Source organism: Terriglobus sp. ADX1 (assembly GCF_036877645.1).
GTDB lineage: Bacteria > Acidobacteriota > Terriglobia > Terriglobales > Acidobacteriaceae > Terriglobus.
The window spans coordinates 1-57671 of the sequence record NZ_JAEDXV010000004.1; the positions used below are offsets into that span (position 1 = coordinate 1).

The following is a 57671-nucleotide window of genomic DNA, read 5'->3' on the forward strand; positions in this document are numbered from 1 at the left end:
ATGAAGGCTCATATTTTGGATGTCGCCGACTAACTTGATCCCTTCCGTTTCAAGTCGAGCCTCGCTGACCTTACCGACACCGGGGATGCGGCCAACGGGTAAGTTACGGAGAAACTCAAACGCCTCATGCGGCTGAATCACAAAAAGTCCATTTGGCTTCCGCCAGTCCGATGCAATCTTCGCCAGGAACTTGTTTGGGGCCACTCCAGCTGATGCGGTGAGATTCAACTCGTGGAAGATTGTTTGTCGAATCGCCTTTGCAACCTGTGTCGCCGTTGGCAAACCAGTCTTGTTCGTTGTGACATCCAGGTATGCTTCGTCGAGCGAAAGCGGCTCAATGATCTCTGTATGGCGTTGGAAAATTTCTCGAATGGCAAGTGAGACAGCTTTATAACGAACAAAATCGGGAGGTATGAACACAGCATCATGACACAACCGCTCGGCTCTGATCGCGGGCATTGCAGAGCGAACGCCGTATCTCCGCGCCTCGTAGGATGCGGCGCACACAACGGAACGCTTACCTTTCCATGCAACCACCACGGGGCGTCCACGAAGCCCTGGATCATCGCGTTGCTCGACGGACGCGTAAAACGCGTCCATGTCTACATGGACGATTTTGCGAGTGCCAATCGCAGCGATTGCAGAAGAAACCGTGAATCCCACATCCGGCAGCACTCTCTATGCGTCCCCCACATCACGCAACTTCTTAGAATGATTGTGCCAGTTTCCCCTTTTGTTCGCCATCACCAAATCTTAGTTTTTTGCTTCGCATAGAAATAATTCGATGGATTTTGCCAGCGCCGGGTGACTATGAGGCAAATTCATAGAGTCCCGCCGTTCCCCAATAGACCCGCGTGAACCGTCGCGCTATCTATCGATGAACGGCAGGATGGATGTTAGCCCTTCACTACAGCCTTCACTTGAGGTGGCGCAGCAATCCCGTTCTTCACCGCGTCATTGTTCTCCATGTCATGCAGCAGAGTATGAATCATCGCCTCATCCGTTGATGACGCATTTTTGATCTCTACCGGGAACAAGACAACATATTGCAATCCCGCGTCCGTAAGCTGCAGCCGTGGCTCAATGCCGGGTTTCTCGACAGCGGCATCCATCCACTGTTCCACGTTCTGATGCTGGGCTTCAATCGAAGCTCGGTAGGTGTTGTACGTTGTTGTCACAGCATTCAGAATTGCGCTTGTCGCTGCACGATAGTCTGCATCGGGCTTAAGTTTTACCGTCAACTCATGCCAGGCATATTCTGTACCGGGCATCTGCTTGTACAGCGGCGTTCCGCTCTGGAACAACACGGAGTTTGCAAACACCGCCACGCGCCCCGTGGGATGCAACTCCGTTCCCGTGCCAGTCAGTTCTGACATGTAAAAACGCACCAGACCAACTTCAATGACATCGCCCGTCACGCCTGCAACCGTAATACGGTCGCCTACTCGGACGCCATAGCGTCCCACAATGAAGAAGTATGCTGCCACTGAAAGCAGAATCGTCTGCAGTCCAACGGCAATGCCTGCGGTAATGAATCCCGCAAATGTGGCCAGCGAGCTGAACTGTGTCACAAAGCCAAAGATCAGTACTACACCCGTTAGAAATCCCAGCACCGTCCGCCGGATAATCAGAATCTGCCGGCGGCGACGGATGTCACGCACATACTTCACTGTTAGCCGTTGCCATATACCGCTGACAATGAACAACAGCAGCAGCGCCACTGCGATGAACACCACGCGTGCCAACAGCGAACGCAACAACGTGTTGTACTCTGCATTCACTACCGTGCGCCAGCTCACTAGATTTGCGCGTGCAGATTCAATCAGCAGCACTTCTTGCGACGACGGCAGCGTTGCGGTACTCAACACTCGGAACGTTGAGCTCAGAGCGTCATAGTGCTTTCGTGTTGCGCGCAAGGCATCTGCATCCGAAAGATTCGCAGGTGCCTGCATCGCAGCATCTCCCTGCTGGATAGTTGACCGCAGCAGAGAAAGGATTGGTGTGCGCAGATCGTTCGCCTGTTTTTTCAGGGCATCCAGTTCATGAATGCGACTATCGATGTCGCGTCGCGCACCTAGCAGTTGAAACAGCGCAATGGCCTGTGTGGAAACACCCGAATCGCGCACCGCCGATAGACTTTCCAACACCGGTGGCGCCGCTGCTGATTTTGTGGGAGAAGCCAGTTCCGGTGCAGCACGCAGCAGTCGCTCAACATCACCGGCAAGTCCCGTTGTTGTTTGTGCATCAGCCATTGAAGACAGTCGAGTCATTGCGTCCAGCATGGCCTTCTGCAACTCAAGCTGGCCCTCTAGCTGTTCATCGCGTTGCTGCAAAGCCGCAAGATTTTTGCCCCTTGCTGTACTGATTTGCTTATCCAGCGCCGTGTCCTGCGCAGCCAGATCGGCAATGCGTGCCTGTACCTTTGCACGCGCTGCAGTTAAGCGTTGCGACGTGGTTGGTTCTTGTGGCTGCGCGTTGTCATTGTCTGTGTCATCTGGTTGTGTCGCCTGAGCTCCTCCAGATGGTGTGCTGGAAGGTTGTAGACGATTGAACAAGGCAGCCAGATTGCGTGCGGACTGAAATGCTGTCTGCCCGATTTGCGCCGCATGTTGACTCGCCTGCTCACCATACAACGCATCGCTTGGCTCGCCCACCTTCTGAATCTGCGTGGTGGAAGCACGATAGAACCGAAGCACGTCGTTCAAGTGCTCCAGTATGGCCTTCCCTTGCGCCGTCGTATCAAGTCCAGGATTTGGAAGCCGCGGTAACGCGGCAATCTGCTGCGGTAACGTCTGTGCAGGGGTGGCGGATTTGGCTGAAGCAGCTGACTGAGCCGTCGCATTCGTGGTAGTGGCCGCAGTTGATGCAGGCACTGTCTTAGTCGTGTCAGGCGCCGAAGCTACAGCGGACGTTTGGCCGGGTGTAGGTAGAGAAAAGAGGGTGAAAAAAATCGCAAGCGTCCGGGTAGCAGATGGAGCAAACTTCATTCCTGATTGGATGCAGTTTTGCGGGCTAATGCTGTTCCATCGGACCATTGATGCAACCATGGTTCGATGGAATAACACCGCGGGTTAAGATCCGTAAACCATTCGAAACAAGGCTTATGACATAACCGCATGCGATATCGAGGATCGACGATTGACTTCAAGCCTCAGTACATTCGCTTCAAACACCCGACCTGAGCCTTCCAGATTCCTATCGGGCAGGCTCAGGTCAGCACACTTAGTGCGCCAAGCCAGGGTTCTTCCTGGCACTGATCAGATTCGCCATGATGCGGAAGCTTCCCGGAACGCCCTCTGGCATCTGTCGGAAGAATGCATAGGCAAGATATACGTAATAGCCTTTGCCGTACTGCGCGTAGATCAGGCCGCCCTGCTGTGGATCCTGGCCTTGATCATGCACTTCCGTCAGCGCGACATATTTCGGATCAAACGCTCCAGGGAAACCATGACCACGCTCTTCCACCCAATTGTCGAAGTCGCCGGGGACGATATGGTTTGGCCATGTAAACAAAGGATCATTCGGCTTTAAGATGCTTACCTTTGCATCTTCCTCCACAACCTTCTCCGCCTCTCGTGTCACCGGAATCACATAGGGTGCAAAGTCTCGCTCATACTCCGGGGACTGATACTCGCTTACGACCACACCGCCATTCTTCACGTAATCCAGTAAGCGCTGATTGTACGTGCGAAGCTCAGGACGGGCTGCATAGGTACGAATACCCAAAATGATGCAGTCGTATCCGCTGAGATCTGCCTTAGCGATGTCATCGCTGGAAAGCTGCGTTACGTTGATGCCGATATCCTTTAGCGACTGCGGCACTTCCTCGCCCGTGCCCATGATGTACGCCACCTTCAGATTCGGGGCCACTGTCACGTCTACGCCGGTCGTGCGGAACTTCGCGTCTCTGTACTGCGGATACGGGGTGATACCGGGATAGCCGATGGTTTGGAATCCACTTGCATACTCCTTGCCGGCATACTTCGCCACCGCACTGATCTCGTATGTCTTCGCTTCGACATTCTTCGGCGTGATCACAAAGTGGAGATTCGTGTCTTCACCATCACGCTTCGTGGCGAAGGTTTGCGTCGCGGGAGCAGTCCACCCATTTGGCAACTTCAGTTCCAACGTGCCTTGTGCTGGCCCCTTCACATCGGAATGCACTGTCACATCCAGTGATACGTTACCGGCCTTCAAAGGCATTACACCCGCAGGAGGAGTAACCCGCACGCTAATGGCAGGAGCCACTAGCAGTGGTTCCATTACTACGCCCAGCCCGTTGTAACGATGCGCTGTCTGCACCACGCTACGAAGCTCACCCTTAACCCCGTTGTAGGTATAAGTAGCAACTGCTGTCAGCGGATAGGACATCACCGGCAGCGTGACATATTGCGGTGACGTCAGGTTGTAGTAGCTCTGCTCAAGATTTGGCCGTTCAAAGTACGGTGCAGTGTATGGAGCATTTGCGGGTACTGTCGCAGAGATATACGCATCTTGTGCTGTTCCTGCGGCAACCGAGCCAGCAATTCCCTTCTGCTCTGTCAATTTCCAATCGCCGCCAGTATTGGGTGACAATTCTACAGAATCAACTTGCAACGGCTGGGTTCCTTGCGCTGCAACATGTACACCCACCAACACAGCCTGTCCTGGAATTGCTGTCGGGCTACCGGACGCAGTGGAGAAAACATTGTCTCCTCCACCCATGGGGCCAGATCGCCCCTGGCCCTGACCTGGAAGTGACGTCTGCACACTTGCCAGCAATGACGCACCAAGAGCCTGCCCCAAGGCAAAGTTGAACTGTCCTTCCTTTATCTGCAACTCATGCAATGCGTTGTAACGAGCCTCGTCAGGCAGCTTTGATGCCTTCAATTCGGCGATGAGTCCACGCGTCAAAGACAGGCCTTTTGCCAACGCAGGCGCGCTTGCCGATGGATCATTGGCGTTGTACTTCTGTGTCGCCTCATCAACCGTTGCAGCAATTGCCTCCAGCTTCGTGCGAACTGCGGTTTGCGCTCCCGCCGGAAGATATCCAGCAATGCCGGGCAATGATGTATCGATCCCATCGAAGAGAGATTCCTCATGCGCAGGTAGTGTTGCCGTTACACGCGATGCGTAGAGGTGATATGGACTATCAAATTTTCCCGGTGGAGGAATGGCTACACCGCCTGTCTGCGACTTCTGCTCGTTCAGGCCTTCTCTGGCCACCTGCAGATAATTGCGACCATACAAAGCGTTGTACTCGCTCTCCGGAACGATTACCGTCGTCGACGGAACACCTTGAATCGGCTCTCCGGTTACGTAGTTCTTAAATGCAACGGGTTCCCACTTGTTGGTCGCGTAGTCAAAGATCCCCTTCGGCGTAACCTGTGCAAACGGCACGCGCGCGTAAACCTTCAATGGCTTCCACGGTAGAAGACCTTCTTTGATCTGATCAGGAAACATCTTCGGATCAGCCGCAGCGTTGAATACTTCCTGCGCCATCACTCCGGCGGTTTGATGATGACCATGTCCGTCGGAAACATACCCTGCAAAGACACTAGTCACGACCATGGGCCGCACCGTTCTTACGACACGCACCACATCTTCCAAAACGCGGTCATGATTCCACTGCTTCAAAGCCTCTTCAAGTGTCTTGGAGAAGCCAAAGTCCGCAACACGTGTATAGAAAAGGTGTGATCCGTAGTAGCGGTTTGCTGCCTGATGTTCCATGGTGCGCAAGATGCCGAGCTGATCCCAGAAGTCGCCCGTCATTACGTTCTGGCCTCCCTCGCCACGATTCAAGGCCAGTAGTGACACGTCCGCCCCAACACCACGGCTTTCGTAAGCCAGCATCCCGCCATCTTCATCATCGGGGTGTGCGTTGATCTGAATAAGGCTTGCTCGCGTGTGCAACTTGCGGAGTGTCTCTGCAAGTCCAGGAGCACCTCGTTCAATCGGTAGGGGCTGCGCATAGGATGCATCCACAGGAATCTTCATCGGCTCAGGCACAGGTGTTTGCGCCGTAGCCTGCACCGCAACGACGGCGAGCGGCACACAATAAACGAACATCTGTACAGATCTTTTCCAGCTCCCACTGCTCACACATTGCTTCATCGAACGCTCTTGCCCCCTGGTATCCATCTCACGTCTTTCGGAATGGAATCCTTCTGTTGACAACCTTTCTAAATGACAATTAAAAAGTTTTCACCAACTTTTTAAATATTCCTTATAATCCTTCTCAATCCCGTGAAACGCCGTCTGGTCCCAACTCGCCGCCGCTCTTCGACTCGTACCACTGCCCCCCTGCGTTCCAAAACAGAGGTAATGGACGAGCCCGCACGACCAGCGCAGTTGCGTAAGACCAATCAACGTCTGCTGCTTCACCTGATCCGTAAACACTCCCCCTGCTCTCGTGCGGACCTTGCTCGCGTATCAGGGTTAGCTGTCCCTACAGTCACGCTGGCAGTGTCTGATTTGATTGAACGCGGGCTTGTCGAGGATGGAGGGGAAGGCGTTTCCTCGGGAGGGCGTCCACCCGCGATGCTCCGCTTCAATGCCTCCCACGGTTATGTCGCAGCAGCCGACATCGGCGGTACGTGGGTACGCATGATGCTTGCTGATCTGAACGGCAATCCAGTTGCCGAATGGGAAGACAAGCTTACAGAAAAAGGAAAAACCCCACGCGGTGTCATCGCTCATATCCGTCAAGGCCTTGATGCGATGATGAGCAGCTTGCCGGAAAAGCGCAGGATTCTTCATATCACGGCCGGAGCTCCCGGCATGACGGATATTGATCGCGGAGTTGTGTTGGCGGCCCCAAACCTCTCAGGCTGGAATGACGTTCCCTTTAAGACGTTATTGGAACGCGATTTGAACATTCCCGCCGGTGTAGACAATGATGTAAACCTTGCTTCTGTAGGCGAGTTCGCAGAAGGCGTAGCACGCGGTGTTGACGACTTCATCTTCATTGCAATCGGAACAGGCGTCGGCGCGGGCATTTTTCTGCGAGGTGCACTTCACCGCGGCGCGAACTGGTCCGCAGGAGAAATTGGCTATCTCCCCGTTGTAGGTATGGACCGTCAACGTGTTCGCATGCGCGATACGGGACAACTTGAACGCGTCATCGGTGGTGAAGGCGTTGAGCTGCAGTGGAAGACGCTGCTGCGTCAGGCGGGCATAAACGATCGGGCACGCATGCAAATGCGTGCGACACAAATTTTCGATCTTGCGCTGGAAGGCGACGCAACAGCTGAACAGGTTCTTGAGAATACGTCTCGCGTACTGGCGGACAGTCTCAGCAGCATCTCACTTCTCTTCAACCCGGAATTGATTGTGTTGGGTGGAGGGGTGGGTGCACATCCGGCGCTCTGTAGCGCTACCGATCGATGTTTACGTGAAAACGATTTCGCTTTGCCAAGGCTGCGCTCTTCATCTTTGGGTACAAAAGCCCAGTTGTTCGGAGCTATCGCGCAATCTCTTGCTGCTACCGAAACGAAGCTGCTGTTCTGACCGTTTCACGGTGTTCGCCCTTGCGTTCCGCCAGGAACAATCGGCCTTTCTCACATCACTTGCAGTTGCAGCACCCGGTTCATTGTCTTGTCTCTTCAAGGAGGAGTTTTATGTCCAGGTTTTCCAGGCTTTTTGTCTCATCCGCAATTCTTCTATCAACGACTTCCGCTGCGTGGAGCCAGTCCCAGTCCGTTTACGGTTCCATCCGTGGCCGTGCCGTCGACCCCAGCGGAGCATCCGTCCCAGGAGCGAACGTCACCGTCACAAACAATGCCGTTGGCTTCAATCGCACCGTCACGACTAGCAGCGATGGCTACTACACACTGGTCAACTTGCCACTGGGTACATATACCGTCAGCTTTGCAGCGCAAGGGTTCTCTGCACTCAAGGTTGACAGCGTCGTACTGAATGCCGGAACAGAGGCAACCATTGACGGCAACCTACGCATTGGAAGTGCCGGTGAAGAGGTTAATGTCACGGCTGCCAACGCAAGCATTGACCCCACCAACCTCAACATTCAGCGGACACTTGATCCTCGCGAAGTTGAGAATCTGCCGCTCACCTCACGCAATCCCTACAACTACATCATCTTCCAGCCTGGTGTTTCCGGGCACCCCAATCCGGAACTTGGCATTCCCCGCACCATTAACACGAATGGTCTTCTGGATCGCATTAACTACCAGATGGACGGCATGGCCAATACGGAGTCGGATCGTATTGGTCTGCGCCTCTTTCCTATTGGCAACATTTTCGTAAAGGAAGTACAGACGGTTTCAAACTCCGCGAATCCGGAATACGGATGGACCACGGGTAACGTCTACAACGTAATCTCAAACAACGGAACCAACAGCTATCACGGTCTCGTTCAGTATCTGCAACGTTGGCAGACAGCGACGGCATATCCGCTGCTTTCAACTCCAGGCAGTGCCAAGCCTGACCTGCAGTTGAAAGATTTCTCTGCGAATGCTGGCGGAAAAATCCTCAAGGACAAGCTCTTCTTCTTCGGCTCTTATGAGCAATTGAAGCGTGGCGTTCCTTCACCCGTTACGATTACGCCAGCGAACGCCGCAGCGATTGGGCTCGGTTCAGATCAGTTACAGGCTGCACCGGGACTTCTAAATGGCAAGTTTGCTCTTGGACGCCTTGACTGGACCATTAACCCGAAGAACCAGGTTATGGTTCGCTACAACTACTTCCTGAACAATTTCCCCTATAACACTCAGGTAGGCGGGCTTAATGCACGCTCTGTCGGCGCAAACTACCGCGATCGTGCGCACGTTTTTGGTGTTCAGTGGATCAGCACTATCTCAGACCATCTGGTAAATGAATTCCGTGCTTCACTGCCACTGCGCTCCAGTGTGACGTCCGCGGCAACACCGAGCAATGCCCCAACGGTTGTCATTACCAACGTGGCCACCTTTGGCGCATCGCCTGCGGGTGGAACCACCTACTTCGAAAAGCAGCCCTCCGGTTCGGAAAATATTTCTTATACGCGTGGCAAACACGATATGAAGGCTGGTTTTGTTCTGTCTGCAATTCAACAGCGGCAGCGCAGTGCAACCTTTAACACCTATACGTTTCCGAATTTGAATGCCTATCTGAGTGCTGTAAACGGATCCAATCGATATAGCTATGGGCAGTTCAGTTCGCAAACAGATACGTCCGGCATCGGTTATGCCTCGCTCTTCTACGGTGGCTACGTGCAGGATACCTATCACGCAACACCGAAAATTGTTGTCATGGGTGGTCTACGCTGGGACCGCTTCCAGTCGCCCCGCTCCAACACGAATGCACTTTATCCTGACTCACGAACATTCAATATTCCAGGTGCGAACTTCGCTCCACGTTTAGGAGTCTCCTACCGAGTTACCGATAAGACAGTTCTCAAGACTTCGGCAGGCATGTTCTATCAAGCAACGCCGACAAACTTGTGGTATTCCGCGCTTATCTTCGATGGATCGAACAAGCTGAACACTTACACCTATTCTCCAACGCAGGCCGGGGCTCCTTCGTTTCCGAATATTCCGAGCAGCACCGGAACTGTGGCGACACAGAATGTAGTCACAGCATCGCCGAAGTTCAAGAACGAATACACCTGGAACTTCAATACACAGATCACGCAGCAGCTTAGCGCTCATGACTCCATCACCATCGGCTACATCTTGTCGAATGGACGAAATCTGTTGTATCAGCACAACATCAATCTGCAGAATCCAATTGGCGTGCTTGCTGATGGACGTCCCGTCTTCAACTCAACAGTTGCAGCAAACCGTCCTGATCAGCGCTTTGGACAGGTAACGCGAGTGGAATCCGGAGCGAACAGCTCTTTCAACGCTCTCGTACTGAATTACACACTCAATCCGGTACGTGGTCTGCAGCTCAACGCCAACTACACCTGGTCACATACCATCACCGATGCACCAGAGGTCTACACCTTTGAACAGAGCGTCAATATCTCTGACACCACAAACCGCAAGCGTGATCGTGGCAACTCGTATGTAAACCGTCCGAGCGCCTTCAACATGACAGCCGTGCTGGAGCCGGAGTTCCACTTCGGCAACCGCTTTGGCAATAAGCTGGCAAACAGCAACCGTCTCGCCTTGCTTGCCAATCTGTCATCGGGTGACCAAGCAAACCTTATCGCTACCGTCACAGGCACAGGCGTTCTTCCTCAGTTGAACGGAGACCCTTCCACCACGACAGTACAGCGTCCAGCCTTCGTTGGCCGTAATACTTTCCGTTCCCCCAGCATCTACCAGGTGGACGCACGGTATACCCGTACCTTCGGAACCTATTTCGACCGTTTGCAACCGTCGTTCCTGTTGGAAGCGAATAACATCTTCAATCACCAGAACATCACAGGACTATCCCTTTCACAGCCTGTGTACGGTTTCATCACCAATGGAACGGCAGTGCAGAATGCAAACGCTGGCCTACCAGTAGCCGGATCAAGCATTACCACAACACGCACCACAGTCCTTGAAGCGCGTATTGTGCAATGGGGCGTCGCTGTCCGCTTCTAATCAAACGATACAGAGGAGCGGCAACCACCGCTCCTCTTCACCTTCACGAACTTAAGCAACAACGGTGGAGTCACCCCGTGTCGAACGTCACTTCCTCTTTCCCCGCTCCCATCTACCGCGAACAAGTCCTTGCGCATATCTTTGCTGATGCGCAACATCTCTTCCTGCCGTCTCTGCTGGAGATCGACCGCGCACATGCAGTCATGCTCTACCGCAGTGGCATCATCACCCGCGAGACAGCCTCCGCGTGTCTACAAGGTATTGATGCGCTGAAACTGGAAGAGCTTCGTTCTGCAATCTATGATGGCTCGGTAGAAGACCTCTTTTTTCTGGTCGAAAAGCAGCTCGCCGACATTGCTGGTGAGGAACATGCCGGAAGACTTCACACAGCACGTTCGCGCAACGATATCGACCTCACCATGTACCGCATGGTGCTGAGATCCAACCTGCTTGGCATCCTCAACGCATCTCTTGAACTACGCTCTGTGCTGCTGTCAATTGCGACGCAGTATCGTGACGCACTAATGCCCGCCTACACACATAATCAGCCGGCACAGCCTACAACGTTAGGTCATTACATGATGGCCATGATTGAGATTCTGGAACGGGATGCGGAAAGGCTTATCGCGTGCTTCGCGCGTGTGAACCGTAACCCTCTTGGCGCCTGCGCTATCACCACCACAGGCTTCCCTATCCAACGCGACATCACAATGCGTTTGCTCGGTTTTAATGGCCTCGTCGTAAATAGCTATGGAGCTATCGCAGCTGTCGACTATCTTGCCGAAGCGTGCAGTGCGTTAGCAACGGCGATGCTTAGCCTTGGCCGCTTTGCACAAGACATGTTGCTGTGGTCAACAGCTGAATTTAACTTCCTGCGTTTATCCAACGGCTACGTGCAGATCAGCAGCATCATGCCGCAAAAGCGTAACCCTGTCCCCTTAGAACACACCCGCATTCTTGCATCGCGTGCGCTCACGGAATCACACGCCGTGCTTGGTTCGCTCCACAACACACCTTTTGCCGATATGAACGATGGAGAAGACTCACTGCAACCTCTCGTTGCACTTGCCTTCTCAGACGCACAACGAGCGCTCACACTAATCGCTGGCGCACTCTCAGAGGCAACCTTTAACACAGAACATATGCAGCAACGTGCAGGCAGCAGCTTTCTCCCCGTCACTGAAGTTGCTGACACTCTCGTGCGTGAAACAGGCATTTCATTCCATGACGCTCACACCATCGTCTCTGCAGCGGTGAAGTCTGCGACCTCAGACGACGTCCCAGCTGTGGTGAACGACCTCTTCCAGCGCACACAGGAAGCCGGAATCAATATCGCGAAAGAGAAATTGCAACAGGCGATGGATCCGGAATATTTCGTTGCGATTCGTACCATCACCGGCGGTCCCGCAGCCTCAGCAATGCAACCGCAAATTGAGCACGCATCTCAGCAGCTACAACTAGATCAGCAATGGTTGGCCGCGACACGAGCCAATCTCGAAGAGGCAAAGGTGCTTCTTCATCGCGAGTGCGAATCAATCATTCAATTCCATCCGTAAGCCGGCAATTGTAGGATTATCGGAACGAGAATGAGCCTAATTCCTACTTCATGCATCCACTCCATCAAGAGAGCCAGATGAACGCAGTCAATCCATCCGAGCCAAACCTCCGCCGCCAACTCGGATTTACAGGAGCACTCTCAGCCAACATCATTGATATGGTTGGCGTGGGTCCGTTCATCACATTGCCCCTGATAGTGACGGCTATGGGTGGGCCGCAGGCCATGCTGGGGTGGATGCTCGGAGCGCTCCTGTCTCTCGCTGACGGTTGTACATGGAGCGAGCTCGGTACTGCATATCCAGAGGCGGGCGGCTCGTACGCCTATCTCAAATCTGCTTACCCACCGAAAATTGGTAAAGCGTTCAGTTTCCTTTACGCTTGGCAGCTTATATTCTCTGCGCCACTTTCCATCGCCTCCGGCTGTATTGGCTTCGCACAGTACGCCACATGGTTTCTGCCCGGCTTTAGCCATACGGCTCAAACCCTTCTGGCTCTTGCTGCGTGCCTGGCTTGCACAGCACTTCTCTTCCAGCCCATCCGCAAAATTGGCGCTGTCACGCGCGTTCTGGGTGGAGTGGTGATAGCAACTCTGCTCGGCGTGATTGCCATCGGCTTCACACACTTCTCACCATCATTGGCCTTAAGCTTTCCTCCCAACTCCTTTCATCTGAATGCTTCATTCTTCAGTGGTCTTGGGGCTGGCCTACTGGTTGCCGCATACGACTATTGGGGCTACTACAACGTCTGTTTCCTGGGCGCAGAGGTACGCGATCCCAGCCGCACAATCCCACGCGCGGTAATCGGCGCCATAATCATTGTCGGCACGCTGTATCTGCTCATGAACATTAGTGTGCTTGGCGTTCTTCCCTGGCAATCGCTTACACATAGCAGTAGCGGGGAACGGCAGTACACCATGGCAGTCTTCGTGCAGACAGCTTTTGCCTCGCACATATGGGCACACGCAGCCGCATCTGTCGCAGTTATTCTTATCGCCATTGCATCATTGGCTTCGGTTTACGCGCTTCTACTCGGTTACTCGCGCATACCTTATGCAGCTGCCCAGGATGGAAACTTCCCTGCCATCTTCGCGAAATTGCATCCTCGTCACGGATTTCCCGTGGTCTCACTCAGCGTGCTCTGCCTTGTCACGTTGATCTGTTGTCTCTTCCGGCTGCAAGAGGTTATTGCGTCGCTTGTCGTGCTACGTATCGTCTTCCAGTTTTTCCTACAAGGCATCGCTATACTGCTTCCGAAGCACAGAGCTGAGCGTGTACGCGATGGACGCTTCCGCATGCCACTCTACCCGCTGCCCAGCCTCATTGCCACAGGCACATTCATCTTCATTCTGCTATCTCGCCCAAAGATTGTGACAGAGTTCCGCTTAGCCCTCTTTGTACTTATCAGCGGACTTATTATCTATGCGATGCGATATCTGCAGCAACGCAAACAGCAAAATACTTAAGAAAGATCCGGGCATCAAGAGGCTCGTTCTCTCATGCTGCATTTGGCAGTCAGCTTATCAATTCGATAAGAGTTTGCGTGGCTTGTTCTAGATCGGCAATAGCAATGTGTTCTGCCCGGGTATGTGCAAGCCGGATATCCCCCGGCCCATAGACCACAGTTGGAATACCTGCTGCATCAAGGAAAGAAGCGTCAGTACCGTAATGTGCTGTCTCTAATTCAGCTTTCAGACCAATTGATTGCATCGCTTCCGATAGCGCTAGGCAGGGCAGGCTGTCTGGCGGAATGTAGAAGCCCGGAGATGCCATTAGCGGTGGATCGATCACGATGTATTCCTCATGAGCACGAAGAACATTGCGTAGTTCTTCGATCACGGAAGAATAGCTCTCCCCCGGAAGCAGCCGCCGATCTACCTCAATAGATGCGTGTGGCGGAACGATGTTAACCGCGAGGCCACCAGAGATGCGTCCTACATTGAAGGTCGCTGGACCAAGATCCGGGTGCACATGTTCTCGGAGTTGATCTGCATGCTGTCGCAGATCTCGAAGTACATCGGCCATCCGATAGATTGCAGAATCTCCCAGCCACGGCATTGCAGCGTGAGCCGCAGTGCCACGCGTGTGCAGACGAAAGCGACAAATCCCCTTGTGCGCATGAATGATCCGAAGCGACGTCGGTTCTCCGACAATGGCGAACGTGGCTCCACGAAGAGCATTCGTTGCGACAAGTTCGCGGATGCCAGCGAAGGAATACTCTTCATCGTGAACTGTTGCAAAGATCACATTTCGACGTAAGGGCCGGTTCCCTTTAAGTACTGCCGAAATGGCAGCCAGATATGTGGCCATGGAGCCCTTCGTATCACAGGAGCCACGCCCGTAGAGTTTGCCGTCATGTACACGAGGATCGAATGGGTCGATATCCATCTCAAGATGAGAGACGGTATCCATGTGTGCCTCAAGCACAACGGTTTCAGGCAGGCCACGGTCAATGTGCGCTACCAGGTTGGGATGCGCCGGATCGCGGCCGCTCAGTTCTGCATCAACATCCCAATGTCGCAAAGTTTCGCGCAGATACAAAGCCAGGTTGCGCTCAGAATAAATCGCTCCAGAAGCACCCGATCCCATGGGATTAATCGATGGAATAGCGATCAGATCACTGGCAATACGAACAACCTCATGCATGAGACATCTCTTTCATCCCTTGTAAAGCGAAACGGGCAGCCCTTATGCGCTCGTCTGCTCGCGACGAGAAGGAAGCGCAGTGATGGAAAGCGCTCCCAACGCCGCTACAGTAATCACGCAGTAGAGCGCAGGGTTATAGCTGCTGGAATGCTCCCGTAACACTGCGACCAGATATGGGAACCATGTTTGTGCGACCGTATTTATGGGTAACACTACGGACATAGCAGCTGCGAGCGAGGACAGTCCGAATTCCTCTGCAACCATCAGCGGAATGAGCATGTAATCCGCTCCCATAGCTACTCCAAACAAAACGCCAAAGAACACCGGCACATGTGGTGGATGAAGCAGCAATAGCGGAATAGCGGAAGCTGCTGTCAGGAAAAACGACAGCACCATCACGTACTTTGTAGACCACCAGTCTGCAAGCAGCCCGACAAACAAGCGTCCGAAAGTACTGGCACAAAGAATGAGGATGGACGTGGTCCGCCAAGCTGCATCCAACTGGCTACCTCGAACAAAGCCCGCATCCATAAAGATGAATTTCACATGCTGACTGATGGCACCCACAGTAGCGATAGAGCAAATACTTCCTAGAAGCAACAGCCAGAAAGTCCTACGTCGGACCATCTGCGAGATGGAAAGTCCGGTACTGACCGCTGCAAGCGAAACTTCTAATTCTCCATCTGGATTCAGCCCCAACTCCTGCGGCCGATCGCGCAGCACCCACAGCACAAGCGGCCATCCGGCAAACATGAGGGCTGCAAGCGTCAGCAAAGCAAACTGATATCCGTGACGATCCGTCAGCGGCTTCACTGCATAGGATCCCAGAGAGCCTACAACGCCAACGCCAAAATAGAGAATTCCCATGGCTGTGCCACGGCGCTTCTTAAACCACTGCGAGATGATCAGCTGATGCGGGATGGGGCCCGAAAGCAAATAACCAATTGTGTAGAGCCCCCACAACGCGAAATACACCGCAAGTGAACCGCGCATCCATGCAAAGCCTGCAAGTGCCGCTGCGGTAGAGGCCGTACCGAACAGAATCAGCTTGCGCTGGCTAAAGCGCGGAACCAGTACAGGCCCTACCCAGATTGTGAAAAGGGCAGCAAGCGGAAAGCCAAGAGTAATCTGGGGCCGACTCCAACCGAAAGATCGCTGAAAGTAGTCGTAGAAAAAACTCACGTTGTAATACGGAATGCCCTGCGCAATGCCGTAGGTCACCGCCCCTGCAATCGCGATCCACCAACCATAAAAGATCGATTGCCTCTTCGACATCTGTACTCTCCCCAACTCGAATACTTGCAGGTGCCTACTGCTCCGGTAACGCCCATGCGTAGACGACGCTATCAACACATGTGACAAGGTATTGTTTTCCATCAACCTGATAAGTCATTGCACCTGTGTTCATGGCTCCGCCAAGACGCTTATGCCAAAGCACCTTACCGTCAACAGGGTTCAGAGCAAGCACATTCCCGTTCAAGTCGCTGGTAAATAACAAATGCCCAGCAGTGGTCAAGATTCCAGGAAATCCCCAGCCCTCTCCGGCAGGCCGTCTCCACTGCACCTTACCGGTCTGGTAATCAATCGCAATGGTGAAGTAGTTAGAAAGAAGGCCAAGCGAACCACCACCCTGGTGATCCATCGCAAGGCCATGCTCGTCGAGAGCCAAGTACCAGAAGCTGTAACCTTCCCGACCAGTTACATATAGGAGCCCCGTCTGCGGATCCAAGCTGGGAGGCATCCAATCCGTACCTCCAAAGCTGGCGCTCGCAGTCAATGCTCCGTCAGGCTGAGGCTCGTGCTGTGGATCGGGGATAGGCTGTCCCTTCGTATTTATCTCTTTCGCCCAGTCTTGTTGCACAAAGGGGCTGGTCAGTAGGTGCTCACCAGTCTCACGATCCAACAGAAAGTAATAACCATTACCGCTAGCCTGAGCCAGCAGCTTACGCTTCTTACCGTGAAAGGGAGCATCGAACAGGGTTGGTGTCTGCACTGCATCCCAATCATGCGTATCGTGAGGGTTCACCTGGTAGTACCACTTCACCTTGCCGGTATCTGCGTCCATGGCAAGGATGGTATCGGTAAACAAATTCATGCCTTTGCGCACAGGGCCGGCAAGCACTGGATGCGGATTCGCAGAACCCCAGTACACAAGATTTAACTCCGGATCATACGTGCCGCTCATCCACATGGCGCCACCGCCGTGCAACATGGTCTTTTCGTTAGGCCATGTATTGGCTCCGATAGCATCTTTGCTGTTCGGTGTACTACTGGTCTGCCAAACCTCAACACCAGTATCCCAACGATAGGCATGCACAGCATGCTTCACATCGGCCTGGTCGCCAGATGTCCCCACTAAGACCAAGTCCTTCACTGCCTGAGGAGCAAGCGAGATGTAATAACCAAAAGCTGAGTCAGCAACCTTCTGTTCCCAAATCTGCTTGCCGTTCCGTGCATCCAGGCAGATAAGATGAGCATCAGGTGTGCCGATATAAATGCGGCCATGTGAGTACGCAACACCACGATTGCCGATGTGGTTTCCTTCGGATGGGCGTGAGAATTCCCATATCTCTGTCCCGGTCTTTGCGTCAACTGCCCAGGTAAGGTCAGGCACCGTGAAATAAAGAACCCCATCCACCATCAGCGGTGTGGACTTCATCGGCCGTGCATGTGTTTGGAATGCCCATGCGAGCGTCAGCGACTTCACATTGGTCGCGTTGATTTGATTGAGTGTACTGAAACGCTTACCTGAAGAATCCCCCAGATATGTTGTCCATTGGTCCTTAGCAGCAGACACGTTGCCGGTATTCACTGAAATCTGTGCGACGCTAAAATTCCATCCACTTGCAACAATAGCGGAGGTGAGAACGCACTTACTTGAGCGTTTCAAGATACGCGAAAAGATCATGTACATCCTTGTTCGTATATGTCGCGAGTAACTGACGGTGTTTCTCCAGAGGATCGTTCACCACCACCTTCAGGCCGGATACATTCCAAGAGTGGTAGTTCCCGTTCGCGTCTTCGATAGCCACATAGAACGGATCAACATGCAGAAGTTTCCCTGCATGTTGACTACCGTCCCGAAGCGTAACAATAGCCGTGGACGCTTTGCCGCGGGGATAGAGAATCCGGCCTTCTAGTTCCGTCGGCTGATACTTGGCCGCAATACCAGCGAGATCCCCTTTGACGTTGTGACATTGCGCGCATTGACCGCGATCATTGAAGTACGCCTCACCTGCATGCGCATTACCGGTAAGCAATTGCTGCTTCTGATAACCACCGCGTGGCCCTTCCGTCTCGCGAGAGTCAGTGAACAGGATGCGTGCATGCAAGAACGCAACTACATCCGACACCTGATCCTGCGTGAGAGTTGAGAACGAAGGCATTCCCTTCTCTATGCGCCCCCGATGAAGAAGCGGCGCAATCTGATCACCATTGTGGTCATGACGTACCAGTGCTGAGTCGATCAGGCTGGGTCCTACTGCTCCCTTAGCCGTGGGACCGTGACAGAAGGTGCAGTTTGCCGCATACACCTTCGCACCTCGCTGAACGTTATCCGCAGCCATGGGGTCTGTACGCTGCTGTGCTACCGCCCCTTTTACACCAAAGGTCAGAGAGAAAAGTAAAGCCGCGCAAGAAGCCGTACTGAAGAATGCGTATCTTGTCCAACGCAACACTTTCAAGACCTCTTCTCCTGTTCTACTTCGCACTTCAGTCGACGATCGCTTTCGCTAACCCGGACTCAAATGCTTCCACAGCGCGCTCTAAATCATGCTGAGTATGTGCGGCAGAAATCGACCATTGCTTCACGGCTATCGGAAAAACATACACGCCGTCGGCGATCATCTGCTTTCGTACGCACTGGTCGAGGTCGAAGTTGTGATGGGATGCAAGGTCGTACCAATCCACCGGCAGATGATCCATGAAATACGGACACAGCGCAGAGCCTTGACGCGCAACCACCATCTCCACGCCGAGGCGCTTGCCTACATCCTCAAGAGCGTTTTGCAACCATGCACCCTGCTCTTCAAAACGGCGATAGACTTCGCCATCGTTCGACTTCAGATGCTGGATCGTAGCAATAGCGGCGGCGACCATTACTGGATGCGCGTTGTACGTTCCAGCCAGCAGGACCCGCTTTGCGGCATCGGTTGTATTGAATAGCTCAAGAATATCCTTGCGCCCTCCGATCGCGGCCACAGGATATCCATTTGCAATCGCCTTACCGTATACCGCAAGATCCGGATTCACACCTGAGAGCGCAGCATACCCTCCCAGAGCATGTCGGAAACCGGTTTTCACTTCATCGAAGATGAGCAGAAATCCAAGTTCGTCCGCCAACTTACGCAGCCCCTGGAGATATCCCGCATTCGGCTTTACGACACCGATGTTCTGCAAAATTGGCTCAAGAATGATTGCAGCCGTAGGATACTTTGATGCAACCGTGCGGACAGCATCCAGATCGTTGTATTCAACGGGATGGACCAGGTCCTTATGAGACTGCGGGATGCCAGCGCTGATCCCAAGAAAGGGATACTCGTCACCGGTCCGTCGCTCGCCCAAATCTTTCAATGGTGTCATCAGGTTGCATGCCACGTCGTTATGCCAACCGTTGTATCCGCCCTGCATCACAATGATGTGATCGCGGCCCGTTGCGGCTCGTGCGAGACGCAGCGCCTGATACGTCGCTTCGCTACCTGTATTCAGCAGCGCAACAGATTCAAGAAATGGGGCGCATCCACAGATCAGTTCTGCAAGATCACCTTCGAGTGATGTGGTACCGCTGCCATACAGGCTGTGCTGCTCAGAAATGACATTCACGACGGCAGCATTGACTGCTGCAGCATTGTGTCCCAAAACATAAGGACCAAATGCTGCATGATAGTCGATATATCTCTTGCCATCCGAATCTGTCAGATGAGCGCCTTCAGCACTCTGAAACAGTATGTCGGGATCAGCTTTTCGATTGATGGAGGCAATGCCACCCACAAGATATTTTTTACTTTTCTCACGCGGATCACTCGCGCAAGAAGCAATGACCGAAGATTCTGCCAACATGCTCATTCTCTTTTTTTGAAAACCGTCTTCATTGGGGGATGAAGGGCGTGATCCAAGTCTGGAACACGCCCACGAACTCAGAGAGCCTAGAAAATCAGCTTGCCCCCGAATTGCATCTGACGAGGATTCGTAGCTGTTGAGGAGATAATTCCGACCGTGGACGGAACATATATATCCGCGGCAGGATTCGAGAAGTTAGCAATATTCAGTACGTTGAATGCATCTGCACGCAGTTCAAGCTTTACTCCATGAACAATATCCGTGGTCTTTTGAACGCTTAGGTTTACGACCTTCTGCCCCGGCCCAAACATCACGTTACGCATGCTGTTGCCATAGGTGTACGGAACGGGGGCTTGGAATGCAGTCGCGTTGAACCAGCTCGTAATGGAGCGATTCGCAACTGAACGTGGATCCGCGCCTGGAACAACACTGGCACGTGTCGCATAGGCATTGGCAGGGCTTCCTGAATAGGCCACACTGAATGGCGCGCCAGACATAAGCTGCGTCACGCTGGTGATATTCCATCCCTCCACCGCACGCATCAACACACCATTGCCCTGGTTCAGCCAACGCTTGTTCGGACCGAACGGCAGTTCATATCCGCCAGTGAAGTAGAACGTAACGGCTCGAACACCATCGGCATTACCGCGATCTAATCCCGGATGGTACGGATCTTGTGGCGATCCCGTGTCAGGATTGTTGTCGAGGCTCTTCGTCCAGTTCAGATTCGCCTGGAAATACAGCGAGTTTTGGAACCGATGTGTGCCCTGCACCTGAAGCTGATGCGTGATTCCACTACCGATGAACACCATTCCGTAGATGTCACTGTACGGCTGGTAAGGCAAATAGTTCTGTGCACTATCGCTCGAACTGATCGCGAACATCGTCTTGGGCCGATTCAGTTCGTAATTAACAAACGGAGTGTGCGTCGACTTATTGCCGAGGTAAGAGATACGCAACCCGATTGCCGTGGGCAGCTTTTGCTCCACAGACAGGTTCCACTGTTGCGAATAAGTGTTACGAAGTTGGCGCTGCACTGCGTAAAGGGTTGGATTGGATCCCACAGATGCGGTTGTAGCAAAAGGGTTATCCAGCGAGATGGTTGGCGTGGTTGCTCCGCCTGTGAACTGTTCCGTCAGACGGAAAGGCGGATTGCTGATACCGAGCTGATAGATTCCCTGATAAATCGCCGGCATGTTGTAGAAAATGCCGTAACCGCCACGAACCACTGTGTCTGGGGACCGGAAGGGGCGGAAAGCAAAGCCAACACGGGGAGCGAAGTTCTTCTTATCCGCAAGCAGCACATCTGAACCCCAGCCAACACTTTCAGAAAGCTTGATTGGATATGCTGCCATGAGCGTGCTGCTCGCAGTGCTCGAAATCTTGCCGCCTACGGAACGGACGACCAGGTTCCCGCTGGTGAAATCGAAGTTAGTCCATTCACCGGTGCGCTCTGTGGGTACCGTTTGTAACTCATAGCGCAGGCCATAGTAGAGAGTGAGACGCGGATGAATCTGCCAGTCATCCTGCAGATACAGGCCATAGCGATTCTGGTGAATCACGTTCGACGGCGAAACGTTGGAACGCAGCGTTGACGTAGGAATGCCAAGCAGCGCATTCGCGAGGCCATTCAACGTATAGCGGCTGGAAAGGAAGTTGAAGTATCCCAGCGTGGTGGTGCTGGATGCTGGATTGGTAGATACCTTTGTGATCTGAACATCAGCTCCGGCTTTCACTGTGTGGCGGCCGCGAACCCACGTAAAGGTATCACCATACTGCTGTGTCATCTGCGGGTTTGGCTTGGAACCACCAACATCACCGATACGGGTATACCCGGTCATGCTGAAGATGGGAATACCGCCGATCGTATGCGGATACAGCCCCGGAACAAGAGTGGAACCGTCGAAGCTTGTGTTCTGTCCGAGTCGTACAGAGCGCATGGTGTAGTACGAAGCGCGCAGTTCGTTTGTCATATTTGACTTTACGATGCGCGTATACGTCAGAGCACCCGATTTCGTTTGGAAGCCTGCGTCAGAATAGTTGCCGTACTGCGAGGGATAGCCTGTATTCACAAAATAGAGGCCACTCTCCGCCCAGTTCGCATCGAACGCAAGGTGGTCGCGAGTGGTCAGATTGTGATCCAGCTTTCCGGAGTAACGATTCAGGTCAAGATCTGTTCGCTTGGCTTGCGTCAGATTGTACCCGCCATACGTGGTGTTGGCATGTGGCACCAGATCCAGAACCTTCTGGAAGGTAGCGTTTAGTTGCGCGGTTGGGATCTTGTTATTGGCGTAATAGGTAGTGGTTCCTGGGATACGAATCGCTGTCGTGAATTGCCCCGTACGCTGCGCATCGGTCGGAACGATAAAGTATCCTTGGCTCTTCTGGCGCTGAGTGAAGCGTTCGAAGGAAAAGAAGAAGAAGGTGTGGTCACGCCAGACAGGACCACCGATTGTGCCACCGAACTCGTTACGGTTAAACGGTAGTCGAGGCGTGCCACTGCGCTTAGCGAAATATTCATTCGCAGCCACCACGTTGTTCCGGTTGTACTCCATCAACGTTCCATGAAAACGGTTCGTTCCACTCTTCGTTGTCATTACAACAGCAACAGAGTTCGCGTATTCCGCCTTCGCAGCGTTGCTTTCAATCTTCAGATCCTGGATCGAATCGAGTGAGGGCTGCGTCGTCAGAGAAGTGGAATATGCGTAAGAACCACCGCCGTTGCCACGGTCGTCATACGTAACACCGTTAACCTGAAAGCTGGTACCACCCCAATGCTGAGAGCCTGAAATCTTCGGATTGGAATCTGATCCATCACCGCTGTTTCCCGGAGCGGTTGCAATTAATGCAGAGATGGTTCGACCGTTAGCCGGAAGCTCAATCAATTCCTTCGATGTGGTAACCGTAGCGATGGACGGCGAGTCAGATGTCGTGCTGCCCGCGTCGGACGACACTTCCACCACATCGCTAAATCCACCCGCCACCAGCGTGACGTTGTTGCGCAGATTCTGATTTAGCAGAAGGTGCGCACCGTCAACTTTGGCGGTTTTATATCCCTGCGCCGCAATCTGGATACGATAGTTTCCCGGCGAGAGATTCGGGATGGTGTACGCGCCCTCTGCGTTGGTTGTGGCACTGCGCATGTCACCTGTATCCACGTTCGTGACAGTGACTGTGGCCCCAGCCACTTTGCCAGCAGCATCGGTCACTGTTCCGAGCAGTGCACCCGTGGTGCTTTGACAGACAGCCACTGTGGAGAGAAGGGGAATACCCGCAAGAGCAACGAACCGTTTCATAGAAATCATCTCCGCGATCTTTGTTGTTTGGAATACGTCCAAGCATGTTGCAGGCGACGCAGCAGAGCAATAGTCATGCAACTTTCATCCAACATGCTGGACAAAAAGTGAGCTACTCCTGCTTCATTCTTATGAGTAGAATTGATTTTACTTTGAATCTCTCGTTTGAGGGTAGCGATTTCACCGGCTATGCTCAATTCGCAGTCGGAGATTCATTCGGCGCCGCACGCGAAAAGCAAAAGCTTTACTCTTCTGACTGAGACTGAAAGCACGACACCATGCCAGCCAAAAACCATATCGAACTGATCGTTAAAACACTCGCTGTATTGGAATGCCTAGCTGCTAGTGAACAAAGCAAAGCCTTGAAAGAGATCGCGGCTGAAGTTGGACTGGTAAAGAGTTCGGTCTTTCGTATTCTCTTCACGCTGCGAGAGCAGGGCTATGTGGAGCAATCAGATGGGGGCAACTACCGGCTCACGCTGAAATCGGGAAGGCTGACACGCAAGAATACCGAGCGTTTACGGCTCGCCGATATTGCTCGACCATACCTCATCAAGCTTCGTGACGACCTGGATGAATCGGTTGCACTGGCAGAACGACGTCCGCACGCAGTGGTGCTAATCGACGTACAGGAAACCTCTCACCCTCTGCGCCTGTCTTTTCAAATTGGCGACGACTGCCCTATTCATGCCACCGCTCTTGGCAAAGCCGTAGCAGCCTTCCTTCCAACGGCAGAATTTCAAACGTTGTGGAAGGGCGAAGCTTTGCCGCAATACACCGCACGCACCAACACCAAAGCCACGTCGCTTCGCACGGAACTGGCGAAAATCCGGACACAGGGTTACAGCTTCAACAACGAGGAAACCGTAACCGGAGCTTTTCTTGTGGGCGCTCCGATCTTCGATGCAAATGGAACGGTGTGTGGCGCCATCAGCGTCAACTCACCCACAGTACGCTGTACAACACGTCGCAAGCAGTTGATGATCAGCGACGTAGTGAAGACCGCAAAACAGATTTCTCAGGACCTGTCGGATGTGGGCCTCATTCATTCCAAGACGATTTCCGCCAGCTAATCGGAATATCAACTTACCTGCGTTGACCTGGCCAATGCGGCACGACTATCGTCAGCGCTACAGATTCCATCCATTGGAGCCATTGCAGTAATGCCGACCCGCCGAACCATTCTCCAACAGGCGCTGGCCGCCTCTGCTTTCTTCCTGTATCCAACTGGCTTCGCATTGGCCATGCCGAAGGAAACATCCGCCGTGGAGACTCGGAATGAGGCACCGCTGCCAGATGCATACTTTCGTCGGCTGGCAAAATGGTGCCCGGTAATCGCTAAGCGACTGAAAGACGAGCCTCTCCCGTTGAAACAATTGGAGGCAACAAAAGGGTGGAATCATCTCCCTTACAACGTGCTTTCAGCGGCTGTGCTTTATACCAAGGCGAATCCCGCAAATCCGTTTTACCGGAAGCCAGAGATGCAGAAGCTGGCATTCGATCTCGGCGATCTGATGGTACGCGAAGACCGCGCTGGAACGTTCACACCAAGGCTCGACAGCTATCGTGATACCTACATGTGGCTTGAGGCTTACCAACTCTTGAAAAATGAGCTGGGAGCAGAACGGAAGTCACTCTGGGAGCAGAGCCTGCGACGCAATGTGTCTCTACTGATACCCGATATCATGTTGAGCCGTGACGCGGCGCAATATACCGAGAACTTCATCGCCTCATCGCCAAACCATCTTGCATGGTGGGCTGCAACGGTTCTTATCGCAGGCATCTACCTCAACGATCGTTCTTGGATTGCTCTTGGCGGTGGAGTATTGAAGCGATTTGCCACCACTGAACAAAATCCCGATGGCTATTGGGGAGAACACAATCCCAATGCTCCCACCGGAGGCTACAACTATCTTTCGGCCATGGCCGTTGGCGTGTTCTGGGAGCACACGAAGGATGAAGATGCGCTGAAGGCACTTCGTCGCGCCACAACGTTCCATGCAAACTTCACTTATCCCGATGGGAATTTGATGGAACTGTTCAACGATCGCAATCGTTACTGGCACATCAGCGCTTGGGGACAGTTTGCGTTCTCACACTTTGCAGATGGCCGTGGATACTGCGAACTGCTCATGAACCATATGGATGACAGCGAAATTGATCTCGACGCGCTCGGTCTGCTCGCAATGAATGCGCTGTATTACCACGATGGTCCAGTGGCATTGCCTCCACCCACTCAGCCGAGTTACAAACATCGTCTGACAGCGGAAGCTGGAGCACGTAAAACTGGCCCATGGGTAACCGCTCTGTCCGGCATTATTGACACTCCGCTGCCGCGCAGCCAGTGGTTTCTTGATCGACAAGTGAACCTGTCTCTCTTTCACGAGAAGGCCGGCCTGATTGTGAACGGTGGGTATTCCAAACATCAACCGGAGCTTGCGACCTTCCGCGAGAGTCTTGGCAATCAGGAGTGGAATGCTCAGCCCAAAGGATCACTCCTCTCACAAGGAGAGAGCGAAGATACGCTTGCCCTGGCCTTCAACTCTTTCTCTGCTGAGATTCAATTGCCCGCACCAACAGCCGATGAAGCAATCGTCAGAGTAGACGTATCAGGTCGCGGCCCTGCGCAGGAAGCATATCTAACCTTGCAGCTTTGCCTTCAAGAAGGACAGGCGCTGACAACTGGTGCGGGACACACGTTGACGGTGGATGCAACACACATAAAGCTGAATGCAGTAGATATGAACGGCAGCATTCAACACAATGGTTGGACGCTGAAGCTGAAGGACGAAGCCAGTCTGGAATGGCCAGTCTATCCTTACAATCCCTATCGTAATGGGCCGGAAACGCTGCTGAAGCACGCCGTAGCTTTGTTACGAATTCCGTTGAAGCTGCAATCACTGAAAGAACACTGGATGCAGCCTCATGAACGCATGATCGAACTTCGTTTTCAGGTAAATACGAGAGCATGAAAATCAGGCTCTCGTATTTTAGAAACGAAGTGCAAAACCACCATCGACACGCAGAACAGAACCGGTAATGTAAGAGGCGTCGCCAGAGCATAGAAACGCAATAGCGCGCGCCACTTCCTCCGGTTTGCCCAAACGCCCCATCGGAAGCGTATGGCCACGCTTCTCAACTTCTTCTTCGGTGTAATGCTTTCGTTCTCCCGGTGTATCAATCCATCCCGGTTCAACACTGTTCACGCGGATACTGTGCTCTGCCAGTTCCAGAGCCATGCTGGCAGCCATATGATTTAAAGCAGCCTTTGCAGCGTTATAAGGCAATGCGTTCGGATACGGGCGTTCCGCATGCACGGAACTCACCATAACGATCGCGCCGCCGGTTCCCTGCTCAATCATTTGCCGTGCCGCTAGTTGGCTGCACAGCATCGGCGCCCATTGCGATACAGACCATGTATCTGCAACTTCACTTTCCACTAAGTCCACAAAAGGCTTTCGCACACTGGCAGCGGCATTGTTGACCAGGATGTCCAGGCTGTTGAAGTGTTTGCGAGCCACTGTAAAAATTCTTTCAATGGCTCGCGTTTGACTGACATCCTCAACAACCGGATAAGCGTGCACGCCTAGACTGCATGACTCTCGAACGACGGACGCCAGATCTTCATCTGCACTGCGATCGTTCAAGATCAGATTCACACCATAGTGTGCCAGTTCCAGCGCGGTGGCGCGGCCAATACCTCTGGCCGCGCCTGTGATCAATGCTGTTTTGCCATACAGCGATTCACGCATACGTTCTACCAATCGGCCACCGAGCCATCACGATGGTTATAAGCCATCGTGACCTCAGGTTGAAACGGATACTTTGCCGCTTCCTTCTCGTTGATGTCGATTCCTAGCCCCGGTAAAGTCGGAGCAGAACACTGCCCTGCTTCCAACGGAATGAATTCTGTAACGATATCGTTGCGCCAAGGCACATCCGCACGCACCATCTCTTGAATAAGATAGTTTGGCGTCGCAAATCCAACATGCGTGGAGGATGCAGTGCTTACCGGCCCCTGTGGGTTATGGCAGGCAACACTAATCTGATACGCCTCTGCCATCGCAGCAATGCGCCGCGCTTCGCTGATGCCACCGCAGTGCGACACATCCGGCTGCACAATTGCGCATCCGCGCTTCTCAAACAATTCACGGAACTCCCAACGTCCGGTCAGACGCTCACCGGTTGCGATCGGCATGGGTAGATGCCGCGCCACTTCCACCAATCCATCAATGTGTTCCGGCCAGCAGGGCTCTTCATACCAGTACAGGTTGTAATCCACCAGCATGCGTCCGAATTGAATTGCAGCCGCAGGCGTGCAACGCGCATGCAGGTCCAGCATGATGTCGAAATCATCTCCCACCGCATTGCGCATTGCCTCAACGCATCGCGCGGCACGCTTCAGGGTAGAAGCGCTTTCAATGTATTCCGACACTGGAATTGGCATAGCCTTCACTGCAGTAAAGCCATTCTCAACGCTCATCTGAATGCGCTCAGCAAACTCCGAGGGTTCAATGGTCTTATACATGTTCTCAAGCAGACCACCGCCCAGGTGATCGTAAAAACGCAGTGTGTCGCGAACGGGACCACCCAGCAAATTGCACACCGGCTGATTGAGGTCTTTGCCCTTGATGTCCCACAGCGCCTGGTCAATACCGCTGATCGCCGAGTAATTGGTAATGCCGCCGCGCCAGAAATACTGGCGATGCATGATCTGCCATAGGTGCTCAATGCGGCGTGGATCCTGTCCAATTAGCAACACAGACAGGTCTTCAATGGCTCCGACCACACCTTTGGTCTTCCACTCAAGGGTCGCCTCACCCCAACCATAGAGTCCCGGCTGATCGGTTTCCACTTTGACAAAAATCCAATTGCGCATACGCGCATTTACTACCAAAGACGAAATCTTCGTGATTTTCATAGATGCATCTTTCTATTGTTCAAATAACTCATGCAGCATGTGCAGACATTCCTGCACAAGGACATCGGCCGCGTCTGGTGAGAACGGTGTGGCAGCAACTTCATATCCACCTTCGACATAAGCCTGCCGATCGGGGATATAACCAAAGCCACCGTTGGAGTATCCCGATACAAACGTGAAGGAAAACAGTGATTGCTTGCGGATGCGTTCACCGATGGACGAGAACGGCTCGCCTGCTGTGGATACGAGTGCAATGTCACCGATACGAATTACCTGTACCGGCCATGCAACATGTGAGACAGAACCATACAGCTGCGCATTTTGAAATCGCCATCCCATCTGCGTAGCGCGTGCCTGTACACGACGCATCTGTTCCAAATTGCCCTTTGTGCGAAGATCCTGAACCTCAGCACGCAGCTGCGACAGCTTCTCCGCAATCTCTGCTTCTGACTCCAACTTCCGTGTAGGCAGAGAAACGCCACGAGAAATCATTGCTGTAACAGGAACGGCCTGAGCAAGCGGAGCATAACTATATTCCGCGATGTTTGCTCCAGACGGAACAGTGGCACGATATGTGGCCTGCTCAGGGTGTGTATCAATCTCTGCAAGCATTGCCGCAGCCGCAAGTCCTAATTCATGGCCCAATTTGCGATAGACATTCAGATCGCCAGTAAATCCTTTGCGCGGTCCCAGATCGCCTGCCGCTCCTTGCAGAAAGAAGCACATGCCACTAATTTCGCGTTCCACCGTCTCACGCATTGGTCCTGGATAGTCCGGCGTGAAACGAATGTTCTGCCAGCCGCATATCGTGGGATGGCAAGCGTAGTGCACAATCGATGCAAGACAGGTTCCATCTTCCCGATCAAATCGAATCGCACCAAGAGAATGATCTGCTGTTGCCTCATCGTTAACGCCAACAATGCATTCACCATCCGGTGCAAAAACGCGGCGATTACGATTGATGTAGGAGGCGCCTGTCTTCGCGCCCACTCGCACATCCACCATGGCCTTCATCGCGCACCACGCCGCTCCTGCGATACGTGCGGGTAACGATTCAAGATAGTTCTGCGCCATGTCACGGCCTTCCAAAATGTTCTCAAGCCGGAACGTATTAGGACCTGCGTGAGTGTGCGTGCACGAAAACCGAATATTCGCCTTCGGAATACCGGTCAGCTCTGCCAGTGCTGCAAGTATCTTTTCCGTCCATTCCGCATTGAAGCCAATCGCATCTGCATCCACAATCAGGACGCGTGTGTCCCCCTGCTCCAGCACGATCGCGGAAGCATACATCGGCATGTCCGCTTCCAAGCCTCTTTGGTGGGTCTGAGCTCCCCATCCCCCCTGTGGCGTTCCGGGAGCAGGCGTAATATCGCAACGTCCAACCCCGGCTCGTAGCCCGGTATTAATAGCGGCCCTCAATTAGCTCTCCCTATCTGCAACTGCGTGCCTACGAGCATGGAAGTATGTCGCAGTGTATGAATGCGCTCCGCAAGCACAGATCGATTGAAATGCTGCGATGCTCCGGAAAGACTAAGCGCCGCTACGAACTCACCACCAGCACGAAACACAGGAACGGCAATACAACAAACGCCCAGTTCTTCTTCTTCATTGTCAAAAGCGAAGCCGCTTGTTGAAACACGATCCAATTCATCGCGGAGCATGCTCGCAGTAGTGATCGTATTGGGTGTGTAGCGTGCATAAGTTCTGCGATCTAGCAGGCTGGAACGGACATCTTCGGGAGCGTAAGAAAGCAGTACTTTACCAACGGCCGTGCAATGCAGGTTCGTGCGCTTGCCCACAAAAGTATCTACATGGAACATTCCAGGAGCTTGTGCCTTCTGGATGTAAGCCGCCTGATTATGTTCCAGCATGGCAAGGTGCGAGGTCAGCATGGTTTTCGAAGAGAGCTTCTGCATCGGAACCAATGCCGCACTTGCGATATGTTCTGCCTGGATTGATTCCCTACCGAGCATGTAAGCCTTGTTGGAGATACGGCACTTCCGTTGCGAAGCATCTCGCGTGACATAACCGCACCGCTCCAGCGTGATGGCAAGCGCATGCGCAGAACTGCGAGGGATGCTGAGCCTTCGACTGAGCTCCGCCATACTCAGACCATTTCTGCTTCGATCAAGCGCCTCAAGGATGGCAAAGGCACGTTCAACCGCGGGCACACTTTCAGTCGATTGCATCGATCCTCCTCATATTCCAGAAAGCATCTTCTGGCCGAAAAATTGAAACCAAATGACATAGCTATACAGTCCAAATGCACACAGGACCAAGACACTCCACCAGAGAAGCGGACTACGTATACCGCGATTCAATGCGCGTTCTGCCACGGGCAAACGTAGAAAGGAACGGTTCCACACGATGCCATCCACTACCTCTGCCGGCGGCGCAGGCGTGCACAGTGAAACCACAGCCATAACGACAAGGCAAGTGACCCAAACCAAAAACGTGCGATTCAGAAAGTTATCGTACGGCTTGAGAAAGCCGATCTTCTGAAAAGCAAAGAATTGCAGGAAAGCTGTGTAAGGAAAACCAAATAGAAGTACCGTAGTCGCCGCGATGGACGTAGCGCGTTTCCACAAAACGCCAAGCAGGAATACCACAGAAATAGGTGCCGCGATCCACGCGCCTACATCTTGAATAAGATAGAAAACCCCATGCTGACCATGGGCCAGCCAGATAGCAATTACTACCGTGATCAGGAGTATTCCGAACGAGCTCCATGCTCCCACTCGTACCAGGTGTCTGTCAGATGCATTTGGCTTCAACAGAGGACGATATAGATCCATCGTGAAGACGGTGCTTGACGAGTTGAGCACAGAAGAAAGATGCGAGAGGAGAGCGCTTGCAACGCCCGCGATCACAACTCCTGCAAGTCCACTAGGAACAAGTTCCCTCACCAGCACCGGATAAGCTTGGTCAGGATCCTGCAAACCGGGAAAGAGACGATAGGCAACGATGCCAGGAATGACTACCAGGAACGGTATGGCAAGCTTCATCAGACCGGCAAAGATCACGCCCATGCGAGCATCCCACTCGGAACGCGCTCCAAGGCATCGCTGGACGATGAATTGGTTCGTACAGTTGTACCAAATACCAATTGATAAAAATAGCGTGAAGACACCAAACCATGGATAGTTGGGATCAGTTGCCGGATAAATAATTCTGAACTTCTGTGGCTCCGCGTGCATCAACGCAACCACGCCACCAACACGATGAATTCCTGCGACGGCAACGATGGCACCGCCAATTGTGAGCGTCAGAAATTGTATGAAGTCAGTCCACGCTACAGCTTTCAGACCGCCGTAAATCGTATAGCTACCGGCCAGAACCGCTAAGCCAAGGATGGTCCAGAGTGGAGACAAACCAAACATCCCCTGCAGTGCTTTGGCTCCAGCAAGCACCACGACTGCCATCTGCGCCACAATCCACAAGATCAACGAAGCAACAGCAAAGATGTAACGACAGGTGCGATTAAAACGCCGCTCAAGAAATTCCGGCATCGTGTAGATGCCGCCACGCAGATAGTAAGGTAGGAATACCCAGAGCAATACAGAGAGAGTGAACCAGTTGCCCCACTCCCATTGCGCGACAACAAAGCCTACAGAATAGGCCGCGCCAGTCATGCCTATAAAGTGCTCTGTGCTTATGTTTGCGGCGATGATAGAACCGCCAATGGCATACCAGGGCAGTTGCTCACCGGCAAGAAAATAGCCCTTTGCATCGCTCGTGCCGCGCCGGGCTATCCAGAATCCCACGACAACGTTCATCAGCAGATACACCACAAAAATCACGCGATCAAGGCTAGATCCGTACATGATTTGTCTCCGCTGAAGCCGAGTGTAGAAAGTTGAAGATTACGAAAGCCAACAATGCAGGTTTTCCTGCACGAAACTGTCGTCGACAAGGTGTGGGTAGGCACGAATCACGCGATCAATCTCTTCCGCCTGTCCCGGCGAAAGATCCTCATTGGGATTCAAGCACCAGCGGCCGGCCATCAGTCCCTGTCGAACTAGAACTTCGTGAATACCTGCAATGCAACCGTGAAATTTTCCCGCAACATCGAAGATCGCCGAGTTCATATCGGTCACTTCCCCATTGCGCACAAGCCATTTCGGATCGATGAGACTGCCTTCTTCTACAGTGCGCTGAATCTCTTGATGCATTTGAACTGCAGCATGAGTCCATACAGCCCAGTGTCCTAACAGGCCGCCCCGCATGCGAACCGTCTTTCCGCTATAGCTAAACGGCGACAACAGATCCAGAACGATGTGATCATCATTGCCGGTGTAAAGCGTGATCTCATCACTTCGACCGGAGTCAATCACGGCGCGCAACACATCCTGCGTAGCGTAGCGGTGGAATGGCGCAATCTTGATTGCGATGACAGATTCAATTTCAGCGAAACGTCTCCAAAACTCATACGGGAAAACACGTCCACCGACTGCTGGCTGTAGATAGAAACCGATGATGGGCATCACTTCACCCACTGCAGCTACATGCGCGAGAATCTCATCGATCGGCGCATCACCCATGGCTGCGAGACTGAGAAGAGCCGCATGGTAGCCAAGATCTGAAGCTGTTCGTGCTTCTGAAAGTGCCTGCGCAGTGCGTCCACACACGCCCGCCACCATGATCATGGAGCTATCTTTCAGTGTGTCCGCACTCATCTCCAGCACCGGACGATACAGCCCAAATTGAGGTTCGCGGATTTCGAACTGAGTCGAATGCACTCCCACGGCGACCCCGTGCGCACCTGCATCGCGGTAGTAGCGTGATAACGCTCGCTGATGTCGCTCATCCAGCTTTCGTTCCGATGTCAACGCTAACGGGTGCGCAGGAATTGCTGCACCTTTACGCAATTGTTCTTTCCAAGGGATCTTAGAAACGGCCATCACGACTCTCGAATTTGGTAGGCTTGCCCAGCGTTGTACCACCTGTACTTAGCCAGTTGGCAGTCATTTCGAAGAGGTCATCTTCGTTAATCTCTGGCACTCCCATCAGCGATTCGCATAGTGAAGGATTGCTCAACAGTGCGGTCGGTGCTTCTTCGCCAGTAATGATCGCCTTCTTCCCGAAGCGTTCACCGAACTGCTCAGCCAATGCACGCACTGATAACGTTCGGTTGCCAGTAACGTTAAGCAGAACCGCTGGGTTCCCACAGTGCGCAAAGGCGCGCAGGCAATAGGAATTAGCATCACCCTGCCAGATCACATTCACATAACCGGTCGTGACATCTACCGGCTTTCCTTCAAGTACCTTCTGTCCAACATCAACCAACACGCCGTAGCGAAGGTCGACTGCATAATTCAGTCGATAGATGAGAGTAGGAGATCCATACGTGTTCGCAAAGTATTCAAAAATTCGCTCTCGTCCCAGCGCAGACTGCGCATATTCCCCTGTGGGACTAGGCATGGTCTCTTCTGTTGCGCCACCGCTTGCCACAGGAACGAACGGGTAAATATTCCCTGTTGAGAAAGCAATGATGCGTGAACCACGATAACGATCCGCTGCCAGGCCAGGTAGCCAAACATTCGTAGCCCAGGTCATCGGCTGATCGCCTGCAGAACCAAACTTACGTCCAGCCATAAAGACAACGTTGGCAGCATCAGGCATCAAACGGTAGCTTGCCGGATCGAGAAGGTCAGTCTCGATGAGCTTCACAACATCATCTTGCTGCTGGAAGGAACCATCACGATCCTTTCTCACCACGGCATAAATGCGCTTGGCAACACCGGCAGAACGGATCGCACGAGCCATCCGGTGCACAAGCGTCGGCCCCATCTTGCCGCCCGCACCAAGCACCAGAATGTCTCCATCGAGATCCTTCATTGCTGCGACGTCGGCAGCCGATGGACGAGTAAGAAGTTCTTCGAGAGCAATCTCAGACTGCAATTTCGCATCCGTTCTACTGATAAGAATATGTTCTGTTTGTGTAAGATCAACGTAAAAGCTCAATTTACCTTCTGTCAACAGAAACTTTGCAGAACTTAAAAATCAGCCACCATCTCTGAGTCACAAGAGGAGCTTCTACCGTGCCAGATGAAGCAGAACGTTCTCATACGCTGACATCGGCCGAGCGTATGACGAACATACGAAAGGTCGAAATTGGCCCGGAAAGTCTGGGGGTTTGGTTCCTCGGTCAGAACGGTTTTCTACTCAAGACCTCCGACGGTACACGAATAGCGATTGATCCATACCTGACGAATTCATGTGGAGAGAAATATGCTTCTAGTCAGTTTGATCTCTCACGCGTAATCCCTCCCCCTCTTGAGCCAGAGGATCTGGATGTCGATGTGGTGTTGATCACGCACTCCCATGAAGATCATCTTGACGAGGCGACGTTGCGCCGCCTGCGTTGCAGGCCATGGATTGTCGGCCCATTCCAGGCGATGCAACGTGTGCGCGAATGGGGGATTTCGGAGCAGAAACAACTCCTTCTACACCCTTCAGAGTCCCTCAGTCTTTTCGGAATAAACATCGAAGGCACATTTGCACTGCCAACAGACAACACAGACTTGAACCACATTGGTCTGAAGTGCACCTTTGACAATGGCATCACGTTTTACAACACGGGCGATACCGCGTACGCGCAGCTCCTGGAGGACCTGTTCCCAAAGGATGTCGACATTTGCGCCATCTGCATCAATGGCGGATTTCACAATTTAAGCTCGTCCGATGCTGCACAACTTATAAAGGTGATTCGCCCCAACCTTGTCATCCCTACGCATTATGACCTCATGGCATGCAATCGAAGCGATCCTGAAAACTTTCGCATCGCGCTTTTGCATGAAGGTTGCACCGCAACGTACTGCCGTCTGGGATACGATGAGCCTTTGATCTACGCACGAGGTCAACTGTGATGAAAAGAGCACTCTATTTTTCCTTGTTTCTGTGCTCTTTCCTGCCATCTCTGGCTGCACAATCGTTGCGTCTCGGCATCATTGGTACTGACTCTTCACATGCAGTCGAGTTCACACGCTTGTTGAACAATGCATCTGAACAGGACCACATTCCCGGTGCGACCATTGTGGCTGCTTACCGGGGTGGCAGCCCACGGCTCGCACTGAGTCGGGATCGCATTGAAAAGTTCACGAAGCAACTTGAACAGAATTCAATCCCCTTCGTTGCATCTATTTCTGATCTTTGTACACGAGTCGACGGCCTGTTATTACTCAGCGTGGACCCCGAACTTCGCCCTGCAGAGTTCCGGCAAGCAATTGCATGCAATAAACCTGTATTTGTCGATAAGCCTTTCGCCCCATCACTTAACGATGCGTTACAAATGGCAAAACTTGCGCGTGATCATCACACAGCGTGGTTCAGCGCATCTGCATTGCGCTATGCAGCTACCGACTTGCCTCACGATGCGGTAAGCGCAGAAGTATGGGGACCAGGAGATCTGGGAGAGAACTATCGACTCGACCTTGCCTGGTACGGGATTCACTCCATTGAGGCGCTATACGGTATCTTCGGTCCTGGCGTTCAATCGGTGGCACGCGCACACACGGCACAAACCGACGTGTTAACAATGATCTGGCGTGATGGACGCACTGGCACTGTACGACTTATACGTCCTGATGAACCGTTTGGCGCTGAGGTATTCCAACCCGCTCACCCACCAGTTCAGAAGACTTTATCTGCCAGCTACGCTCCCCTCGTGCGGGCAATTGTTACTTTCATGCAGACTGGCCAATCACCAGTGCCTGCCGCAGAAACACTCGAAATCTTCGCTGTTATGGATGCCTCACAACGTAGCAAGCAGGAAAACGGCCGACTGATTATGCTGCCGACCACAATCGTTGGCTTTACCAAAGTTGCGCCTTAGCTTATGGAGCTGGACGTCGATGTGAACCGATGTACCATCGTTATGCCTCACTATGGCCCGTGTGACTTCCCGCAGATTGCTTGCACTAGGGTGCATGTGCTGCTACCAGATGACAAATGTCATAACCGATTGCTGACACGCCACACTCAATTCTCATCCGCTCGGCTTGCATACTCAGACTCGTATTCAGGAGTCGCCAATGCCCGCTGCAATGGAAACCGTCGCGTCACTCGACAACATCACGAAGCGCTACAAGAACGGCGTCACCGCGCTCGATGGCCTCTCGCTTAATCTGCGCCGTGGAGAGATCATCGCCTTGCTTGGCCCCAATGGCGCAGGCAAGTCCACCGCAGTCAAACTCATGATGGGTCTCAGCGCACCGACTTCCGGTACAGTCGGCATCTTCGGCGCAGACCCGCGCAATCCTCACACACGCCTACGCACTGGCGTCATGCTGCAGGTTGGCCGCGCTCCAGAGATGCTTCGCGTCCGCGAGCATATCAACATCTTCCGAGGCTATTACCCAAATCCTCTACCCTACGCCGACTTAGTAAGAGCCGCTGGTCTACAGGAAATTGAAGACAGGTTCTTTGGTCAGCTTTCCGGTGGACAGAAACAGCGCGTCCTCTTCGCCATTGCACTGGCAGGCGACCCCGACCTGATCTTCCTCGACGAACCCACCGTAGGCCTCGATATAGAATCGCGCCACACTATGTGGGCAGAGATTCGCGCTCTCGCCGCACGTGGCAAAACCGTGCTGCTCACCACGCACTATCTCGAAGAAGCCGACGCACTCTCCCACCGCATCATCGTGATCAACAAAGGCAAGGTCATCTGCGAAGGGACACCAGCAGAAGTTAAATCCATGGGCCGAGGCTCTGTCACAACCAGAAGCGTTAAGGTGATCCGCTGCACCACCACCCTCATGGCCGACCATCTGCAAGCTATGCCTGGTGTCGTCGCAGTAGTCAGCGTCGGCAATCTCACAGAAATCACCAGCGAGCAACCCGAAGCCACTCTGCGCGAAATGCTCGCGCTCGATGAATCCCTCAGCGCGCTCGAAGTAGAGAGCCCCGCTCTGGAAGATGCTTTCCTTGCCCTCACCTCGCAGAACTAACGGAGCCAGCCATGTCCACCACCGCCACCCTGCCCATCGTCTCCGCAGCTGAACCCAGCCCATTTCGTATCTTTCTTACGGAGATTCGATACGAAGTACTGCGCGCCCTCCGCACACGGGCTTTCTCACTCTCAGCCATCGGTTTCCCGGTCATGTTCTATTGCCTCTTCGGCCTCATGATGAACCGCAACGAAACCGTCGGTACTGTTGCCGTCGCCAAGTACCTGCTCGGCGGCTATTCCATTTTCGGCTCGCTCGGTGCAGCCATCTTCGGCATAGGCGTGGGCGTTGCACTCGATCGGTCTGCGGGGTGGCTTGAACTCAAACAGGCAAGCCCTATGCCTCCACTCGCCTATGTCCTCTCCAAAGCATGCATGGCCGTGGCCTTTTCGCTCATCATCGTGTCCATCCTCACCGTCCTCGGCATCTCTTTCGGACACGTCCACATCACTCTGTCGGAATACCTGCGGATCATGGGCATCGCTGCACTCGCCGCAGTCCCGTTCTCTTGCCTTGGACTGGCCATGGCATTCCTCGTTCCACCAACGGCAGCAGGCGGCATCGCCAACCTCATTTACCTTCCCATGAGCTTCCTATCTGGCCTGTGGGTACCGCTCAGGTTCCTGCCGCACGCACTGCAAGTGATCGCTCCCGTCTTCCCCACGTATCATCTTGCTCAGATGATGTACGCAGCCCTCGGCGCTCCGTCCGACGGTACATTCTTAACGCACATCCTCGGACTCTTGGGTTTCACGCTCATCATGCTCGGCATCACGTGGCTCGCATACCAGAAGCGCGCTGACAACGCATAACCGGAATCTACATGGAAGACCAGAAGACAAAACGTCAAACGATGGACAACAAGGGAGCCACACTTGTGTGGCTCGCCTACAGCACGTTCCTCTTCCTCGATCCCGTCTTCAATCCCAGCCTTAGCCTTTGGCTTGGAACAGTCGTATTCTTTGCGACCTTCCTCGGCGTCTTCTACTTCTACGCTACATCCTGCGACAAAATCGTACGTTACGGCATGGTCACCGCTACCTACCTACTCGGCCTAACGTCTCTCCCTTGGAACTCCGGTGGTATTACCTTCTTCATCTACGCCGCAGGCTTCCTCCCCTTTGTCATCGACAACGCCTACGTCGTCATCGGCTTCATCCTCTTCGAAGCCGCCACGATGCTCAGTGAGACCTACTTCCTGCACGCACAAGGCTGGCATGTCTCGCCTGTCAGCGGCTGGATGGGTTCGTTTCTGGCACTCATTGTGGGTGGCAGCAACTTTTTCTTTGCCAAGCAGCGCAAATCCAACGCCAAACTCCGCATGGCGCAGGAAGAGATTGAAGCACTCGCCGCTGTGGCAGAACGTGAGCGCATCGCACGCGATTTACATGACGTTCTCGGCCATACACTCTCACTTATCGTGCTGAAAAGTGAACTTGCCGGACGTCTCATCGCGAACAACCCGCAACGCGCTACCGAAGAAATCGCTGAAGTTGAGCGCACAGCCCGCACCGCACTTGCGGAAGTTCGTGAAGCCATCGGAGGCTACCGCGCTCGCGGTCTCGCCGCAGAAATTGAAGCAGCCCGCAAGACATTGAACACAGCAGGCGTCACACTGCACGTGGAAGCCGCTGACTCTACGGAAGCCAAACTCACTGCAACAGAAGAGAGCGTACTCGCATTGGCATTGCGGGAAGCAGTTACCAACATCGTGCGCCACGCTCACGCACACACCTGCCGCTTACGTTTTGTAACCGCCAACGGCCAACGACGCTTCATCATTGAAGACGACGGACAACACGTAGAAGCCCGCGAAGGAAATGGCCTCCGCGGCATGCGCGAACGTGTCGAATCACTCGGCGGTCGTTTGCTTCTCACCCGCGAAACCGGAACACGTCTCGAACTCCAGCTACCTCAATGACAGCAAAGCAATCAATCCGCGTCCTGCTCGCCGAAGACCAGACCATGCTCCGCGGAGCCCTGGCCGCTTTGCTCGAGTTAGAACACGACATCGAAGTCGTAGCCCAGGCAGCCGACGGTCGCGAAGCGCAACGTCTCGAACGCGAACATCACCCCGACATCGTCGTCACCGACATTGAGATGCCGCAGATGACCGGCCTCGAATTCGCCTCGCATCTCAAAGATTCTGGTTCACAAGCCCGCGTCATCATCCTGACCACATTCGCACGTCCCGGCTATCTTCGGCGTGCGCTCGACGCCGGGGCGCATGGCTATCTCCTCAAAGACCGCCCCGCATCGGAACTCGCCGAAGCCATCCGCCGCGTACACTCCGGTCTACGCGCCGTCGATCCCGCGCTAGCAGCCGAAGCATGGGCCGCCGACGCCGACCCACTCTCCGACCGCGAACGTCAGATTCTCCAACGAGCAGGCGATGGCCGCAGTTCCGCCGATATCGCAACGGAACTACATCTTTCCGAAGGCACCGTGCGCAACTACCTTTCGGAAGCGATCGCCAAACTCGGAGCCGCCAACCGCACAGACGCTGCACGCATCGCCCGCACACGCGGCTGGCTCTAGAGTTCTTGAAAGCGCCCCCATGAGAGTCACTTTTCGGTGGCTCGGCTACCGTTGTATGGCCCTTTGCAAAATGTCCGTGCATAAACTCTTGCCACGTACCAACCAGGCGCGTCTTGGGGAATCATTGCCTGACACCTTACGGCGGCCTATACTCGTCTGGTTTCGGGTCATGCTTCCCTTCTGTTGCGGGCAGGCCCAATCAATTCGACCTACGTTACGAGGCGGATATGAATCGCACAATCTCACTCCTCTCCATTACGCTCGTTGTCATGAGCCATGGCCCGGCGCTGCAGGCTCAACTGCCCTCCAACTCGACACAGGCAGACACGCCTGATCTTGTCGAAAGAAATGCTTCGTCCCCTGTTGGGCAGGTCTCTGACGATCCCGACAGCGCGAACACGATACGCATCGTCCGCCTGAGTCAGGCCAACGGCAAGGTCGAAATGGACCGCAATATAGGCCGGGGTTTTGAAGCCGCGTTCAACAACCTGCCCATTACCCAAAGCTCACGGCTGAAGACTGGTACGGGATCTGCAGAAGTTGAGTTTGAAGATGGCACCACGCTTCGCCTGATACCGGAAACACAGGTGGACTTCACACAACTCAGCCGCACTGCTACAGGCAGCACGATTTCCAGCATGAACGTGCTCAGCGGAACAGTCTATGTCTCACTCAACAAGACCAAAGTCAACACGTTTCGCTTGAATTCTGGTGACGGCGTCATTACGCCCCGGCCAGGATCCCATTTCCGACTGGAGATAAAGACTTCTGAGAGCCGCCTTTCGGTTATCTCAGGTTCGGTCGACTTCACGAACACATCAGGATCCCGTGAAGTCGGCAAAATGAAGAGTCTTATCTTCAATACAGAGACACACGCATCCGCAGACCTGATCGCCGGCATTGAAGACGCTCCTTTTGACAGCTGGGACGAGCAACAGACGGAATACCACCAACGGTACTACCACGGAAACGCTCTCGCAGGCTCAGGCGTCTCGTATGGTCTCGCAGATCTCAATTATTACGGCGCGTTCTCCGATGTGGACGGTTGCGGACGTATTTGGCGACCTTACTTCACCTCTGCAACTTGGGATCCCTACTCCAGCGGCATCTGGACTCTGTATCCCGGTAGCGGCTATAGCTGGGTATCCCCGTATCCCTGGGGATGGGCTCCGTTCCACTACGGCTCATGGCTGCAATGTGGCGGAGCATGGGGATGGCAACCAGGGGGCAGTTGGTACGGCCTCACTGTCCGCGCCCCATATCGCGATCACGATCGTCACCATTTCGGACATGACCCCAGCCGCGTTCATCCGTTCCCACCACAGCCTCATCCGATTTCAGGTAAGGCGAGCTCCATGATTGCGATTAACGAGAAACCGCTCAAATTCTCACATGTCGATCGCGCCACAGGCTCGTTCAACTTCCGCAACGACTCAGCGGGTCTCGGAGTTCCGCGAGGCGAGTTCGGCAAGCTGAATAAGCTCTCCGAAACCGCGAATAAAGCTGGATCAAGCAACGTCCCCGTGTTCTTTACTCCGACGAACCGAAACGATCTCCCTTCCTCAAGCCACATTAGTTTCGCTGCGCGAGATGGTAAAGGATCGGAAACGCGTCTGGGCGGTCACACAGGTACCTTCGATCGACCCAACACCCAGAACCGAGAGACACACAACAATAGTTATGCCGAGCGGAGTAATGGCAGCGGATATTCCCGGAGCAGTGCCGCAAACACGAACGGCTACATCTCGACTTCACGCCCCGGTGGTTATGCAGGCTATTCAGGAGGTGGGAACGGATACTCAGGCAGTTCGCATGTCGAAGGCGGCAATTATTCCGGTGGAGCTCGCACTGGCGGTGGTTACACCGGCCCGGCGGGCGGTGGCCCTCACATTTCTGCTCCTGCTTCCGTGTCGGCGCCATCTGCTCCGACATCATCTTCTTCGGCCGGGCATCACTAATAACTGAGACGCGCAAAAGACCTAACACAAACAGAGATGTATGCAGTTACTTGCATACTTTATGCAAAACACTGCACATATGCCTTGCCAGTTTTCTGTTATTTTCCATATCTCTAGATACAAGATGACGTCATGCAAAGCGTCACAGTTCGTTCTGTTGACATGATCGAACTTATTAATAAATAGATCGGTTATTGGGAGCCAGCGTCCTGATTGGTCTAAAACTTGCACCATCCTCTTTGCCTACCCCAGGCTGGACTTCAATCTCCCAAGGTCGTCGAATGCGGGTTTCCTAATCCGTGTTCTCGATACAAGGTCCGTTATGAGAGCGACTTCTCTTGTGAGCTGGACCCTTGCAACGACTATGTGCGCATGCGGGCAATCGCCTGCGCCACAATCGTCTTCACCGGTTGATCAAACCAGCCGATTAGACGGCACGGCTGAGATCGTCGCTGGCGGCGATCAACTCCAAATAAACGTTGAAGACCTGGACGAGGTGCATAACCTCAACGTTCGGATTGCTTCCGACGGAAACCTCGATCTACCCCTTGTCGGTCTGGTCCCGGTCGATGGGTTGACGATCGCCGGGTTACGAGCCAGGTTAACTGACCGCTACTCTAAGTACGTCCACGAGCCCGTAATCTCTGTATCTGTACTCAGTAGTCAGAGCAGAACGGTATCGGTAGTGGGCGAGGTAAATTCACCGAGTGTGCAGGAAATTACCGGGACTCTTACAGTAGTTTCTGCTATCACGAAGGCGGGCGGAATACGCCCGGACGCTGGCCCCAAGGTCATCCTAACGAGAGATGCTAAGTCTGGAGTGCTGCCACTGCCAGGTGCCACCATAACTCCTGATGGACATTCACGCATTGTTTTGTCTCTCGATGATCTTCTGGCGGCGAAGGCTCCTGAAAATAACATTCCACTCCGAGCAGGCGACGTAGTCTCGATTCCTAAGGGAAGTCTTGTCTATGTCATCGGCAACGTACATCGCGCTGGCGGCTTTCCGCTTCGTTCCAGTGGAAGTATTTCCCTGGTCGAAGCTCTGGCGCTTGCAGAGGGCCTGTCACCCAACGCCCGCAGTCAGGATGCCAAGATACTGCGACTGGTGAACCCAGGTGGTGAAAAACGAGAGGAAATCCCGGTAAATATCAACCAGATACTCGCTGGCAAGCAAGCTGATCCGATGTTATTCGCAGATGACATTCTCTTCGTACCTAACAGTGCGGCCAAGTCCGGCGCGCGTAGAACAGCAGAAGCCATTCTGCAGGTTACAACCGGCATCCTCATTTACCGCTGACTGGCTTTCTCAATCGTGAGTGTATGGCAGGGGGAGATTTGCATCTAAGACGCAACGACGGCAGAATCGAAACTCGACTTAGGCCTCATCAAAACCGCGATCTTGCATGGCAAGATTCCGCGGAGGATCCATCTTCGGCCGACTCTCAGCCTGAAGGACATCATCGACCGAGTATGCCGGCGGAGTATCTCCAGACGGTATTGCGCCATCGCTGGCTCATCGCTGGCATGATGCTAGCAGGAATAACGATCAGCCTGCTTCTACACCTGACAACTCAACCTTTGTATGAGGCGCGTACTTCCGTTGAGATTCAGCCCATGAATAGTGACTTCATGGATGCTCGCAGCGTCGCGCCCACCGCCACTTTGCCCAGCGATGCAGTACTCCAGACACAGATCAAGCTACTTAGCAGCGAATCGCTTTCAGACCGAGTGGAGTCGCAGTTCAGTAAAGAAGGCCATCCTGACCTTGTGATGCGGAACGATCTGCTATCGCGCTTGTGGCGAGTGCTCCATCTACAATCCGGCAGTCAGATACCGTATGACAAGCTCATCGAGGACACAGCCAAAAACGTCAAAGTTAAACCCATTGGCATATCGCAGTTGATCGAGGTGACCTGCGGCTCGTGGGATGCTGCCTTTGCGGCGCGCTACTGCAATGCCCTGACCTCGGAGTTTCAGGAGCTCGATCTCGAAAGCAGGGGCGCACAGGCTAGACACATCAGCGATTGGCTTGTGCGGCAGGCAGCAGACGTTCGACAAAAAGCCGAAGAGTCCCAACACCGCCTTGAGATTGCCGCAGGCGGCAATGGCCTTCTTCTCAATGCCCCTACCGATGTCATGGGAGAACAACGTCTTCGTGAAATGCAGACGGAACTCGTGCGAGCCCAGGCAGACCGTATGCAAAAGCAGGCTGAGTTAGCCGAGATGCAGGAAGGCTCAGCCGACGCCTCTCCGGACAGTCCAGCTTACATAGCCTTGAAGTCGCGTTTGTCCGACCTGGAGGCGCAAGAAGCGGCTTTGTCGAACCTAACGGACGCTAATCCTAAGATGATCCATTTGCATGCCCAGATAGCGGAAACACAGAAGGCGATGCAGCATGAGAAAGGCATTACTACTTCGAAATTGCAGCAAGCGTTCCAGGCTGCGAAGCATCGCGAAGATCTCTTGGGATTGAGTTATCACGCACTGGAAGGGACCGTATCGTCCACCCTGGAGAAGAGTTCCGAAATCGAAATTTTACGGCGCGAGGTGCAATCGGAACAGCAGCTGTATCAAACGCTATTGCAGCGCGCCAAGGAAGCCGGCTTTGCATCGGCCGTGCCTGCCTCCACCATTCGCATTGTTGATACCGCGCGGATTCCTCGATCTTCTATCTATCCCCAGCGTGGCATGAATGCCGTCGTGGGGGCATTTATCGGACTTATAGTCGGCATAGCGATCGCCTTCCTTCTGGAGCGACAGGCACCCCGTCTTCGTCTTCCGGGTGACATCGGCAGGTTTATTAAGTTGGACGAACTTGGTGTAATCCCTTCGCCCCACGCCGAATTCGAACTAGCTGCGAACGGTAAACCACCTTTGCAAGGTGCCCTCACACTCTCGTCCCCTCGCACTGGGACTACATCTCGCGATACCAGCACTGTATGGCGCGATGAGGCGCTTGTGGCGGAAGCATACCGGAGCACCACCTTCTCAGTGCTGCTCTCACAACCAGATCGACGATCTCGTGTCTTTGTTGTCACTTCGCCTGAAGCAAACGAAGGCAAGACCACAGTAGTAACAAATCTTGGCATTGCTCTTAGTAAAGCGAAACTACGTGTGGCACTAGTAGACGGCGATCTTCGTAAGCCACGTTTACATGAAGTGCTTGGCGTGGACAACAACAAGGGCCTGAGCAATCTTCTGATCGATGGCGTGGCGGCTCATGAGAATGATCTGGAACTGTTCTGTAAGCCGACGAGTTACCAGAATCTGTTCCTCATCCCATCTGGTACGGGTAAGGCATCCATCTCTGATCTCCTTCACTCTGCACAACTGGATGTCTTGTTTAAAAAATTATCCGATGTGTTCGACGTTGTTCTGATTGACTCACCACCGGTCCTGCACATCTCGGATGCACGCATCCTGGCGGGCCACGCAAGCCGCACCATACTCGTCTTCCGCTCCGGCGTTACCAGGCAGGCGCATGCCCTTACCGTGCGCAACATGCTACAGCGAGACCGGGTAACGATCGCCGGCAGCATTTTGAACGATTTCGACCCGAGGCGCGAAGGTCAGCGTGCGTACTACAAAGGCTATTACGAATACCGCGGAACAGGAGCAGATCGCGAGGCAACCACCTAATGCCAAATGCTCTCGCAGAAGAACCGCTGCTTAGTGAAGAGCTGCTCGCTCCGTTGCCCACTGCTGCGCGCGAAAGGATTCCGCCAGACGTCGCGAAGCATGTGGTAAAGGGCGTATCGATCCTGAGCGCAGCAGTCTTCATTGAGCGTGGAGCAACCTTCCTTGCGAACGTTCTTGCAGTACGTCTGGCTGGGCCTGCGACCTTCGGCGCTTACTCGGTGGGCGTCACCACTGCAAACAACATTTCGGTATACGCGGCGGGCGGTATTGGAACGACCGCTACACGCTTCTCAGGAAAGTATCCATATGATGGCGGCAGCTATCGTGTGTTCGCACAGGTAATGGCTACCATCTCGCTCTGCTCCGCTGCAATAGCAGCACTGGCACTGACGCTGGGGGCATCGCCCATCGCGGCTCTGTTGCATCGAGCTGACCTGGCCGGGCTGTTGCGCATTGCGGGCATCACTGCAGCAGGCATGGTGTTGTTGGAATGCGCACGCGGATTCTTTGTGGGGCAGCAACGCCTGGTCGCGCTCGCAGTTCTTTCACTGCTGGTCGGACTTGGCATGCTTGCCGTTATCCCGGCAATGGCCATGACCGGTAATGCCAGGAACATGGTGGCATCCCATGGAGCAGTTACAGTAGGCGCCGTACTTCTGTGCTGCATCATGGCCGCGCGGCTTCGCTTGCAACCTCCCATTGGCCATCATGCAGGCGTAGCATTCTTCCCTCTTATGCGTGAGGTGTGGAGTTACGGTCTGGTGCAACTTTCGGGACTGGTTAGTGCAAACGTTGCAGGATGGTGGGTTACCGTTCTGGTGGCACGTGGCGACTCTACCCTCGCACAAATCAGCTTCTTCTCCATTGCAAGCCAGTTGAGAAACCTGATTGGATTGATCCCTTCCCTGTTGACGGAGGGTAGTTTCTCTGCAATGGCCACACCCGGCGAGGGAACGGGGACTGCACAACGCGTAATGATGCTTTGCACCTTTGCCTCAACAAGCGTTAGCTTCGCCATAGCTGCCGTCACGATGGTTATTGCTCCATTACTCTTGCGGCTGATGTATGGGCAGGTCTATGCGAACGCGGCACTCGCAGTCAGCATTGCGGTGGGAGTAGCTGTCATTCAAATGGGAAATGCACCACCGTCGGCTCGCCTTAGCGTGGTGTCGATCCGACTGACGGCTGTAATCAATACGGTATGGGCGGTAACGACTGCGTTTCTCGGAACGGCCCTTATGCTGCACGGCGGCAACGCCGCTCAAGCCATGGCCGTGTTTCTTGCAGCACATATTCTCATCGCATTATTAGTTCTGATTGCACTCTCACGTCGCGATCGTCTTCCATCTGGCATGGTTTCGCTCTTCGCTATGAGCACCACCGGGATTGTTTTTCTTGCGCTGTTGAGTGCGATCCGTATCGCGCGCCCATCTAATAGCGGCTCCTTGTCCTTGCTGATGCTGTGCGTTGTCGTACTTTGCATAACACTGCTATACAGACTCGGCAAGAAACACTCTTGCCTGCCTAGCCAGGCGATGCTGCAAAGTCTTCGCCAGCGAATCGTGTTTTCCCTACGTCGTCTTCCCTTCTTCGCGGCAGGAGGCAAACAATGAAAACCTCCTCCATTGCTCCTGGCCCACGAGAGTCGAGTAATGCCAGATCTGGCAAAGTCGTCGTCGTACACAATGGCGCACGCGACCGTTACCAGGTAGCGCTGGCACTCTCAAAGGCAGGACTGCTGGAATGCCTGGTCACAGATTTCTTCTGGTCAGAAGAGACCATGTGCGGTCGCATATTAGCGGCATGGTTGCCCAAGCGGGTGCTGACTGTTCTAAGACAGCGTAGTGCGCCGGGCTTGCCAAAATCACAAGTCAAAACATGCCTCATCGCAGGCATCGGTAGTTTTCTGTTGGATAAGGCTCGCTTTGTACCCTTCAATACTCGACGCTGGCTGACGCGAAATGCTGACGCTCGTCTGGGACGTTTGGCAGGCAACACCGCCGCGCGTCGTGGTGCGGAGTTACTGAGCTACAGCTATTACGCATTCGATGCATTCCAAGCGGCTGGACGTGCAGGCATTTTGTTCCAGCTGCACCCGCACCCAGAAACAATGCGCTCCTTGCTGCAAGCAGAGTTAGAGGCACACCCTGATTGCGCTCACTCGCTTCTGCAGGAATGGGAGCTGAATCTTCCTCCGGATGACTTCGAGCGACTCATTCACGAAACGAAGATGCCGCATACCTCTCTGGCAGCCTCTTCCTTTACGAAGCGCAGCCTGCTTATGCATGGCGTAAAAGCGAATTCTGTGCAGGTGGTGCCGTACGGCATTGATCTTGATAAGTTTCAGCCCGACCTCACATTGGACCGCGACACATCAAAGCCACTCCGCCTGTTGTTCGTCGGTCGCATCAATCAGCGAAAAGGTATCAAGTATCTCTTGCAGGCTCTCGCGCTTCTTCCTGATGCACCAATCGAACTCACGGTCTGCGGTCGTGTTCTTGATGGACTTGAGTTGTTCGAGCAGGAAGCACGCCGTGTAATAGTTCGCCCATCCGTAAGCCCCGAAGAGTTAGTGAGGGCATACCAGGATGCAGATTTGTTCATTCTTCCATCCGTTGCGGAAGGTTTTGGACAAGTATTGCTTGAGTCGCTCGCATGTGGGCTTCCTGTTCTATCGACAACGAACACCGCAGCGCCAGATCTTATTCACAACGGAGTAGAAGGCTTCATCGTCGATCCACGCAGTCCCGAACAAATTGCGGAGCGACTTGCATGGGCATTGACCCACCGCGAGGAACTGTTGGCCATGCGACTGGCAGCTCGATCATGTGCAGAGACTTTTCCGTGGACGCGGTTTCACGAAGGCATTGTGCGAGCCGTGCGTAACGCTTTGGCTGGTCAGGCAGTGTACGAGGAGGCCGCATAATGTTCGTCGCTCTTCTCATTGCCACCGGCGCAATTGCTCTCATCGGTACCATCTGCGCGTTGGATGGAAGCCATGACATTTTCCATCCTCTCGTGCTGATAGGTCCAATGATGGCATTCCTCTACACGTGGATGCCGTGGAAGCTCTACATGAACGGAGGCCTGTCGCGTTTCTTTGACAGCAATCAACTACTGTTCATCGCCACCCTGAATCTGCTGGGCGTAGCAGCATTTGTTGGCTGCTGCCTGTCTGTAGGCGTGCGATCCGTACTTCGAAGAAACATCAGGCGAAGGCTTTCACCAAGCACAGCCAAACGTCTGCTTTTTGGTGGATCCATCGCAGGCTCGTTAGGGCTGCTTTGCTGGGCAATCACCATCGTCAATGTAGGCGGCTTTGTGAATGCCTTTAGCGCGTCATACAGCGGTGGATGGGACGACAGCGGCTACATTCGCGATGGCAGCATCCTTCTGCTGCTGGGTGTTATGACGGCCCTTCTGTCGCGAAGTGCCGGAGGACCTCGCATCCCTGCATACTGCATGTTGGCCATATTTGGTGTGCCATGGCTTGCTTCTGCCATTCTGATGGCGCGACGGGGACCGACATTTGAGTTGGCAGTCTTCGTTTTCATGAGTTGGTACGTGAATCGGAAGAAGCGACCGCCCGTCGTCGCGCTGGCAGTCGGCGGTGTTTGCCTTGGCTGGCTTGTTTTGTTTCTCGTTACCAATCGAAGCTCCATTTATATCGGCTCCAATTTCGACGTGAACACAGATGTCAGCAACATCGTTGAAGCGCCTGACACGGGTAATGAATGGATCTATGGCGGCGGTACAGTACTAAGTTCTGAGCGGCGGGGACACTACTTCTGGATGCGCCGTTATCTTGCGCAGATCCTGGTGCGCCCAATTCCAAGTTCGATTTGGGCCAATAAATACGAGGACTTTGGCATCCCAGAATTGCTGCATAACGCGGGTACGGGCGAAGGATTCGGAGACACTCTGGGCTGGCAGGGAGCTGACGGTTCAGCTCCAGGGATCGTGGCAGACCTTTGGGTTGAGGTTTGGTGGTTCGCTGTTCCCTTCATGGGTGTGTTGGGATGGTTCTACGGCTGGGTGTGGAAGAAGAGTGTCACCCAAGGCGGTTACTGGATAAGCCAAGCAATTGTTCTTAACGCTATTTCCATTTATCTCGTCATGCAGACGATGGAAGCCGTTATCTTCCGTTCCCTCCTCTTATCAATTCCAAGCTGGTTACTGTGGCGTTATGCGGCAAAGCGCGTGACGAAGCAACTTGACTGGCGAAGAGAAGACTTCTCAGTAGCTCATAGCCTGCGTTTGCGACACGTAGAGAACATACGGGACTTCGAGGTTGGTCATGCAAACGAAATCTGAAGCATCGGGCACTGCCAAATGTCGTGCCGTCGTCATCTGGATTGACTGGTATTCATACCACGTGGCCAGGTTCAAAGGGCTGCAGGCTGCATTCGGCGTTAACGGAGAGGTCCATGGCATTGAGCTCATCGGCGGAGTAGGTGTTCACAAAGGCTATAACTTTCGCGAGGGTGTTCATGGGCTGCCTGTAGAAACTCTCTGCGCTACGAAAGGGTGGCATGACGCGAGCAAAGTTGCCTTGTCGATTGCATTGGTTCGGCGACTTTCGAAGTTGAGCCCCAAGCTTGTTTTGGTTCCGGGATATTACACACTGCCTGCTATTGCCGCAGCCATATGGTGCAAAGCCACTGGGCGGATTAGCGTGCTCATGACGGAAACAACCGCTGCGGATCATGTGCGGAAAGAATGGCGAGAACAGCTCAAGTCTCTGCTGATTCGCTCGCTGTTTGACTGGGCCGTGACGGGCGGAGCAGCACACGACCGCTACCTGTTACAACTCGGATTTTCGCCACAGCGTATCGCACATTTCTACGATGTAGTTGGAAACAGACACATCCAGGAATCCGTGTCAGACATCCGTCGGAACTCTTCTTCCTTACAACATGGCCTTCCCGATCATTACTTCCTCTTCGTTGGTCGGCTGGCTCCCGAAAAGAATGTGATCGGCCTATTGGATGCATGGCTCGCATATCGTAAGTGCGGCGGTGAATGGTCGCTCGTCATTGCTGGGGATGGCCCAGATGCTCCCGCTTTAAAGGAACGGCTAAAAGCAAGCGACTACAACAATCACGTTTGCTTTCTTGGGCACCGAAGCGCACGGGAGTTGCTGCCTGTGTATGCATTCGCGTCGACGTTCGTTCTGCCAAGCAAGCGTGAACCCTGGGGCCTAGTGGTGAATGAAGCAATGGCGGCCAGTCTTCCGGTGATTGTGTCCAAACGTTGTGGATGCGCAGAGGATTTGGTCCGCCCAGGACAAAATGGCTTCGTCTTTGATCCGTTGCACCCCGCAATACTTACTGACCAACTATTGCTGATGTCTTCTTATCCCGAACAAGAGCGAAACCGCATGGGGCACGTTTCGCTCACACTCATCGAGCGTTACACGCCACAAAACTTTGGCCAGCAGATTGTAGGCATCGCCGATGGGAGCGTGCGCAATCAGGAGCGCAATGCCAAGGTGGTAACAATCATGGGTTCAGCCACTCGGGCCAACGGAGATTAACCGATGCGGACGATGGAACACGTGTGTATCCCTCAGGGTTCACCAACGGAGCAGACAACAGCCAAGGGCTTATGGCTGGAAGTACTGTCACACATCGATCCCCGGTTCGGTGGCATGAGTGCGACTGTGCCAAAGCTTGCTGAGGAGTTACGTAAACGCCAGGGCTATGACGCACGCATCCTTTCCTTCAGCTCTCCCGAAGAGACTCGCGAATTGAATTTGCATTCTGATGTCCCACTTACACTCTGGCCGCCAAACCGATCAAAATGGATGACCGACGGCGCTCTTCGGAGGCGCTTACAGACTACGGTCCAAGCATCGTCGGGGGTCCATATTCATGGTCTATGGGAGGCAAGTACGCTTGCAGCATCCCTTGCTGCCCGCCATACTCGCACACCGTATGTCATCTCGCCTCACGGCATGCTGGAACCTTGGGCGCTTGCAAATAAGCATTACAAGAAGCAGATTTATGCTGCTCTGTTTGAACGGCGAAATCTAAACGGCGCAGCCTGCGTCCGTGCATTGACACGAGCGGAAGCCCTGGACTGCAGACGATTCGGTTTTAAGGGACCAATCGCGATTATCCCAAATGGGATCGACATCCCTGCAACCTATGACGCTTCCCTGTTCCGCGCCCGTTTTCCTCGAATCAAAGGCAAGCGAGTCCTGCTCTTTCTGGGGCGCGTTCATTACAAAAAAGGGATAGACCTTTTGCTGCATGCGTGGGCAAAGATCTCCAGCCGGCATCCCGATGTCGTGCTTGTTATAGCTGGGCCAGATTCCGAGGGTACCGTGGCCAAGATGATGCGGCTTCTGGTTGAGCTGAACATGTCCTCACGCGTGCTGTTTACCGACATGTTGAAGGGCTCTGCAAAGTGGAGCGCCCTTGCGGCTTCTGACTACTTCGTACTGCCCTCTTATTCCGAAGGTTTGAGCGTTGCGACGCTTGAGGCACTTGGTTGCGGATTGCCCGTCATCATCTCCGAACAATGCAATCTTCCGCAGGTTACAGAGGCTGGCGCCGGATGGCAGGTCAAAACGAATGTGGATGAGTTAGCGCAGACGCTAATGACAGCCTTGGATATTTCATCTGCAACATACGCCACGATGAGTACACGCGCAAAAGCCTTTGCCCAGGACAACTTCAGTTGGGAAAGAGTTACTGATTGCATGGGCCAGCTCTATCAGTGGATTAATGGTGGTCCGCGGCCAAACAGTGTCGAGTTTCTAGAGGATGCCATATGAATCAGCAGATTGATCTGAAGTCATATGACAATTCGTGGTACGAACCAGGTCGCTCCTACCTGTGGCGCGCAGCGTGGATGTTATTAGGGTTGCCATTGTTTCGCTCACCGTTGCTTCCGTCGTCACGACTACGCGTCACATTGCTGAGACTCTTCGGAGCTTCTGTCGGAGAGGGCGTCGTTATCCACTCCGAAGTAGTTGTGAAGTATCCGTGGCATTTGCGAATCGGAGATGACTGCTGGATCGGAGAACGTGCATGGATCGACAATCTGACAACGGTGACATTAGGCAATAATGCTTGCCTTTCTCAGAATGCGTATATCTGCACTGGGAACCATGACTGGCGTGACCCATCTTTTGGCTTGATGGTAGCCCCCGTCACATTGGGTAATGGTGCATGGGTCGGTGCTCGTGGCATGCTTCTCCCCGGCGTCACGCTCTATGAAGGCGCTGTGGCCGGCGCTGGGAGCGTTGTCAGCAAGAACATTCCAAGCTGGCAAATCTATGCAGGAAATCCAGCCCTGTTTGTGCGCAATCGCACAATCCGCGAACAGCCCGTGCGTAACGGCGTGCTGGAGGAGGTCGCCGGATGAGAGTGCTCTTGATGAACCAGTTCTTCTGGCCAGATAGCGCGGCCACCAGCCAACTATTAACGGATGTGGCGCGCGACCTTGTTGCGCTTGGCTATGAAGTTCATGTCATTTGCGGTGGAACGTATGCCGAGACAAACCCCGAATCCAGACCGGATGTTGTCGTCCATCAAGTACAAGGCTTCCGATTTTCGCGGTCTACAGTAGGTCGCATTCTTTCGTATGCCTCCTTTTACATTGGCGCTACGTGGAAAGCGTTCCGCGTTCCGAGGCCTGACGCTGTACTCACATTGACCACTCCTCCGCTTCTTTCAGTAGTGGGCGCTCTTCTCAAACTGTTCAAAGGATCACGCTTCTGTATCTGGGAGATGGACGTTTATCCGGACGTCGCGGTTGATCTTGGCTACATCAAGTCAAGGGGAATCATCAATTGGTCAATAGGCGTTGTGGCGGATTGGTCCCGAAGAAATGCGGATTCGATCATTGCGCTTGGTGAATGCATGCGTGTTCGTTTGCTTGCTCGTGGCATACAGAGCGAAACGATTGCCGTTATAGATAACTGGGCCGACAGCACACAGATCGCTGTCGCTCCGCGACATACAGATCGCAATTCCCTGCTTCTGCTCTACTCCGGGAACCTGGGACTCGCACACGACGTGGAGACACTGATCGGAGCAATCCGTAGGCTTCGAGATGATGCGCGCTTCCGTTTTCTCTTTGTCGGAGGTGGCCCCCGGCACGCTGAGCTTGCATCGTTTCTGCAAGCCGACAAGATCAATTCTGTAGAGCTGCGATCATACGTTCCAAGGGGCGAACTTGGTTCCAGCCTGGGCGCTGGCGACATAGGCATTGTGACGCAAAGAGAGACTTGCTGTGGGTCAGTAGTTCCCAGCAAAGTGTACGGCCTACTCGCCGCTGGCCGTCCCATCTTGTTTGTGGGTCCAGGCGCCGCAACTCCAGCATCGATTGTGCGTCGTCACGCCTGCGGATGGCACATCGACAACGGCGATGTCGAGGGATTGGTAAGCCTCCTTAACCATCTGGCCGAACATCCTGACGAAATTTCAGCAGCGGGCAGGAATGGCCGGTTGGCCCTCGAGCAGGAGTTTGATCGTCCACTCGGTACAGCTCGCATCATCGATCAACTTGTAGGAACCACGTCTTATCGTCACAGCACTACAAATAACGCGTACCCGGAACAAGCACCCCCAATCTCCGTCCCCTAGGAGAAACTATGTCTCTTGCGCTTCTGCTCGGTGTCGTAAGCTTCGTTCTCTGTTTTCTGTTCACTCCCCTGTGCAGAATCGTCGCGCTGCGCTTAAACCTGGTTGACAAACCAGATGAGACACGTAAGAAACATGTGACGCCCACGCCTCGAGTTGGCGGTGTCGCAATCATGCTTGCGTACGCGTGCACGATCGGTCTCATGCTGATGATCGATCTTCACGGAGAGCAGATCCATATCCAGCATCACAGCCTGTTGCAGGTACTGCTACCTCCCGCCGCCCTGATCTTTCTTGTTGGGCTGCTCGACGACCTGTTTGACCTTACGCCGTTGATCAAACTCTTCGGACAACTGGTTGCTTGCGTGACGGCCTCTGTTCTGGGTTACATTCATGCTCCCGAAAGCTTTGCCTTCGGAACCTTCCCTCACCCGTTGTTAAGTATCGTCATCTGCACGTTTTGGCTGGTGGTCTGCACGAATGCCATCAATCTCATCGATGGAATGGATGGCCTGGCCTCGGGTGTTGGTCTGATGGGCGCATTTGCCACACTTGCCGTTGGTTTATACCAACACAATGTCGGCCTGGTCGTCGCAACCATGCCTTTGGCAGGCGCTCTTCTTGCATTCCTGTTCTATAACTTCAACCCTGCTTCAATTTTTCTTGGAGATTGCGGGAGTCTGACGATCGGTTTCATGCTTGGAGCGATCTCTCTTACATGGCAGCACCACGGCGGTCCCACGCTGGGGATGTTCGCTCCCATCAGTATTCTGGCACTCCCCTTGCTTGATGTTTGCATCGCGGTTGCGCGTCGCTACCTGCGACACAGGCCGCTTTTTTCAGCTGATCATGGACACATTCATCATGTAATGCAAGATCGTGGACATGATCCAAGAACAACGGCTCTTCTGTTGTATGCCGCATGCGCGATTACGTGCGCACTGTCATTTCTGGCTTATGTAATTCCACGAGGGCTCAGAATTGGTGTCATCGCCGTATTCACCATCCTCATATTGATCGCCGTACGCTACCTGGACTACGTTGAGTTTCGTGCCGCACGCGAGGTACTTTCTTCTCGACATATGCGCAGGCAGGTCGATGAGGAGATCTATGTCAGAGAATTGGAGATAGCTCTCTCCAACATCAAGGACATCGATGAATGCTGGAATTTAGTGAAAAACTGTTGCCAGAAGCTGGACTTCGCAACTGCAGAAATGTATTTCAGGAATCACTACTTTGAAGCGGTTCTTCAGGAACAAGTCGATGAGCGGGACTGGTGGATGACACTCCCCGTGGGTGAATGCGGCTATCTTCGCGTAAGCCGTTCAAACCTATTGGGCGGTAGCAATATCATGATGGCTGCCCTTGATCGCTTGCAGCGTGGGCTCGACAAGTGGGACCGGACTGCCGCTCCCTCCGACCGAATGCTTGACACTGCTGCGTAGCAGCTTGGCATCTTGCCGACCTCTCGACCTTTGAGCACTGTCGTACATGGCTACGACACTTATATTGGCCGTATCCCAATAGTCGGCATGAGCCATAAGAATATCGCCTGCCGCAACGGCAGCAACCAATGCCGCTCGTGATCGCAGCAAGCGTTCGGCATTGGAATCGTTCACGAGAATGCAGCTAAACGCATTGGGGTAGTAATTTCTGATATCCGCATCAGTCGCCGTCTCGTTGTGAAACAGGAAGGATTTAAACGGAGCTGTATAGGCGTAGTGTCTGGGAGTACTCTGTTCCGGGATAAGAAGACTATCCGGAAAAGCCGCAGACAGGCGTTGAAAAATCGCCGCATCTAAGGGACGACCGCTCTGCTCTACCGTACTATCCAGGTAAAACAGCGTTGCACCCCATCGATCGTGCGCGTACCTGATCTTGCGTAGCATATCCGCTTCCGCGTCTTTTGCGCTTAATTGCACCTGCTGTGCGCCGCCTTCCGGAAGCAAGGTAAACCGTTGCGGGCGAACGCACACACCAACACGGAATCCTGCATCGCGAATGATGCTGAAGTATGCATCATCCAGCTTCTTACCGACGTATCGTGACGAGCTATCCATGATTACAGACTCCATCTCTGGAGCAGCCTTTTCAATCTGATCTGGGGCGCAGACATAACTTGTATTGTGTGGATATTGCTGTCCCTCGATATCCCATGTAATCACTCCCTGAGCATCCAGCTTTTTGAGATTACGCACAATCTCTCCGGCCTTAGTAAGGATGCGCGCCTGAAAGAGCCTTTTACCTTCGGGCGTGCGAAGGTCCATCCCTGCTCCCAGGTAGTGACGAGGATTGGCACCGTCAACACTGGCCGCTGCTTGATCCGCCGTCGGCGAAGTCGCAAGATAGGCAGTGCCGATGACACGTCGGTCTGTCCATTTCATTGTCGCGGGATACTGTCGCGACCAGTTGGAATAGGCATCGGCTGCCAACGTATTCATTGCGACCCCGTGCGGCGCAAATCGCAGTGCGATACGGAAGGAATCCGTTTGTCCAGGCAAGACGGGCCGGTCGTGTCGAGGAAAGAATTCCGGCAAGCTATCAGGCGTTGTTGTGCTTATGAATACAGAGTATGCAGCGTCTCCGGTGCCGGTCGGCCATAACATGCTGTACAAAGGCTTCGATGCATCAGGCACGACATCGACGACCTGGCCCACCCCAAAGTCGGCGACTGTAACGGAAGGTGCCGATGTATTCGAAGTGCCTTGGGGATAACTGGCATTCACGAACCCGGGAGGCAGCGTTGGAAAGTGCAAGGCAAGCGGATAAACCGACACTCCGGCCAGAATCACTCCTGAATTTGGCCGGTTCCATTCGCTGATATTGATTTCCAATGCATCGGACTTTTGTGAAAACTGTATCTTGATTGTTCCCCATCGGAAGTTGTAGGTTTCAGTTTTCGATGCAGCATCCCAATTCGTTCCCTGGTTACTCTCACCCCAACCATCAGCGGTAAGCACCTGGCCGGAGCGATCGGTCAGCTTCATGTGTCCGATGTGGACACGATCCTGCTGGAACCGGCCCGTATCGGAAAGGACAACACCGTTGTACGTGAGACGATCAATCCCCTTTGAACCGTATGTAAGAACCAGTTGCGCACGACACGCAGCCGATACAGCAAGCAGGAGAAGGCATGCGTGCAGAACCATTCGTGTTGCCCGATTGGGTCGGCAGCTCATGTCTTCTCCAACTACACGGTTATTGTGCTGCCATCACGCATTGCATCTCACGAGAATAGAAATAAGGTGTTCCATTCTTGTTTTATGATTTGATTCCGCATGAAAAAGGATGCAGTCTTCTGAAAGAGCAATATTCATCATTTGCTTGTTGCACCAACAGCCTGTTGCAACCTATCCGATGACGTAGCAATTAAGTGTCCAAATACCTGCTCCCAAAGGAATAATGTCTTGGGTTTCGTACAATCACAAAAGTTGCTATTCCGTTTGCGTATGCATTGGCGGCCAAAGCTACTAAGTGCAGTACGCAGGTTGTACTGGAAGGCCCTCGGTATGACGATCGGTGCAGACTCGCGACTGTCGCACATGCTCGTCACGTGGCCGCACCGTGTTTCATTGGGAAAGCGGGTCAGCCTCGAGCATGGGATCTACTTCAACGCGGCCGGAGCGCACGCACCAGGTATAGCGATTTCCCTCGGCGATGGCACATTTGTCGGCAGTGGATGCGAATTCAATGCAATCCAGGGGATCTCTATCGGCGCGAACTGTCTGATTGCTAGCGGTTGTCGCTTCATCGATCACAATCACGGTATCCAATTCGGCCAACTCATGAAGCTGCAAGAGGAGATTTCAGCACCAATCCAGATCGGCTCAGACGTTTGGATTGGTGCGAATTGCATCGTTCTGAAGGGCGTTTCCATTGGAGACGGAGCGATTGTTGCCGCGGGATCGGTCGTCACGAAGTCTGTAGATCCCTACGCAATCGTGGCTGGCGTTCCAGCCAAATTCATCAAGTCACGAGAAGGCAGTAGCTAAACAAGCGACTG

General features: G+C 53.6%; 42 protein-coding genes and 3 pseudogenes (1 of these 45 running past the window's edge). 27 read left to right on the top strand and 18 right to left on the bottom strand.

Going from position 1 to position 57671, the window contains the following annotated elements:
• The 3 genes from dinB to JAO32_RS03910 form a co-directional block, all read right to left on the bottom strand.
• Positions 1-663: DNA polymerase IV (gene dinB / locus JAO32_RS03900; protein ID WP_334237690.1), on the bottom strand; the 663-nt coding region annotated here is incomplete at its 3' end.
• A gap of 233 nt (positions 664-896) precedes the next feature.
• Positions 897-2873, bottom strand: coding sequence for a mechanosensitive ion channel family protein (locus JAO32_RS03905; protein ID WP_334237692.1), 1977 nt, complete (start codon positions 2871-2873; stop codon positions 897-899).
• A 349-nt stretch (positions 2874-3222) separates the two neighbouring features.
• A complete protein-coding gene (locus tag JAO32_RS03910; RefSeq protein ID WP_334237694.1) occupies positions 3223-6048 on the bottom strand; it encodes a PIG-L family deacetylase in 2826 nt (941 codons plus the stop codon).
• 255 nt (positions 6049-6303) lie between these two features.
• On the opposite strand from JAO32_RS03910, the pseudogene JAO32_RS20010 reads away from it, so the two are divergent.
• From JAO32_RS20010 to JAO32_RS03930, 5 genes and pseudogenes are all read left to right on the top strand, one after another.
• Positions 6304-6465, top strand: a pseudogene (locus tag JAO32_RS20010) (winged helix-turn-helix transcriptional regulator); the annotation flags it as partial.
• Positions 6466-6519: 54 nt separating this feature from the next.
• The gene (locus tag JAO32_RS03915) at positions 6520-7488 is read left to right on the top strand and encodes an ROK family protein (protein WP_334237696.1); all 969 of its coding nucleotides are present in this window, start codon (positions 6520-6522) and stop codon (positions 7486-7488) included.
• A 110-nt stretch (positions 7489-7598) separates the two neighbouring features.
• Positions 7599-10511 (top strand): TonB-dependent receptor, encoded by a 2913-nt coding sequence (locus tag JAO32_RS03920; protein WP_334237698.1) that lies wholly within the window; start codon positions 7599-7601, stop codon positions 10509-10511.
• A 77-nt stretch (positions 10512-10588) separates the two neighbouring features.
• The gene (gene argH, locus JAO32_RS03925) at positions 10589-12067 is read left to right on the top strand and encodes an argininosuccinate lyase (RefSeq protein WP_334237700.1); all 1479 of its coding nucleotides are present in this window, start codon (positions 10589-10591) and stop codon (positions 12065-12067) included.
• A 77-nt stretch (positions 12068-12144) separates the two neighbouring features.
• Positions 12145-13530, top strand: a complete 1386-nt coding sequence (locus JAO32_RS03930; RefSeq protein ID WP_334237702.1) for an APC family permease — start codon at positions 12145-12147, stop codon at positions 13528-13530.
• A gap of 49 nt (positions 13531-13579) precedes the next feature.
• Here the strand turns inward: JAO32_RS03930 and JAO32_RS03935 are convergent, their stop codons facing one another.
• The 6 genes from JAO32_RS03935 to JAO32_RS03960 all read right to left on the bottom strand — a co-directional run bounded on the left by JAO32_RS03935 (position 13580) and on the right by JAO32_RS03960 (position 23064).
• Complete coding sequence (locus JAO32_RS03935) at positions 13580-14710, bottom strand: M20 family metallopeptidase (protein ID WP_334237703.1); 1131 nt, start codon at positions 14708-14710, stop codon at positions 13580-13582.
• 42 nt (positions 14711-14752) lie between these two features.
• Entirely contained in the window at positions 14753-15985 is a 1233-nt protein-coding gene (locus JAO32_RS03940; RefSeq protein ID WP_334237705.1) for an MFS transporter, read from the bottom strand.
• Positions 15986-16019: 34 nt separating this feature from the next.
• On the bottom strand, positions 16020-17618 hold the full coding sequence (locus tag JAO32_RS03945; RefSeq protein ID WP_334237707.1) for an acido-empty-quinoprotein group A: 1599 nt from the start codon (positions 17616-17618) through the stop codon (positions 16020-16022).
• Positions 17584-18387 carry a c-type cytochrome gene (locus tag JAO32_RS03950; protein WP_334238021.1) on the bottom strand — a complete coding sequence of 268 codons (804 nt, stop codon included), beginning with the start codon at positions 18385-18387 and terminating at the stop codon, positions 17584-17586. The genes JAO32_RS03945 and JAO32_RS03950 overlap by 35 nt, the downstream gene beginning before the upstream one ends.
• A 34-nt stretch (positions 18388-18421) precedes the next feature.
• Positions 18422-19768, bottom strand: a complete 1347-nt coding sequence (locus tag JAO32_RS03955; protein WP_334237709.1) for an aspartate aminotransferase family protein — start codon at positions 19766-19768, stop codon at positions 18422-18424.
• Between the two features lie 86 nt (positions 19769-19854).
• A complete protein-coding gene (locus tag JAO32_RS03960; protein WP_334237711.1) occupies positions 19855-23064 on the bottom strand; it encodes a TonB-dependent receptor in 3210 nt (1069 codons plus the stop codon).
• Positions 23065-23108: 44 nt separating this feature from the next.
• Between JAO32_RS03960 and JAO32_RS03965 the strand changes: the two genes are divergently transcribed.
• The 3 genes from JAO32_RS03965 (at position 23109) to JAO32_RS03975 (ending at position 26036) form a co-directional block, all read left to right on the top strand.
• Positions 23109-23324, top strand: a complete 216-nt coding sequence (locus tag JAO32_RS03965; RefSeq protein WP_334237712.1) for a hypothetical protein — start codon at positions 23109-23111, stop codon at positions 23322-23324.
• Between the two features lie 18 nt (positions 23325-23342).
• Positions 23343-24137: an IclR family transcriptional regulator gene (locus tag JAO32_RS03970; RefSeq protein ID WP_334237714.1), complete on the top strand. Its 795-nt coding sequence runs from the start codon at positions 23343-23345 to the stop codon at positions 24135-24137.
• Between the two features lie 90 nt (positions 24138-24227).
• On the top strand, positions 24228-26036 hold the full coding sequence (locus tag JAO32_RS03975) for a hypothetical protein (protein WP_334237716.1): 1809 nt from the start codon (positions 24228-24230) through the stop codon (positions 26034-26036).
• Between the two features lie 18 nt (positions 26037-26054).
• Here the strand turns inward: JAO32_RS03975 and JAO32_RS03980 are convergent, their stop codons facing one another.
• The 7 genes from JAO32_RS03980 to JAO32_RS04010 all read right to left on the bottom strand — a co-directional run bounded on the left by JAO32_RS03980 (position 26055) and on the right by JAO32_RS04010 (position 33964).
• Complete coding sequence (locus JAO32_RS03980) at positions 26055-26816, bottom strand: SDR family NAD(P)-dependent oxidoreductase (RefSeq protein ID WP_334237718.1); 762 nt, start codon at positions 26814-26816, stop codon at positions 26055-26057.
• 5 nt (positions 26817-26821) lie between these two features.
• The gene (dgoD, locus tag JAO32_RS03985; protein ID WP_334237720.1) at positions 26822-27985 is read right to left on the bottom strand and encodes a galactonate dehydratase; all 1164 of its coding nucleotides are present in this window, start codon (positions 27983-27985) and stop codon (positions 26822-26824) included.
• A 12-nt stretch (positions 27986-27997) separates the two neighbouring features.
• Positions 27998-29404, bottom strand: a complete 1407-nt coding sequence (locus JAO32_RS03990; protein ID WP_334237722.1) for a neutral/alkaline non-lysosomal ceramidase N-terminal domain-containing protein — start codon at positions 29402-29404, stop codon at positions 27998-28000.
• Complete coding sequence (locus JAO32_RS03995; protein WP_334237724.1) at positions 29401-30174, bottom strand: IclR family transcriptional regulator; 774 nt, start codon at positions 30172-30174, stop codon at positions 29401-29403. Before JAO32_RS03995 ends, JAO32_RS03990 begins: the two co-directional genes overlap by 4 nt.
• A 9-nt stretch (positions 30175-30183) precedes the next feature.
• Positions 30184-31785, bottom strand: coding sequence for an SLC5 family protein (locus tag JAO32_RS04000; RefSeq protein WP_334237726.1), 1602 nt, complete (start codon positions 31783-31785; stop codon positions 30184-30186).
• Positions 31786-31848: 63 nt separating this feature from the next.
• Positions 31849-32853 carry a dihydrodipicolinate synthase family protein gene (locus JAO32_RS04005; RefSeq protein ID WP_334237728.1) on the bottom strand — a complete coding sequence of 335 codons (1005 nt, stop codon included), beginning with the start codon at positions 32851-32853 and terminating at the stop codon, positions 31849-31851.
• A 19-nt stretch (positions 32854-32872) separates the two neighbouring features.
• Complete coding sequence (locus JAO32_RS04010; RefSeq protein ID WP_334237730.1) at positions 32873-33964, bottom strand: NAD-dependent epimerase/dehydratase family protein; 1092 nt, start codon at positions 33962-33964, stop codon at positions 32873-32875.
• 62 nt (positions 33965-34026) lie between these two features.
• On the opposite strand from JAO32_RS04010, the gene JAO32_RS04015 reads away from it, so the two are divergent.
• From JAO32_RS04015 to JAO32_RS04095, 17 genes are all read left to right on the top strand, one after another.
• Positions 34027-34854 carry an MBL fold metallo-hydrolase gene (locus tag JAO32_RS04015; protein ID WP_334237732.1) on the top strand — a complete coding sequence of 276 codons (828 nt, stop codon included), beginning with the start codon at positions 34027-34029 and terminating at the stop codon, positions 34852-34854.
• A 23-nt stretch (positions 34855-34877) separates the two neighbouring features.
• Positions 34878-35819 (top strand): Gfo/Idh/MocA family oxidoreductase, encoded by a 942-nt coding sequence (locus tag JAO32_RS04020; RefSeq protein WP_334237733.1) that lies wholly within the window; start codon positions 34878-34880, stop codon positions 35817-35819.
• A gap of 199 nt (positions 35820-36018) precedes the next feature.
• Positions 36019-36936 carry an ABC transporter ATP-binding protein gene (locus tag JAO32_RS04025; RefSeq protein WP_334237735.1) on the top strand — a complete coding sequence of 306 codons (918 nt, stop codon included), beginning with the start codon at positions 36019-36021 and terminating at the stop codon, positions 36934-36936.
• Positions 36937-36947: 11 nt separating this feature from the next.
• Positions 36948-37748, top strand: coding sequence for an ABC transporter permease (locus JAO32_RS04030; RefSeq protein ID WP_334237737.1), 801 nt, complete (start codon positions 36948-36950; stop codon positions 37746-37748).
• A gap of 11 nt (positions 37749-37759) precedes the next feature.
• Positions 37760-38857: a sensor histidine kinase gene (locus tag JAO32_RS04035; protein ID WP_334237739.1), complete on the top strand. Its 1098-nt coding sequence runs from the start codon at positions 37760-37762 to the stop codon at positions 38855-38857.
• On the top strand, positions 38854-39474 hold the full coding sequence (locus JAO32_RS04040; RefSeq protein ID WP_334237741.1) for a response regulator transcription factor: 621 nt from the start codon (positions 38854-38856) through the stop codon (positions 39472-39474). Before JAO32_RS04035 ends, JAO32_RS04040 begins: the two co-directional genes overlap by 4 nt.
• 227 nt (positions 39475-39701) lie before the next feature.
• Entirely contained in the window at positions 39702-41432 is a 1731-nt protein-coding gene (locus JAO32_RS04045; RefSeq protein ID WP_334237743.1) for a DUF6600 domain-containing protein, read from the top strand.
• A 340-nt stretch (positions 41433-41772) separates the two neighbouring features.
• The gene (locus JAO32_RS04050) at positions 41773-42732 is read left to right on the top strand and encodes a polysaccharide biosynthesis/export family protein (protein WP_334237745.1); all 960 of its coding nucleotides are present in this window, start codon (positions 41773-41775) and stop codon (positions 42730-42732) included.
• 173 nt (positions 42733-42905) lie between these two features.
• Entirely contained in the window at positions 42906-45074 is a 2169-nt protein-coding gene (locus tag JAO32_RS04055) for a GumC family protein (protein WP_334237747.1), read from the top strand.
• Positions 45074-46687, top strand: coding sequence for a lipopolysaccharide biosynthesis protein (locus JAO32_RS04060; RefSeq protein WP_334237750.1), 1614 nt, complete (start codon positions 45074-45076; stop codon positions 46685-46687). Before JAO32_RS04055 ends, JAO32_RS04060 begins: the two co-directional genes overlap by 1 nt.
• On the top strand, positions 46684-48000 hold the full coding sequence (locus tag JAO32_RS04065) for a glycosyltransferase family 4 protein (protein ID WP_334237752.1): 1317 nt from the start codon (positions 46684-46686) through the stop codon (positions 47998-48000). Before JAO32_RS04060 ends, JAO32_RS04065 begins: the two co-directional genes overlap by 4 nt.
• Positions 48000-49388, top strand: coding sequence for an O-antigen polymerase (locus JAO32_RS04070; RefSeq protein WP_334237755.1), 1389 nt, complete (start codon positions 48000-48002; stop codon positions 49386-49388). The genes JAO32_RS04065 and JAO32_RS04070 overlap by 1 nt, the downstream gene beginning before the upstream one ends.
• Positions 49372-50610: a glycosyltransferase gene (locus JAO32_RS04075; protein ID WP_334237757.1), complete on the top strand. Its 1239-nt coding sequence runs from the start codon at positions 49372-49374 to the stop codon at positions 50608-50610. Before JAO32_RS04070 ends, JAO32_RS04075 begins: the two co-directional genes overlap by 17 nt.
• A 114-nt stretch (positions 50611-50724) precedes the next feature.
• Positions 50725-51855: a glycosyltransferase gene (locus JAO32_RS04080; protein ID WP_334237759.1), complete on the top strand. Its 1131-nt coding sequence runs from the start codon at positions 50725-50727 to the stop codon at positions 51853-51855.
• Entirely contained in the window at positions 51852-52448 is a 597-nt protein-coding gene (locus tag JAO32_RS04085) for a WcaF family extracellular polysaccharide biosynthesis acetyltransferase (RefSeq protein ID WP_334237761.1), read from the top strand. Before JAO32_RS04080 ends, JAO32_RS04085 begins: the two co-directional genes overlap by 4 nt.
• Complete coding sequence (locus tag JAO32_RS04090) at positions 52445-53671, top strand: glycosyltransferase family 4 protein (RefSeq protein WP_334237763.1); 1227 nt, start codon at positions 52445-52447, stop codon at positions 53669-53671. Before JAO32_RS04085 ends, JAO32_RS04090 begins: the two co-directional genes overlap by 4 nt.
• Before the next feature lie 8 nt (positions 53672-53679).
• Complete coding sequence (locus JAO32_RS04095) at positions 53680-55113, top strand: glycosyltransferase family 4 protein (protein ID WP_334237765.1); 1434 nt, start codon at positions 53680-53682, stop codon at positions 55111-55113.
• On the opposite strand, the gene JAO32_RS04100 is transcribed toward JAO32_RS04095, so the two are convergent.
• The gene (locus JAO32_RS04100) at positions 55000-56655 is read right to left on the bottom strand and encodes a hypothetical protein (RefSeq protein WP_334237767.1); all 1656 of its coding nucleotides are present in this window, start codon (positions 56653-56655) and stop codon (positions 55000-55002) included. The two genes, JAO32_RS04095 and JAO32_RS04100, sit on opposite strands and share 114 nt — an antisense overlap.
• Positions 56656-57210: 555 nt before the next feature.
• Here JAO32_RS04100 and JAO32_RS20015 point away from each other — a divergent pair.
• Together JAO32_RS20015 and JAO32_RS20020 are read left to right on the top strand one after the other, a co-directional pair.
• Positions 57211-57399, top strand: a pseudogene (locus JAO32_RS20015) (hypothetical protein); the annotation flags it as partial.
• 93 nt (positions 57400-57492) lie between these two features.
• Positions 57493-57645: pseudogene (locus tag JAO32_RS20020) on the top strand (DapH/DapD/GlmU-related protein); the annotation flags it as partial.
• Between the two features lie 11 nt (positions 57646-57656).
• On the opposite strand, the gene JAO32_RS04110 reads toward JAO32_RS20020, so the two are convergent.
• Positions 57657-57671: the 3' portion of a glycosyltransferase family 4 protein gene (locus JAO32_RS04110; RefSeq protein WP_334237771.1), read on the bottom strand. Its footprint extends 1113 nt past the window's final position; 15 of the gene's 1128 nt are visible here — the last part of the coding sequence; its start codon lies beyond the right edge, outside the window; it ends in the stop codon at positions 57657-57659.

Coding starts and splice junctions, on each gene's coding strand:
- JAO32_RS03910 (WP_334237694.1), bottom strand. CDS start 6,048: ATGTTCGTTTATTGTGTGCCGCTCGCCGTCGTTGCGGTGCAGGCTACG.
- JAO32_RS03915 (WP_334237696.1), top strand. CDS start 6,520: ATGCTCCGCTTCAATGCCTCCCACGGTTATGTCGCAGCAGCCGACATC.
- JAO32_RS03920 (WP_334237698.1), top strand. CDS start 7,599: ATGTCCAGGTTTTCCAGGCTTTTTGTCTCATCCGCAATTCTTCTATCA.
- JAO32_RS03930 (WP_334237702.1), top strand. CDS start 12,145: ATGAACGCAGTCAATCCATCCGAGCCAAACCTCCGCCGCCAACTCGGA.
- JAO32_RS03935 (WP_334237703.1), bottom strand. CDS start 14,710: ATGCATGAGGTTGTTCGTATTGCCAGTGATCTGATCGCTATTCCATCG.
- JAO32_RS03940 (WP_334237705.1), bottom strand. CDS start 15,985: ATGTCGAAGAGGCAATCGATCTTTTATGGTTGGTGGATCGCGATTGCA.
- JAO32_RS03945 (WP_334237707.1), bottom strand. CDS start 17,618: ATGATCTTTTCGCGTATCTTGAAACGCTCAAGTAAGTGCGTTCTCACC.
- JAO32_RS03955 (WP_334237709.1), bottom strand. CDS start 19,768: ATGTTGGCAGAATCTTCGGTCATTGCTTCTTGCGCGAGTGATCCGCGT.
- JAO32_RS03960 (WP_334237711.1), bottom strand. CDS start 23,064: ATGAAACGGTTCGTTGCTCTTGCGGGTATTCCCCTTCTCTCCACAGTG.
- JAO32_RS03965 (WP_334237712.1), top strand. CDS start 23,109: ATGTTGCAGGCGACGCAGCAGAGCAATAGTCATGCAACTTTCATCCAA.
- JAO32_RS03970 (WP_334237714.1), top strand. CDS start 23,343: ATGCCAGCCAAAAACCATATCGAACTGATCGTTAAAACACTCGCTGTA.
- JAO32_RS03975 (WP_334237716.1), top strand. CDS start 24,228: ATGCCGACCCGCCGAACCATTCTCCAACAGGCGCTGGCCGCCTCTGCT.
- JAO32_RS03980 (WP_334237718.1), bottom strand. CDS start 26,816: ATGCGTGAATCGCTGTATGGCAAAACAGCATTGATCACAGGCGCGGCC.
- dgoD (WP_334237720.1), bottom strand. CDS start 27,985: ATGAAAATCACGAAGATTTCGTCTTTGGTAGTAAATGCGCGTATGCGC.
- JAO32_RS03995 (WP_334237724.1), bottom strand. CDS start 30,174: ATGCAATCGACTGAAAGTGTGCCCGCGGTTGAACGTGCCTTTGCCATC.
- JAO32_RS04025 (WP_334237735.1), top strand. CDS start 36,019: ATGCCCGCTGCAATGGAAACCGTCGCGTCACTCGACAACATCACGAAG.
- JAO32_RS04030 (WP_334237737.1), top strand. CDS start 36,948: ATGTCCACCACCGCCACCCTGCCCATCGTCTCCGCAGCTGAACCCAGC.
- JAO32_RS04035 (WP_334237739.1), top strand. CDS start 37,760: ATGGAAGACCAGAAGACAAAACGTCAAACGATGGACAACAAGGGAGCC.
- JAO32_RS04040 (WP_334237741.1), top strand. CDS start 38,854: ATGACAGCAAAGCAATCAATCCGCGTCCTGCTCGCCGAAGACCAGACC.
- JAO32_RS04045 (WP_334237743.1), top strand. CDS start 39,702: ATGAATCGCACAATCTCACTCCTCTCCATTACGCTCGTTGTCATGAGC.
- JAO32_RS04055 (WP_334237747.1), top strand. CDS start 42,906: ATGCCGGCGGAGTATCTCCAGACGGTATTGCGCCATCGCTGGCTCATC.
- JAO32_RS04060 (WP_334237750.1), top strand. CDS start 45,074: ATGCCAAATGCTCTCGCAGAAGAACCGCTGCTTAGTGAAGAGCTGCTC.
- JAO32_RS04065 (WP_334237752.1), top strand. CDS start 46,684: ATGAAAACCTCCTCCATTGCTCCTGGCCCACGAGAGTCGAGTAATGCC.
- JAO32_RS04070 (WP_334237755.1), top strand. CDS start 48,000: ATGTTCGTCGCTCTTCTCATTGCCACCGGCGCAATTGCTCTCATCGGT.
- JAO32_RS04075 (WP_334237757.1), top strand. CDS start 49,372: ATGCAAACGAAATCTGAAGCATCGGGCACTGCCAAATGTCGTGCCGTC.
- JAO32_RS04080 (WP_334237759.1), top strand. CDS start 50,725: ATGAGTGCGACTGTGCCAAAGCTTGCTGAGGAGTTACGTAAACGCCAG.
- JAO32_RS04085 (WP_334237761.1), top strand. CDS start 51,852: ATGAATCAGCAGATTGATCTGAAGTCATATGACAATTCGTGGTACGAA.
- JAO32_RS04090 (WP_334237763.1), top strand. CDS start 52,445: ATGAGAGTGCTCTTGATGAACCAGTTCTTCTGGCCAGATAGCGCGGCC.
- JAO32_RS04095 (WP_334237765.1), top strand. CDS start 53,680: ATGTCTCTTGCGCTTCTGCTCGGTGTCGTAAGCTTCGTTCTCTGTTTT.
- JAO32_RS04100 (WP_334237767.1), bottom strand. CDS start 56,655: ATGAAGCTGACCGATCGCTCCGGCCAGGTGCTTACCGCTGATGGTTGG.